The sequence below is a fragment of the Pseudomonas sp. NFIX10 genome (genome assembly GCF_900111955.1).
Lineage (GTDB): Bacteria > Pseudomonadota > Gammaproteobacteria > Pseudomonadales > Pseudomonadaceae > Aquipseudomonas > Aquipseudomonas fluorescens_AA.
In genome coordinates, this window is record NZ_FOKH01000047.1 from 1 (window position 1) to 44,612 (window position 44,612).

At 60.1% G+C, this 44,612-nt stretch carries 32 protein-coding genes; 18 read left to right on the top strand and 14 right to left on the bottom strand.

Translation table 11 applies throughout. The features are described from left to right. Positions 1–265 (bottom strand): transposase (locus BM321_RS28305; RefSeq protein WP_139236220.1); only part of this gene is annotated, 265 nt, incomplete at its 3' end. A gap of 22 nt (positions 266–287) precedes the next feature. On the opposite strand from BM321_RS28305, the gene BM321_RS28310 reads away from it, so the two are divergent. From BM321_RS28310 to BM321_RS28360, 10 genes are all read left to right on the top strand, one after another. Beyond that, positions 288–2,066, top strand: a complete 1,779-nt coding sequence (locus BM321_RS28310) for an exo-alpha-sialidase (protein WP_256573440.1) — start codon at positions 288–290, stop codon at positions 2,064–2,066. A gap of 324 nt (positions 2,067–2,390) precedes the next feature. Beyond that, on the top strand, positions 2,391–4,097 hold the full coding sequence (locus BM321_RS28315) for a ShlB/FhaC/HecB family hemolysin secretion/activation protein (RefSeq protein ID WP_092446280.1): 1,707 nt from the start codon (positions 2,391–2,393) through the stop codon (positions 4,095–4,097). Positions 4,098–4,121: 24 nt separating this feature from the next. After that, a complete protein-coding gene (locus BM321_RS28320) occupies positions 4,122–17,003 on the top strand; it encodes a two-partner secretion domain-containing protein (RefSeq protein ID WP_092446282.1) in 12,882 nt (4,293 codons plus the stop codon). Further along, positions 17,004–17,351: a DUF3969 family protein gene (locus BM321_RS28325; protein ID WP_092446284.1), complete on the top strand. Its 348-nt coding sequence runs from the start codon at positions 17,004–17,006 to the stop codon at positions 17,349–17,351. Between the two features lie 413 nt (positions 17,352–17,764). Further along, positions 17,765–18,148 (top strand): hypothetical protein, encoded by a 384-nt coding sequence (locus BM321_RS28335; RefSeq protein WP_092446285.1) that lies wholly within the window; start codon positions 17,765–17,767, stop codon positions 18,146–18,148. A 288-nt stretch (positions 18,149–18,436) separates the two neighbouring features. Next, on the top strand, positions 18,437–18,865 hold the full coding sequence (locus BM321_RS28340; protein WP_092446287.1) for an Sbal_3080 family lipoprotein: 429 nt from the start codon (positions 18,437–18,439) through the stop codon (positions 18,863–18,865). Then, positions 18,862–19,293 carry a DUF2846 domain-containing protein gene (locus BM321_RS28345; protein ID WP_092446288.1) on the top strand — a complete coding sequence of 144 codons (432 nt, stop codon included), beginning with the start codon at positions 18,862–18,864 and terminating at the stop codon, positions 19,291–19,293. Before BM321_RS28340 ends, BM321_RS28345 begins: the two co-directional genes overlap by 4 nt. A gap of 166 nt (positions 19,294–19,459) precedes the next feature. After that, complete coding sequence (locus BM321_RS28350) at positions 19,460–19,852, top strand: hypothetical protein (protein WP_092446290.1); 393 nt, start codon at positions 19,460–19,462, stop codon at positions 19,850–19,852. A gap of 188 nt (positions 19,853–20,040) precedes the next feature. Further along, positions 20,041–20,742, top strand: coding sequence for a transposase (locus BM321_RS28355; RefSeq protein WP_092446292.1), 702 nt, complete (start codon positions 20,041–20,043; stop codon positions 20,740–20,742). Positions 20,743–20,802: 60 nt separating this feature from the next. After that, positions 20,803–21,075, top strand: a complete 273-nt coding sequence (locus tag BM321_RS28360; protein ID WP_092446294.1) for a colicin immunity domain-containing protein — start codon at positions 20,803–20,805, stop codon at positions 21,073–21,075. A gap of 286 nt (positions 21,076–21,361) precedes the next feature. Here the strand turns inward: BM321_RS28360 and BM321_RS28365 are convergent, their stop codons facing one another. Together BM321_RS28365 and BM321_RS28370 are read right to left on the bottom strand one after the other, a co-directional pair. Further along, complete coding sequence (locus tag BM321_RS28365; protein WP_003184161.1) at positions 21,362–21,634, bottom strand: hypothetical protein; 273 nt, start codon at positions 21,632–21,634, stop codon at positions 21,362–21,364. A gap of 257 nt (positions 21,635–21,891) precedes the next feature. Beyond that, on the bottom strand, positions 21,892–22,623 hold the full coding sequence (locus BM321_RS28370) for a DUF899 domain-containing protein (protein WP_092446296.1): 732 nt from the start codon (positions 22,621–22,623) through the stop codon (positions 21,892–21,894). A gap of 187 nt (positions 22,624–22,810) precedes the next feature. Here BM321_RS28370 and BM321_RS28375 point away from each other — a divergent pair, with 187 nt between their 5' ends. After that, positions 22,811–23,203 (top strand): transcriptional regulator, encoded by a 393-nt coding sequence (locus BM321_RS28375; protein ID WP_092446298.1) that lies wholly within the window; start codon positions 22,811–22,813, stop codon positions 23,201–23,203. A 173-nt stretch (positions 23,204–23,376) separates the two neighbouring features. Here BM321_RS28375 and BM321_RS28380 read toward each other — a convergent pair whose 3' ends face one another. From BM321_RS28380 to BM321_RS28390, 3 genes are all read right to left on the bottom strand, one after another. Next, a complete protein-coding gene (locus BM321_RS28380; protein WP_092446300.1) occupies positions 23,377–24,243 on the bottom strand; it encodes a DUF6279 family lipoprotein in 867 nt (288 codons plus the stop codon). A gap of 81 nt (positions 24,244–24,324) precedes the next feature. Then, positions 24,325–25,041, bottom strand: coding sequence for a TorF family putative porin (locus tag BM321_RS28385; protein WP_092446302.1), 717 nt, complete (start codon positions 25,039–25,041; stop codon positions 24,325–24,327). 190 nt (positions 25,042–25,231) lie between these two features. Further along, positions 25,232–25,420 carry a hypothetical protein gene (locus BM321_RS28390; RefSeq protein WP_025212437.1) on the bottom strand — a complete coding sequence of 63 codons (189 nt, stop codon included), beginning with the start codon at positions 25,418–25,420 and terminating at the stop codon, positions 25,232–25,234. 339 nt (positions 25,421–25,759) lie between these two features. On the opposite strand from BM321_RS28390, the gene BM321_RS28395 reads away from it, so the two are divergent. Both BM321_RS28395 and BM321_RS28400 read left to right on the top strand, forming a co-directional pair. Then, complete coding sequence (locus BM321_RS28395; RefSeq protein ID WP_060738695.1) at positions 25,760–26,596, top strand: CvfB family protein; 837 nt, start codon at positions 25,760–25,762, stop codon at positions 26,594–26,596. Between the two features lie 390 nt (positions 26,597–26,986). Then, positions 26,987–28,441: an NCS1 family nucleobase:cation symporter-1 gene (locus BM321_RS28400; RefSeq protein ID WP_060738694.1), complete on the top strand. Its 1,455-nt coding sequence runs from the start codon at positions 26,987–26,989 to the stop codon at positions 28,439–28,441. Here the strand turns inward: BM321_RS28400 and BM321_RS28405 are convergent, their stop codons facing one another. Next, positions 28,442–29,614: an MFS transporter gene (locus BM321_RS28405; protein ID WP_092334057.1), complete on the bottom strand. Its 1,173-nt coding sequence runs from the start codon at positions 29,612–29,614 to the stop codon at positions 28,442–28,444. Between the two features lie 103 nt (positions 29,615–29,717). Between BM321_RS28405 and BM321_RS28410 the strand changes: the two genes are divergently transcribed. Further along, positions 29,718–30,611: a putrescine utilization regulator PtrR gene (locus BM321_RS28410; RefSeq protein WP_092254892.1), complete on the top strand. Its 894-nt coding sequence runs from the start codon at positions 29,718–29,720 to the stop codon at positions 30,609–30,611. Positions 30,612–30,750: 139 nt separating this feature from the next. Continuing rightward, positions 30,751–30,879: a PA1414 family protein gene (locus tag BM321_RS31125; protein WP_003198971.1), complete on the top strand. Its 129-nt coding sequence runs from the start codon at positions 30,751–30,753 to the stop codon at positions 30,877–30,879. 208 nt (positions 30,880–31,087) lie between these two features. Here BM321_RS31125 and BM321_RS28420 read toward each other — a convergent pair whose 3' ends face one another. The 4 genes from BM321_RS28420 to speB form a co-directional block, all read right to left on the bottom strand. Beyond that, positions 31,088–32,476 (bottom strand): sodium:solute symporter family protein, encoded by a 1,389-nt coding sequence (locus BM321_RS28420; protein WP_092334053.1) that lies wholly within the window; start codon positions 32,474–32,476, stop codon positions 31,088–31,090. A 208-nt stretch (positions 32,477–32,684) separates the two neighbouring features. Beyond that, entirely contained in the window at positions 32,685–34,196 is a 1,512-nt protein-coding gene (locus BM321_RS28425; protein ID WP_175534935.1) for a purine-cytosine permease family protein, read from the bottom strand. Between the two features lie 49 nt (positions 34,197–34,245). Then, positions 34,246–34,653 (bottom strand): YybH family protein, encoded by a 408-nt coding sequence (locus BM321_RS28430; RefSeq protein WP_092334049.1) that lies wholly within the window; start codon positions 34,651–34,653, stop codon positions 34,246–34,248. Between the two features lie 10 nt (positions 34,654–34,663). Beyond that, the gene (gene speB / locus BM321_RS28435) at positions 34,664–35,614 is read right to left on the bottom strand and encodes an agmatinase (protein ID WP_072412353.1); all 951 of its coding nucleotides are present in this window, start codon (positions 35,612–35,614) and stop codon (positions 34,664–34,666) included. 327 nt (positions 35,615–35,941) lie between these two features. Here speB and BM321_RS28440 point away from each other — a divergent pair, with 327 nt between their 5' ends. After that, positions 35,942–36,835 (top strand): LysR family transcriptional regulator, encoded by an 894-nt coding sequence (locus tag BM321_RS28440; protein WP_003184133.1) that lies wholly within the window; start codon positions 35,942–35,944, stop codon positions 36,833–36,835. A 2-nt stretch (positions 36,836–36,837) separates the two neighbouring features. After that, positions 36,838–37,434, top strand: a complete 597-nt coding sequence (locus tag BM321_RS28445) for a tRNA-uridine aminocarboxypropyltransferase (protein WP_092446308.1) — start codon at positions 36,838–36,840, stop codon at positions 37,432–37,434. A gap of 131 nt (positions 37,435–37,565) precedes the next feature. Here BM321_RS28445 and BM321_RS28450 read toward each other — a convergent pair whose 3' ends face one another. The 3 genes from BM321_RS28450 to BM321_RS28460 all read right to left on the bottom strand — a co-directional run bounded on the left by BM321_RS28450 (position 37,566) and on the right by BM321_RS28460 (position 42,698). Next, positions 37,566–38,930, bottom strand: coding sequence for an HlyD family type I secretion periplasmic adaptor subunit (locus tag BM321_RS28450; RefSeq protein WP_092446310.1), 1,365 nt, complete (start codon positions 38,928–38,930; stop codon positions 37,566–37,568). 219 nt (positions 38,931–39,149) lie between these two features. Continuing rightward, positions 39,150–41,309: a type I secretion system permease/ATPase gene (locus BM321_RS28455; RefSeq protein WP_092446312.1), complete on the bottom strand. Its 2,160-nt coding sequence runs from the start codon at positions 41,307–41,309 to the stop codon at positions 39,150–39,152. Between the two features lie 30 nt (positions 41,310–41,339). Continuing rightward, entirely contained in the window at positions 41,340–42,698 is a 1,359-nt protein-coding gene (locus BM321_RS28460) for a TolC family outer membrane protein (protein ID WP_092446314.1), read from the bottom strand. Between the two features lie 454 nt (positions 42,699–43,152). On the opposite strand from BM321_RS28460, the gene BM321_RS28465 reads away from it, so the two are divergent. Then, the coding region (locus BM321_RS28465) for a retention module-containing protein (RefSeq protein WP_139230505.1) at positions 43,153–44,612 on the top strand (1,460 nt) is incomplete at its 3' end.

A 44,612-nucleotide genomic window follows, 5' to 3' on the forward strand; every position in this document is an offset into this window, starting at 1 on the left:
GCCGCAGCGGACCATCTCCGGTCAAAACGGTTTTTCCACTCTTGCCATTGCGCTGATTAGTTTCATCCTCCGGGCGCTGCGCGCCCGGGGGATAGCCCAAGTGGTGGCCGAGTTCAGCGGTCAAGGCTCGTTCAATCAGGGCCTTCTTGAACGCTGCCGAGGCGTCCTCGATGGCTTCCGCTGTCATCAGCCCCTCACCAAACTGCTCAAGCAGCTCTTTGGGGATTTTGGGCAGGTCACGCAGGGGTTTCTTTTTGGTTGGCATACATGCACCTCTTACTCATGTTATGCCCGAACACAAAATTTCTGACACTCCCACGCTGTCGGGCATCGCCAATGAGCTTCTCCTGAGTCGTGCAACAATGATCGGCAACCGCATTTTCATCAGCAGTGGCACGAATACGTTTGCTTCAACCGACGGAGTCAACTGGAGCCCCTATTTTTCCAAGACGTTCCCCGGGGATTTGACGGGCGCGCCGGGGCTGGGCGTTTCCTATGCCGTTACCACGAGCGATCTGACAGCAGACAACCCACAACTGCCTGCGGACCTGGCAACGGGTCTTAGCCATACCGACTATGCGACGTTCGCCTGGCGGAGTTTTTTCGCACTGAACAATACGGCCAAGACCCCGTTGCCGGCTAACCGTGGCGTCGGCAATCCCACCGGCAGCTTTGCCGATTCGGGCAAGGCCTCACAATCTCCCAATCCCTTGTTGTGGCAAACCTTCGCTCACCGTACCGAGCTGTTTCCGGCGGGAAAACAAAAAAACTCCGCTGGCGGTCCTATACGTCCGTTTGGTTCCGACCCGCAATACAGCTACATCAATTTCCCCACTGGGGCACCCTTGGCGGCTGGCGCCACCTATGCTCATTACAACAATCTGGACGAGGCGACCCAGATAGGTCAGAACGCGATATTTTTCCCGGTCAACCCGCCGAATGCGGCGAAGACAGGAAACGACTATGCACCTTCAAACGACAGCCAGATCCTGTTCGAGGCCAAGGCGAACCCCGTCGTTTACGAATATGCGAAAGGCCTGACCAGTTTCCCGGATACTAATGTAGTGCTGCCCGACGGCGCGGTGGAGGTCAAGGCGGCATGGCGCAAGCTGGCAGACATTCCGGTACAGAATCGCGGGCGCTACCATACAGCGACGGTGGTGACCTACCAGGGCAAAGACGATGCGCCGGTGGCGCACAATGAAGACTACGCGCTGGTTGCCCTGCATATCATCCACAAGACGCCCAACTACCCGACCTTCATATTCGCCACGTTCGAGCATGAGGATGCCCTGACGTTGTCCGATGGCAAGTCGCCGAGCGGACTCTACTACATCGCCAATTACAACGAGATTGCCTACCCCGGTTCCGATACAAATCCCCCAACGGCCACTTTCTCTGACGGCAGCAAAACCCATACGGTTTTTTTACCGAAGGCGGGGCCAGTCGCCAATTCGAACCTCAATCCTCCCGTCTACTCCAACAGTAATGGAATCCCCGAGGGGCAGGCAGGCCCGATTCGTGTCGTTCAACCGCTGACCATTTATTCCGAAGTTGCGGCGGTGAACAACCAGGTCAAGCAACTCATGGATAGCAGCAGTGAGTTCGATAATTCGGTCTGGAAGCACTATCGGCTCAAAGGCGTGCAGGCCATCCCGTCGAGTACTCAAACCGATCCGGATTACTACCTGGCCAATATCATGGTCGAAAGCAGCCAGCCGGGGATTCAGCTGTTTCGTGGGAGCAACGTATTCCCGATTCCGAATAACAACACCCTGACCAATGCGCGCAACCAGCCGAACATCAAGGTGCCGGTTTATGACCACAGCACCCAAAGCCTGACCATGGGCGGTTGCATGGGGTGTCACGGCATCGCCCAGAGCTCGCTGAAACAAGGTTTCAGCTTCCTGTTCGACGCGATCAATCCCACGTTCAACAACGGTGTCACCGGCTTTGCGGGCCCAGAGACCGTAGGCTTACCTGATCCGCGCACCATGAAGGCAAGGGCGCTGAAATATTCTTTCGGTCCTCGGAACACGGCAGCCGTTGAGGACGCAAGCAAGTAGTCGTCAACCCTCTGCCCTGCAGGGTATCCGTGCTTTCCGAGGCGAATGCCTAGCTCTTTCATAAAAGAACCGGACCTTGAGTCCGGTTTTTTATGAAGCCCCGTCGATACAAAAATCACCCCCGGCGAACGCTGCTTGTCCGTTTTGTAGGAGGTTTCCAGGTCTGCCTCGGGACCTTTCGTACCTCCGTACCGGAGCCATCCGATTTCAGATGAATGGTTCCAGCAATAGCCTTAAAGCCCAATTCATTTAGTTGACGTCAAAATGGTGGCTCATTAATATCGCGCCACTATTTTGATGTCATTTTCATTCGAGGGATCGAACATGTCCTCACCCGCCTTTTGGGCGAGGTTGTGCGTGGCTTTGCTGTGCCTTTCTCCGCTGACCCTGGCTCACGCCGCCCCCACTCCAGGCGAGACGGACCTGATCCGCGAGCGCCAGAACCGTTTGCTCGAAGAGCAGCGTCGTCGCCTGGAGGAACTCAAGGACCTGCCCGGCCAGGAGGCGAAGCCGGCCCAGCCGAGCGCACCTGTCGATACCCGTTGCTTCCCCATCAAGACCATCGAGCTCAAAGGCGCCAACAGTCTTTCCGCCAGCGAGCGCGAGCATCTGCTCAAGCCCTACATTGGCCAATGCCTGGGTGTGCCGCAGCTTAACGAACTGCTCAAAGTCATCACCGACCACTACATCGAAAAGGGGCTGGTCACCAGCCGTGCCTATCTGCCGCAGCAAGACCTGTCCGGTGGGCATCTGAGCGTGCTGGTGGTGGAAGGGCGACTCGAAGGCCTGAAGGGGGCCGAGAACAGCAAGCTGTCGGACCGTGAATTGGCGATGGCTTTTCCCGGCAAGACCGGTGACCTGGTCAACCTGCGGGAGATCGAGCAGATGGTGGATCAGCTCAATCGCCTGCCGTCGAACCAGGCCAAAATGGAGCTGACCCCCGGCCAGGAAGTCGGTGGCAGTGAAGTGCGGGTCACCAATGAACCGAAAAAGCCTTGGCGCGCCGGCCTGTCGCGCAGCAACGACGGCCAGCGCAGCACCGGTGAGCAGCAGTGGGGCAGCAGCTTCGAGTGGGACAGCCCGCTGGGCCTGGCCGACCAGTTGATGTTGCGTGGCGGTCACGATGGGATGACCGATCACCAGCACACCTCCAACAACGCCATGCTTTATTACAACCTGCCTTGGGGCTGGTGGAACGTCAGCTACACCTACAGCCAGAGCGAATACCGCTCGCAAATCCCGGCCAACGGTTTCAACTTCAAGCAGACGGGCGACAGCCAGAACCATCAGGTGCGGGTCGAGCGGGTGATCCACCGCGATGCGCTGAGCAAGACTTCCCTCAACACCGGTCTTTCGTACCTGCGCACCAATAACTTCATCGAAGACAGCAAGCTTCGCGAGAGCAGCAATCGCATCAGCGAGGCGCAGTTCGGGATCAACCACGGACGGCGAGTCGGCAGTGCTTTCGTCAACCTCGACCTGGGCATGCAGGAGGGCATCGGTGCCCTGGACGCCCAGGGCGATCACGACCCGGGCCCTGGTGTGCCGGATGCGCGCTATCGCAAATACACCGCCACCGCCAGCTACCTGCAGCCTTTCAAGCTGTGGGACGAGTCCTTCAGCTTCAGCAGCCTGATGACCGGCCAGCGCAGCGAAGACGTGCTGTTCAGCCCGCAGCGCATGAGCCTGGGCGGTCAATCGTCGATTCGTGGCTACAAGGACCAATCACTGTCCGGCGACAGCGGCGGCTACTGGCGCAACGACCTGCGCTGGAGCCGCCCGGTGGCGGTGGAGTGGCTGCGCCCGGTGTTCGCCGAATACGGCACCAGCCTCGGCTATGACCAGGGCGTGATTCGCGGCGACCGCTACAACGGCGGCCAGCACGGGCGCATGTCGAGCAACTCGGTGGAGTTGTTCGCCCGCGGCGAGCACTTGAGCGCCAGTGTCACCTTCGCCCATTCCCTGGAACGCCCGGATGCCCTGACCGAGCGCGAAGCGCCGATCTACTTCCGCATTGATGCATTTCTCTAAATTTTGCTGCAACGAGACCTGAACATGGACGACCGCCAATACGCCTTCCTGGCCCGCCAACCTTCCGCAGCCCTGCACGCCCGTGACCGCTTCTGGGGCATGCCCAAGCGTGGCCTGGCGTTCCTGCTGGCCAACGTCATGTTCTGGCAACCGATGTGGGCCCAGGCCGACGGCATTGTGGTCAGCGCCCCGGGTACCGGCCTCAGTCAGGCAGGCAACGGCGTACCCATCGTCAACATCGCCAAACCCAACGGCAGTGGGCTGTCTCACAACCAGTTCAGCGACTACAACGTCGGCAGCAACGGCGTGATCCTCAACAACGCCACCGCCCGCACCCAGTCCACGCAACTGGGCGGGATCATTATCGGCAACCCGAACCTCAACGGCACGGCCGCCACCACCATCCTCAACGAAGTCAACGGCGGCAACCCCAGCCAGTTGCGCGGCTACACCGAAGTGGCCGGGCAATCGGCCCGCGTGATCGTGGCCAACCCCTACGGCATTACCTGCAACGGCTGCGGCTTCATCAATACCCCGAAGGCCACCCTGACCACCGGCAAGCCAATCATCGAGAACGGCCAGGTGAGCCGCTATCAGGTCGACCAGGGCAGCGTCGCCATCGAAGGCGCGGGCCTGAACGCCAACAACGTCGACAGTTTCGAAATCATCACTCGCAGCGCCAAGATCAACGCTGAGATTCAGGCGAAGAACCTGACCATCGTCACCGGGCGTAACGACGTCAACGCCGACACCTTGAGCGCCACGGCCCGCGCCGACGACGGCAGCGCCAAGCCGCAACTGGCTATCGACTCTTCGGCCCTGGGCGGTATGTACGCCGGCGCGATCAAACTGGTGGGCACCGAGGCCGGGGTTGGGGTGAAGCTGGATGGCAAGTTGATTGCCAGTGGCGGGGATATTCAGCTCGATGCCAGTGGGCATTTGAGCATGGTCGATACCTCGGCCGGTGGCGCTGTGAACGTCAAGGCGGCCAGCCTCGACGCCCGTGGACCGGTCTACGCCGGCACGACGTTGAACGCCCAAACCCAGGGCAATCTGACTAACCAACAAACCCTCGCGGCGCGGGACGGCATCGTCCTGAACGCGGGTGGGCAGTTGAGCAACAACGGCATTATCGAGGCCGGGGTCAACGCGGATAACACCCGTAACGCGGCGGGGGATGTGAGCCTGACGGCGCAGAGCCTGAATAACAATGGTCAGAGCGTTGTTGCCAGTCGTAACCTCACAGCCAACGTGACGCAGACGTTGAGTAACCAGGGCGGAACCCTGAGCGGCGGGCAGACCACCACGGTCAACGCCGCGACCCTGGACAATCAAAGTAAAGGACGGGTACTCAGCAGCAATACACTGAACATCACCGCCAACACACTGCTCAATACCCAGGGCACAGTCAGCAGCAACGGCAACCTGACGGCCAATGTCGGGCAGTTGAATAACACCAGTGGCGAATTCACCGGCTTGAACGGCGTTACGTTGCGCGTTGCTTCGCTGGACAACGTAGCGGGTCTGGTCGCGGCGGGGCAGGGGTTGGATATCAACGCCAGCAGCCAGGTGAACAACCGCAGCGGCCGGATCACTTCAAGCAAGAGCGTGCAGCTCAGCGCTGCGTCGATGGATAACACCGCAGGCCGCTTGCTCAGTGACGGTGCGCTCACCGCCAGCATTTCGGCGCAGTTGCTGAATCAGGCGGGATTGCTGTCTTCGGCCGGACTGCTGACCCTCAACGCGGCGAGCCTGGACAACCGTCAGAGCGGCGTCGTCACCACAAGCCAGGCTGCCAGCCTCACCGTAGGCACGTTGGATAACCGCGGTGGTGAGCTGTCGAGCCAGGGTGCCCTGGCGCTGACCGGCACCGAGCTGAGCAACGGCAACAGCGGCAAACTGATCGCCTACGACGACCTGCGCCTGACCCTGGAACGCCTGACCAACCAGAGCCAAGGGTTGATCTCCACCCGAGGCGCCCTGGCCGTCAATGCCGGGCAACTGGACAACCGCCAGGGCTCGCTTTACGCCCGGCAAGGGATGAACCTGGACCTGCGCGGGCAACTGCTCAATGCCCAAGGCAGCCTCAAAAGCGACACCAGCGCCAGCGTCAAAGCCGCCGGTATCAATAACGATGCGGGCCAGTTGACCAGCGTCGGTGCGTTGAACATCGACAGCGCCGCGACCCTGAGCAACCTCGGCGGTAGCGTGATCAGCGGTGACACGCTGGCACTGAAGGCCGGTCAGCTGAACAACACCTCCGGCCGCATCGCCAGTGGCAAAGCCCTGAATGCCAGCGTCACCGGGCTGGAGCAACAGAACGGCCAATTGGTCAGCAACACCAGCCTTTCCCTCGACCTCAACCATGGGCAATTGAACAACCAGGGCGGGCTGATCAGCACTCCCGGCGCGCTGCTGTTGAACAACCTCGCCGCCGTGAACAACCGTGACGGCGAGATCTCCAGCGACAAGGCCTTCAGCCTGATTGCAAACAGCCTGGACAACAGTGCCGGCAAGGTCGTCAGCAAGCAGGGCCTCAACCTGACCATTGCCCAGGCATTGAACAACGCCCAAGGATTGGTCTCGGCCAATGGCCTCGCCGTGCGCGCCGCCAGTCTGGACAACAGCGGCGGCACCTTGAGCAGCGACGCCGACCTGAGCGTGAACGTCGACGCAACGCTGACCAACCTGGAGGGCGAAGTGTCCAGTGCCGGTCTGACCCGGCTCAACGCGATGACCCTGAATAACCGCAACGGTCAGGTGCTGGGCGATAACGCCTTGAACATCAGCCTGGGCGGTGCGCTGGACAACCGCGAGGGTGTGCTCGGTTCGGGCAAGGTCGTGGACATCCAAGCCGCGAGCCTGAACAACGGCAACGCCGGCCAGGTGATCAGCGACGGCAGCCTGAGCGCACGCATCAGCGGCCTGCTGGACAACCAGAACCAGGGCGAAGTGATCGCCAAGGGCGCACTCAGCCTGCAAACCGGTAGCCTCGACAACCGCGGCGGTCGCCTCACCGGGGTCGACCTGCTGACCGTGCGCAGCGATTCGCTCGACAACCGTGGCGGCAACATCCGCGCCGACAAAGCGCTGCAACTGACGGTCGCGCAACTGGACAACCGCAGCAACGGGATCATCACCGGCAAGGCCGGCGTCGGTGTCGAAGTCACGCGGCTGGACAACAGCGGTGGCCTGCTGAGCAGCGTCGGCCCGCTGAACTTGAAGGCCAATGAGGTGCAAAACGCCCTTGGCCGCATCTCCAGCCAAACCGACCTCACCGCGCGGATCGATACCCTGCAACAGCAGGGCGGCGCGCTGGTCTCGCAAGGCAATCTGAGCCTGACCGGCAGTGTTCTGGATAACCGCAACGGGGGCTTGGTCGGCACCACAAAAGCGCTGGATTTGCAGGTTGGGCAGGTCGATAACCGGGCGGGCGAACTGTCCGCAGGGCTGGACGTCAAGGTCGGCGGTCAACGGCTGCAGAACAGCGACGGCGGCAAACTGATTGCCGGCAGCGCGCTTGAATTGAAAGTCGCGCAACTGATCAACCAGACCAAGGGCCTGATCCACGCCCAAGGCCGCCTCACGCTCACAGGCAGTACGCTGGACAACAGCGGTGGCGCACTCAGCAGCCTGAATGCTTTGGTGATCACACTCGACAACGCATTGTTGAACAACAAAGGCCTGATCAGCAGTGAAGGTGAACTGACCGTCAACGCCGGCAGCCTCGATAACGCCGCTGGCAGTCTGGGCAGCGCCGGTGCGTTGTCCATCGTCAGCCAGGGCGGGCTGATCAACCAGGGCGGCTCCATCAGCACCGACGCCGGGCTGAGCCTCAAAAGCGCCAGCCTGGACAATAGCCAGAAAGGCCTGATCTCGAGCAGCGCCGCCACTGAGGTCCGCACTGGTGCTTTCAACAACAGTCAAGGTGGCCGCCTGACCTCGGGCAACACCCTCAAGCTTACCGCCGCTCAGGTGAACAACGCCGCCGGCCGTATCGCCAGCAGCCAGGCCTTGAGCGCATCGGTCACCGGGCTGGATCAACAGCAAGGGGAGTTGTTCAGCAACACCAGCGTCAGCCTGGACATGAACCAGGGCCAGTTGAACAACCAGGGCGGCCTGATCAACGCCCCGGGCCTGTTGCTGCTGAGCAACCTCAAGGACGTCAACAATCAGGGCGGTGAAATTTCCAGCCGGCTAGCGTTCACCCTGGCGGCGCGGAACCTCGATAACAGCGGCGGCAAGCTGCTCAGCAATCAAGGCCTGGTCCTGAGGACAGCCCAGGCCCTGAACAACGCCAAAGGGATCATCTCGGCCGCGTCCGTGGACAGCCACAGCGCCAGCCTGGATAACAGCGATGGCCTGGTCAGCAGTCTCGATCAGCTCGATTTGAACGTAGATGCACTGCTCGACAACCAGCGCGGTTCGCTGATCGCCGACGGCGCGCTGACGTTGAACGCTGATCGCCTGGACAACCGTGCCGCCAGCATCGCCGGCAAAGCCGGGCTCAACGCTACCGTCACCGCGCTGGATAACCGTCAAGGCACGCTGGTCAGCACCACGGACCTGACAGTGAAGGCCTCCCGCCTCGACAACCGCCAGGCCGGTTTGATCGGCGCGACAAAAGTGCTGGATCTCAACGTCGACGACCTCGACAACCGTGGCGGCGAGCTGAGCGGTAACGCCGGCGTCACACTGGTGAGCAAAAACCTCGACAACAGCGACAGCGGCCAAATATTCGCCGGGCAAAGCCTGAAGCTCACCGTGGACAAGCTGCTCAACCGGACCAAAGGCCTGCTCAGTGCCAAGACCCAATTGAGCCTCGACGGCAGTTCCCTGGACAACAGCGGCGGCTATCTGGTCAGCCAGCAGAACCAGCGCATCGACCTCAGTGGCGACCTGATCAACACCCAGGGCCAACTCAGCAGCGAAGGTACCCTCGACGTCAGCGCCGCCAACCTGAGCAACAGCGGCGGCAGCTTGTCCAGCGCGGCGAACCTCACCGTTAAAAGCCTGGGCCGCCTCGACAACCAGGGCGGCGAACTGGTGACCGACGGCGCGTTATCGCTCAGCGGCACGGCCCTGGACAACCGTCAGCAAGGCAACATCAGCGGCAAGGGCGCGGTCAACGTCACCACCGGCGCGTTCGACAACAGCCAGAATGGACGCCTCAACAGTGGCAGCACGCTGAACCTCAAGGCGACCCAGGTCACCAACCAGGATGGCGGCCGTATCGGCAGCCAGGGCGCGTTGACTGCCTCGGTTTCCGGCCTGGATCAACAGGGCGGGCAGTTATTCAGCAACACCTCGCTGAGCCTGGACTTGAACAACGGCCAGCTCAACAACCAGAACGGCCTGATCAACGCACCCGGTACGTTGCTGCTGAAAAACCTCCTCGGTGTGAACAACCAGGGCGGCGAAATCTCCAGCGCCCAAGCCTTCACCCTGGCGGCGCAAAACCTCACCAACGATGGCGGCCGGCTGCTCAGCAACCAGGGTCTGACCCTGCGCATCGCCCAGGCGCTGAACAACGTCAAAGGCATGATCGGCGCGGCAACCGTCGATGCCCACGCCCAGAGCCTGAACAACAACGGGGGTGTCCTCACCAGCCGCGGCAACCTCGTCCTGGCGATCGATCGACAACTGGATAACCAGGCCCAAGGTCTCATCAGCGCCGCGCAATTGCTCACGCTCAACAGCGGCGATTTGAACAACCAGGGCGGCAGCGTGTTGGCCAGTGGTGCCTTGCTGCTCAACGCCATCGCGCTCAACAACAGCGCCAACGGCCTGATCAATGCCCAGGGTGACCTCACGCTGACTGCCAACGCGCTGGACTCCAGCGACGGCGGCGAAGTGTCGGCCAAGGGCGATATGAACCTGACCCTCGCGGCGCTCACCCAAAACGGCGGACGTCTGTTGGGCGAACAAGCCATGGCGCTGAACCTGGGCGGCCATGACCTGAACAACCGCAATGGCCTGATCACCGCTAAAGGTCCGCTGACCTTCAACGGCTTGCGCAACCTGAACAACCAGGGCGGCGAAATTTCCAGTAGCCAGAGCTTCACGCTCAGCGGTCAGACACTCGATAACAGCGGCGGCAAACTGATCAGCAGCCAGAGCCTGAGCCTAAAGGGCGATAGCTTGGTCAACCAGAACGGCTTGATCTCTGGATGGCAAGACTTGCAGGTCAGTGGCAGCAGCCTGGACAACCGCAACAACGGCACGCTCTCCAGCCGCAATGGAGACGTCGGCGTCACCCTCAGCGGAGCTCTGCTCAACAGCGCTGCCGGTGCCCTGGTCGGCCAGAAAAAACTCACTGTCAGCGCCGCCAGCCTGGATAACCGGGGCGGGATTCTGTCCAGCGGTGGCGACCAGACCCTGACCGTCACTGGCGGTTTGCTGAACAACGCCCAAGGCGGCTTGATCGACAGCGGCGCCATTCTGGTCATGAAGGCCATGACCCTGGGCAACGTCGGCGGTACTGTCAACGCACAAAAAGCCTTGAGCTTCACCGGCACCAGCCTGGACAACAGCGGCGGCAACCTGATCGGTAACGCCGCCGTGACCCTGGACTTGCTCGGCGCCCTGACCAACACCAACGGCAAGCTCGCCAGCGCCGGCCCGCTGCGGGTCGAACGCGCCACGCAGATCAACAACCAGGGCGGCCAGGTCGCCAGCCAGGGCCTGCTGACCCTGCTCACGGGCGGCCTGGACAACCGCAATCGCGGTACCGTCGCGGCCAATGATCAGCTCATCATGAACACCGCTGGTGCGGTGCAGAACGACGCCGATGGCTTGATCTACAGCCAGAACGGCGGCGTGGAAATCGACGCGGCCAGCCTTACCAACGGCAAAGGTGTGGTGCAAAGCCAAGGAGGGTTGAACCTCACGGTCGATGCGGACATCGATAACCAGAGCGGTCGAATCCAAGCGAAGGCCGGGGACGTGACCATTATCGGGCGCCATGTCGACAACCGTGGCGGCGTCCTCGCCAGCCTGCAAGGCCTGCTCACCACCCAACTGACCGGCGTGCTGAAAAACGGCTACGACCTGAACAACAACCGTCAGGGCGGCATCACCCAGGCCCAGCGCCTGAACCTGATCGCCCTCGGCGGCCTCGACAACTACGGCGGGCGCATCTCCGCGCAGACCGGCGACGCCACCGTCACCACCCGCAACTTCGACAACCGCAACGGCGGCCTCTATGCCAAAGGCAAGGTCAACGTCAGCGCCAACGATTTTGACAACAGTGGCGACAACGACGGCCAGATCGCTGGCAGCCAGATCGACTTGGACCTCACCGGCGCGTTGAACAACCGCCTGGGGATTATCGAGAGTGACAGCACCCTGGCGATCAAGGCGGCGAGCCTGGATAACCAGACCGGACAGTTGCGTGCCTTGGGCAGCAGCGGTACGACCAACTTCCAGATCGGCGGCCTGTTCGATAACCGCAATGGCACGCTGGAAACCGCCAACAATGGCCTGATCCTCAACGCCGCCAACTTCCAGAACCAGGGCGGCAGCCTGTTACACGTGGGCAGCGGCAACTTTGATATCTCCACCGCCAACCTCACCAACGCCGGCGGCAGCCTCGTCACCCGCGGCGGCTTGACGCTGACCGCCGACAGCTGGACCAACAGCAGCGTGATCCAGGCCGGACGCCTGACCGTCAACGTGAACAACCTGACTCAGACCGGGACCGGGCAGTTGCTGGCTTCTACCAGCCTGGTGGGGAACGGGGGGAATTGGAGTAACGATGGGCTGATTGCCAGTGATGGTTCGATCAGTCTGGCGTTGGGGGGGAGCTACGGAGGCAGCGGGCGGATGTCGAGCCTCGGTGGCATCGACCTGACCGCAGCGCAACTGAACTTGGGCGCGGCTTCCAGCATCGCTGGTGGTGGCGACACCACGGTAAACATCGGTGGACAACTGACCAATGCCGGGCGTCTGACCTCCAGCGCAAACCTGACCGTCCAGGCCGGGAACCTCATCAATTCCGGAACCCTGGGTTCGGCCCGGAACCTCGTATTGAAAACCCCTTCGCTGCTCAATGACCGCGGGTTGGTATTCAGCGGTGCGGACATGACGCTGGGCGTGAGCAACTTCACCAACCAGAGCGGTGATCTTTACGGGTTGGGGAATGTTTTGATGGGTGGCTATGGCGGCGCCGCACGAGCCGCCAGCGTGAACAACGTCTCCGGCTCGATGGAGAGCGGCGGCACATTCACGATCAACGCCGATGGGTTCCAGAACCGTACCGAGGGCGCGGTGGCGTCTGGTGGGCGCAAGCTGATTTCGGGGTTTATCGCCAATATATGTAATGACTGCAAAGGGGACTATTACACCTTCACGCTGGCGGCCCGTGAGGTCTTTGAAAGTGTTGACAACGACACCAGTGCCTCGGCGCTGCTGACGGCCGGCAAGGATTTCGTGTTCCAAGGCAGCAGCTTTCTCAACAGTAAAAGTACGGTGAGCGCTGGCGGCAATATCAACATCGTGGCCGACAACGTACAGAACATCGGTGCGCAGAACGGAACCATCGAGCGCACGCGCATGTACCAAGTCGCAGGTATGAGTGACGGCGGTACCGGGCGGTTCTTCGCCAACGTCCTGACGCCTTACAACCAGCGCAATAACCCTGATTTCCCATATGTCTATTACCTTGATCTGGACGGGAATATTCACAAGGCCATCCCCAAATCGACTCGCTACAGGGAAGGGGGGCGAGACGGTGAATCGTTTTCCGTGGTGGCTCTTACAGATGTCGATACAGGGGCCACTGTCAAAACACGTGGAGACTACAACCTCGTACTGCCCGGGCTGAGCTACGGCTTCGAAAACACCACGCAATCCCAGTACGACCCGAACAACCTGCTTCAGATGCCAAACCTGGATCAGTACAACCTTCTAAGTGACATCGAAATCGTCAAAGACAGTTCCGGCGCCGCCAGTACAGTCGGCAGCCGTAACGCCGTTATCCAGGCCGGCGGTAACGTCTCGATCACCGCAACCAAAGACCTGCAGAACAGTGTCATCCATGAGGACTACGCCGCCAGTGGCGGTACCAACAAGGTTGCAGACACCAAGGCCAGCGGCACCGGCACCACGGTTGTAAGGATCAACAATCAGCTGCCACCTGATCGCGCCCAGCAGCAGGTGAACCCGCTAAGCCTTCCTGGCTTCGCCTTGCCCTCCGGGCAAAACGGTCTGTTCCGCTTGAGCGGCCAAGGTGGTTCGGCTCAACAGGCCACCCAGGCCAGCACCGGCTCGCAAAACTGGAGCATGGGCAGCGCCTCGATCAGCACCCGCCAGCGTCAACAAGATCTGCCCGATGCTCAAGCTCGTGATGTCCAGGTAGGTGCTATCGCGGCGGTGGGCACCAGTGATCGGCAACTGGCCCTGATCGCTCGTCAAGCCAACGACAGCAACGTGAGCGCCAGTACGCTCAACGTCAGCGCGCCCGTTGAAGGCAGCCACTCGCTGCCAATGCCAAGTCGCAACGGCGGCGTCGGCGCCGGGACTCAAGTGGCCGCCGTGAATGTCACGGGTACCAACCTGCTCCCAACGGCACAGGTCGTTCCACAGGTGGGCAATGCGGTGGATACCCCAGCCGCCAGCCAGGCGGTCGTGCGCGTTCAAGGTGTACCGGAGACCTCCTTCAAGACCAATCCGCAGAAATACCTGATCGAGACCAACCCCGTACTCACCGACCTCAAGTCGTTCATGAGCTCGGACTACCTCCTGCAAAACCTCGGCTACGACCCGGACCAAAGCGCCAAACGTCTGGGCGATGGCCTCTACGAACAGCGCTTGATCCAACAAGCGGTCGTTGCCCGCACCGGCCAGCGTTTCATCGACGGTCAGACTAGCGACGAAGGTTTGTTCAAGTACCTGATGAACAACGCCATCGCCAGCAAGCAGGAGCTCGGCCTGTCGGTGGGCGTGACGCTGACTTCGGAGCAAGTCGCGGCGCTGACCCACGACATCGTCTGGCTCGAAGAGCACGAGGTAAACGGCGAAAAAGTCCTGGTGCCGGTGTTGTACCTGGCCCAGGCCGAAGGCCGCCTCGGGCCTACCGGTGCGCTGATCGCCGGTAATGACGTGACGCTGATCGCCGGCCAAAACCTCGATAACGTCGGCACCCTGCGCGCCGCCAACAACCTGTCGGCGACCGCAGGCAACGACCTGGTCAACAGTGGCTTGATCCAGGCCGGTAATCGTCTGGACCTGTTGGCGGTCAACAGCATCGCCAACCAGGCTGGCGGGATCCTCGCCGGGCGTGACGTCAACATCAAGGCGGTGATGGGGGACGTCGTCAACGAGCGTACCGTGACCACCGCGAACGGCAATCGGCGACAGGACTTCATGGACAGCGCCGCCCGTATCGAGGCTGCCAATGATCTGGACATGGGCGCCGGACGCGATATCAAGAGTGTCGGCAGCGTCATGGTCAGTGGGCGTGACACCACGATCGATGCCGGCCGGGACGCGATCATCGTCTCAGCCCAACAGGAAAGTGCCAGCAACAATGGTGTCCGCAAAAGCGCGGTGACGCAGTTCGGTTCCAGCGCCCAAGCAGGTCGTGACCTGGTCGTGAATGCTGGCCGGGATCTCAACGCCATCGCCAGCCAACTCGGGGCCGAGCGCAACGTCGCACTCACCGCCGGGGAGAATATGACCATCTCCTCCGCGGCTGACGAAACCCACTCTTATTCCAAAACGAAAAAAGTCACCATCCAGGAAGATCACGTCAAACAGATCGGCAGCGCCATCACCGCCGGCGGTGACGTGACGATGGGGGCCGGAAAAGACATGGCCATCATCTCCAGCCGCATCAGCGCCGGGGACGAGGCTTATCTGGTGGCGGGCGAAAACCTCGATGTGCTGGCGGCGCAGGACAGTGACTATTCGCTGTATGACAAGAAGAAAAAGGGTAGCTGGGGGAAAAAGAAGACCAAGCATGACGAGGTGACCAAGGTCACGAACGTGGGGAGTGAAATCACTGCGGGCGGTGATCTGACGTTGGTCAGTGGGGATGACCAGCGGTATCAGGCTGCGAAGCTGAACAGTGGGGGTGACCTGACTGTGCAGAGTGGAGGGGCGATTACCTTTGAGGGTGTGAAGGATCTGGTCCAGGAGACGCATACCAAGAGCAATGGCGATGCGTTCTGGACTTCATCGAAAGGAAAGGGCAACACCGACGAAACCCTGCGCCAGACCCAGATGGTGGCCGCCGGCAGCATCATGATCAAGGCGGTCGATGGGCTTCATATCGATGTTACGCAGGTCAATAAGGAAACGGTCAGCCAATCCATCGATGCGATGGTCAAGGCCGATCCGAAACTGGCCTGGCTGAAAGAAGCCGAAGCACGGGGTGACGTGGATTGGCGGCAAGTGAAGGAGATTCACGAGTCGTTCAAGTACAGCAACTCTGGGTTGGGGCCTGCTTCGCAGTTGATCATCGCGATCATGATGTCCGTGGTTATGGGCCCGGCAGGTCTGGGCGTGGTGAGCGCAGGCGCTGGTGGGGCTTTCGCCACCAGTCTGGCAACTACGGCGGTGACCAGCACCATTAACAACAAGGGCAATCTTGGGGCTGCATTTAAGGAAACGTTTAGTGCGGATAGCCTGAAAGGGGCCGCCATTGCGGGGGTTACCGCGGGCGTACTCAATTACGCGGACGAAAATTGGTTCGCGGCCGCCTCGCAAGGTTCGAAGTCGGCGAACCTGCTGACCAGCAATAACTTCACTGACGTTGCAATACGGACTGGGGGCCGAGCTGTGCTTTCCAGCGGCATCTCAACTGCCATTGGGGGAGGCAGTTTTGGTGACAACCTGAGTGCCGCGCTGATGGGCGAGGCGGGCAGTGTGGCGATGGCCACGGGGTTTAACTGGGTTGGCGATAACATCAAGTTCCCAGATGGCGGATTTCAGAAAATCGTTGCACACGCGATCATGGGTGGCCTGCTGGCTGAAGCCATGGGGAGTGACTTCAAAACGGGGGCGGTCGCCGCTGGTTTGAATGAAGCGCTGATTCCCGGCATGACCAAAATTGCGAATGGAAACCAAGAGCTGCAGGTGATGCTGTCGCAGCTAACAGGGTTGTTGGCGGCCGCCGCGGTTGGAGGCGATCTGGATACCGCCTCTAAGATCACTCAGAATGCAACCACCTTCAACTATCTGTTTCACGCGGAACTGGTTGAAAAGGAACAAAGGCTCAATGCTTGCACGTCGCCGAGCGAGTGCCAGTCCATCAGGGACTACTACAACAATCTTGACGCTGCTCGGAACAAGGAGTTTGGGCAGTTCTGTCGACAGAACCCAACGGACTGCGGGAAGATCACGCAGCAGTTGGTGGCTGAAATTCCTGAAAATGAGAAACTGCTTGAGGCGGTCAGGGTTTCCGGCAGCAAAACCAGTTTTGCAGATTCAATACAACTTTGGTTGTCTACACAAAATAACCAGCAGGCCATCAATACCAGCATTGTAGAGAAGTCCCGGTCTGAAAATGGGCAGGTAGTAGGGCTGTTGACGGACGTTGCTTTGGGTGCGCTGTATCCGGATTTGTTCGCATCGACTGCTGGGGGGAAGGGTGGTACAACTGGAATTAAGAATGGGGTTGTAGAGGACGGTGCAAATTCAGGGATAAAAAATATATATGAATCAATAAGAAAGGCCCCCCAGTACCCGGAAGGGTTTAAGGAACGAATTGGTGGGACAACAAGAAATGTAGTAAATAATATGGAAGTGCTAGATGACTTGCGAAAAGTTGAGCCTGGGAAGTGGGCGAAGGTCTACAAGGACGGCTTTGCTTCAGACGGGTCTAAAGTCTCAGTTCATTATTTTCAGAGCGAAAGTGGGAAGGTTTTCAATGTGAAAACTAAGCCCGGATGGAGTAATAACTAAATGAAAGAAATGTCTTTAGTATTGGAGGTTTTTGAGGCTGAGGAGTCTGCTAGGTTTCTGTCCGCACTATCAATAGGTCTGTTGACTTCTGTGCAAAATGGTGTGATGTCGCTGGATGAAGCTGAACGACTGCTTTTCTCGCCAAGAAGTTCGAGGGTTTTGAGGGAAAAAGGAATTTCTCCAAAAGTCACTGAGTTGCTTATGGATTGTTGTGAGTTGGAGGACGTTCTCAGTTTAATACCATCAAAATTTAACAATAATTTGCAGATGATGTTGGATAAGTTTGCGGATTTTTTGAAGGAGTCGAAAGTTAGAGAAACCGATTCCAATTTTTTAGAAATCAAATGATTAAAGTGGCGGGTTGGGGTAACAGTAGTGATGGAAAAGGGGACAGATTTATTTAGGTCAGGAAAATAAATCTGTCCCCTTTTTCCCAAGAAGTTTATCCTGGATCTGTAATTCCAAAGTCTTTTGAAATGAAGCTGCCTAATGGCCAAACAGTATGGGTGCACGGGAACGCAACGGAACATATGGCAGAGTATGCCGCCTCAAAAGCTGTCACTCACACTCCAGAAGCAGTACGGTTAACAAGTCAGGTTCAGCTGGAGAGCTTTCAGGCAGCGGTTAACAGTGCTACTAAAACCAAAATGCCCTATGGTGAGAGGATTAGCGTGGACGGTTGGCAGCTAGAGTTCAAACCGCCTAGGGCAGAAGGCGAACTCCCGGCCATAATACACGCCAGATATACAGGAGCTTACTAGGTGGATATTTATATAGAAGGGCCGATTCGGGTGTCTATAATTGTGTCTGAGTTTGATGAGCGAGTTCCGTCCATGAGGTTTTCTGTGGAGGTGTTTGTTGAGAAGTTTGACTGCTCGGTTTTGATAAAAAAAACTTGCTGGGTGGAGTGCGCAATATTTGACTCATTCATTGAGTCGCTTAGACGGGGATGTGGGGCGCGTATTGAAGATATGGATAAAGAATTTTCTCTAGTTGTTGATGCTGGAAATGGTAAGTTGAGCTGGTCTTGCATTAAGAAGGATATTGCCGGTAATACAATAGCCGCTAATGGGGAAGAGGGTTTGTTGGAGGGTGCTAAGGAGCGGATTTTACAGGCGTTTGAAGGGTATCCGAGGTGGTGGTGATGGGGACTTTATAGGTGCAGAGAAAAGGTGACTGGAAAAGGGGACAGATTTATTTGATTTTTTTGTCCCGTCCTGAATAAGGTTTACACCTTCTGATCCGTTTTCAGGAGGGCGTAATGAAATCCGCGGGAAAAGGGGACAGATTTATTTTTCAACTCTCTGCTACGCTGAAAACTTCCACGGATGGAGGATCCTTATATGCCCGGAATGTTTTACCGGGGGGCGGCCGAGAGTTGAGTCGGGAAAATAAATCTGTCCCCTTTTTGCTTCGTATTCCAAGGACCAAACATGCTACCCAGAGCTATCACAACAGGACTTCTATTGGCATTGGCCGGTTGTACCAATATCACAGTCGAGCCAGTTGCCTCTCAATATAAAATCTCGCATCTCTGCATCGAAGAAAATCCGAAAGTGGTGACGGGTGATTTCGTGGATGGCCTGCAAACACTGCTGCGTCAGCACGGCATCGAAAGTCGGTTTTACGCCGCGCCTGTTCCAAGTAGTTGTGAGTATCGTCTTGCTTATACCGCCACTTATTCCTGGGATATTGCCCGGTACTTGTCCGATGCTAGCGTCCGGCTCTTCAAGGGCGATCAGCAGATAGGTTTTGGGCAATACCATTTGGCGGGCGAGGGTGGTTTAGATCCTTCCAAGATAGCCTCAGTCGAGCAGAAAATGACACCTGTTATTAATCAGTTATTAGAGAATAATAAATGAGTTCAACATTAAAAAGTATGCCGGTCCTATTGCTCATACTGATGTTGGTTGGCTGCGCTCACACCAGCTCCAGTCAACCATATTTTGAGCCGCCGCCATTACCACAGGGCAAGGCGCTGATTTACATGATGCGGACCCAGGTCCTTCTAGGCAGCTTTTATGACAGCGTGTTCAGTATCAACGACAGTGCGGTTGTAGGACTCAACAACAAAACCTATTCCTGGGTGCAGGTAAGCCCGGGCTTATATAAGATATCGGCCGGGCAGCATCCGCATCCCAACAACGTATTTCTGAACTTGCCGGTCGAACCGGGCAAAGAGTACTTCGTTGAATATACACAGGAGCATGCGGTCGAAATGGTCCGGGTACGGAACGCCGAGGAAGGGAAAGCTATGGTGAAGGGATACTCGTATATACCGGTCAAGTAGTCGCCCTCCCCAAGCTAAACGGGCGACCTTAAAACTCCGGCAAACAACCAATGAACCCCGCGACAGGAAAACCTGGGAAGGGTCAGGGCGACACACATGTTCCTCTTCCCCCCCGACACTTTACCGCCGGTTCGGCGTTGAACTTGAGGTTTGACATAGGTGACGTATGTACGCATTGCCCGATGATTTTGATTTTTTGCTATTGTCCGAGTGTTACTTGGAAATGGTTGGTTTTGGGGTGGCAATCACCAAATTGGAATTTGCACGTCCGCAAGTGGCCCCAGGTGTGCCTCCATATAAAGTCTCTTTCTGTATAGAAGGAGGGTTGACGTATGAGGTCGGGGGCACTTTAGGGCGGCGAGAGTTTTCTGATTCGTATACGAGTGCGCCTTTACTGGACTTTTTATTACAAGATGTCGCGTCGGTTAAAGAGTTTGAAGGCGCAGGGTTGAAGATAACATTCCATTCTGGCGACACGATCGTCGTTGAGGCTGATAGTGGTAGTGGGTATGAGGCCTATTCAATTTATTTGGATTCCGGTGATGTTGTAGTGGTTTAGTTTGCAAATAGATCTCCATTCTCCTGTTTTCATCGAGGTAGGATGAAGCGAAAAGGGGACAGATTTGAATGGCACTTACTTAACAGCTAACTAGCTGATACGACTGCGAAAAAATGGATTGTGGAAAAGGGGACAGATTTATTTGATTTTTTGCTACGCTGAAAGCTTCCATGGAGGAGGAATCAAATATGCCCAGGATGGGACGTATTGTTTTACCAAATTACCCGCATCACGTAGTGCAGCGAGGCCATAACCGGCAGGTGGTGTTTGCGGCGGCAGAGGATTATCAGCGCTATCTCTCTGATCTGCGCGAGCTAAAAGATGCGTTCGGGGTGAAGGTCTACGCCTATTGCTTGATGACGAATCATGTCCATTTGTTGCTAGCTCCTGGGGAGTCAGCCGCTGGATTGGGGCAATTAATGAAAGCACTGGCTGCCCGTGCGACGCGCTATCGCAATCGATTGGAAGGGCGCTCAGGCACCTTGTGGGAAAGTCGTTACAAATCCAGTGTGGTGCAGTCGGATTCATATTTGCTCGCTTGTAGTCGTTACATTGAATTGAATCCTGTGCGCGCTCGCATGGTCGCCAACGTCGCAGACTATGCATGGTCGAGCTATCGAAGCCGGGTAGATGATGAGTCTGGTGGGGGCTGGTTAGATGCTGATCCATGCTTCATGGCCTTGGGTGATACCTCGATGGAGCGGCGGCTTCGGTATGAAGAGTTTGTGCGCCAAGCTATTCCGACTGATCAGCTTCGATTAATCCGCGATGCTTTGCAGCGAGGTCAACTGACGGGTACAAGCCGTTTCGTAGACGAGGTCGAGCGGATTGTGGGTGTGCGGGTAGAGCAGCGAGGGCAGGGGCGGCCGAGGGCTGAGCCGCGAAAATAAATCTGTCCCCTTTTTTGCGTGTCCCCTTTTTTGTGGTCCCCTTTTTTGTGGAGTGCTGCGATGAGTCTTACTATTTTAGAGTTTGCACGATCGTTTGTAGCGGGAAGACTGACAGCCGAAATTTTCTCTGAAGCTTATATTGAACTTTGGAAAATTGAGCGAGACAGGAAAATTCTTCAACTCGATGAGCCCTCGTTAAGTGAGTGCCTATCAAGTATTTTTTGTGCTGCGGATATGTACGAATCAAACGAGTCAAGGGAAGAGTATGAACTTGACGACGAAATGCTTAGAGCTGAGGTTGCGAGTTTGGTGCAAAAAATAGTGTCTGATTAGCTGGTTCAATAGGCGCAGGGAATAAAGAAAGGAAATAAATTTTAATGGCACTTATTTAACCTTCTTAGGAGTAACGGGGGTAGACCACGTTATCTGGGGAATATGGAAAAAAAGGAGGCAGATTTATTTAGGTCTGGAAAATAAATCTGTCCCCTTTTCTCTTATAAACTCCGCAATGGCCTCGGAAGTACTGAGGTATTCTGCGGGGTCAAATTCTGTAAAAATCTCAGTCATTTTGTACTCTCCACACGTTTGAAACGGGCGACCCTAAGGTCGCCCGTTTTCATTACTCAGCAGCCTGCGCCCGCAACCGCCTCCCAATCACATCCATCACATCACACCCATCGCGCAACGCTATCGTCAGCATTTTGCAAAAGTCAGAAAGCACCACCGTATCGGAGCTGATATCCGAACGAAACGCGATGTTTTCCAGCAGTTGGGTCACGGTGCGAATGCGATAGTCGGCAGTTTCGAAGAGAACGTCGAGCGGGGCCTCAGTGTCGATGAGCAGGGTAGCGGGGGTACAATCAATGCCGGTGATGGGCATGTATCTGGTCATATTCAGAGCCTCGAAAATTAATGAGTCTCTCTGTGGATCGGGTCGCCAAACCCGGTCGCTTCTTGGGCGACAACGGACTATAGACCGCCCCGTTCCAGAGCCACAAGACGCCACTTTCCGAGCTTTGTGTAGGACCTTTGGCCCTGCATCAGTCGGCTTTTTGGACTGCCGCGGGTCAGGCAATGCAGGCGACTGCTACGCAGTCGAGCGGGAGCAAGCTCCCTCGCCACAGGGGCTGTGCTCGACTTGGGGTGGGGTCAGCCATGGCAGCAGCTGTGTGGCTTGGCCTCGTCGTATTTATCGTGGTGGCGCACCCAGTCCATGATTTCGTCTTCGTTGCGGCCCTTGGGCGTCAGGTCGAGGTAGTTGTAGGTGCCGACCAGGATGTCCAGGCCGCGGGCGTAGGTGGAGTAGGTGTGGAAGATGTCGCCGGCTTCGTTGCGATAAAAGACGCTCAGGCCGGGGAGTTCGCCTTCGGTGGTGTCGGTTTTTTCGTAGTTGTAGGTGGCTTTTCCACCGGCGGTGTCTTCGGCTTTGAAGCTGACGCCGAAGTCGTAGTTGAAGTCGCAGCCGTTGGACGAGACCCAGTCGAACGCCCAGCCCATGCGCCGTTTGAACGCCTGGAACTCGGCGAACGGGGCGCGGGAGATGGCGACCACGGCCACGTCATGGTGGGCCAGGTGTTGGTTGGCGCCGTCGATGTGGTCGGAGAGGAAGGAGCAGCCCTGGCAGCCTTCTGTCCAGCCGGGGCCGAACATGAAGTGGTAGACGATCAGTTGGCTGCGCCCGCCGAACAGGTCGCCCAGGCTCAGTTCGCCGTGGGGGCCTTGGAAGCGGTAGGGTTTGTCGATTCTGACCCAGGGCAGGGCGCGGCGTTCGGCGCTCAGTTTGTCCCGTTCGCGGGTGAAGGCTTTTTCGTGGGCCAGATGTTGGCGGCGGGCGGCGAGCCATTCTTCCCGCGAGACGACCGGATGATTTTCTACGTTCATGGTGATTTCTCCTGCATGGCAGAGCTGCTGAGTGGGCGCTTCAGCAACTGGTCGTTTGGCCTTCGATGTATTCGACAGGCCGTTGGTCGGCTCAAGGCAGAGACCACCCGGAAACCCGGCTGAACGGCAGCGCAGCACCTCGGTCACAACCTAGGTAGGCATCTCACTCTTCAGAGGATGGATCAGGATGACGACTTATAACTGGGACTTGATCGAAAAGTTGTTGCACGAAGTGCAGAACGGCGCCGGCCACAGCTTTACACCTCGGCCTTATGCGGAGCAGTACGCGGCAGAGAAAGCAGCTGCAGGCGAGGAGATCGAGAACCTCGATCATCTGAAAGCAGTCGCCGGTGAGTATGAAAAATTACTGCTGGAGCGTGGCTATATCGAGCCGCGGCCGGAGGACGAGGGCGGTAATGGCGAGAATTTCGTGCTGACGCCCCGTGGCTCGCGGTTGCTGAGCCTGATCGACAGCAGCATTCCGGGCAATGATCATCCGCGCCAGGTGTTGGATGAGCAGGAAGATGCGCTGGATGAGTTTACCTTTGATGATTTGGCGTCCAAGGCGCAGATTGCCTAGGAACCAGGCACAAACCTTGTGGGAGCGAGCTTGCTCGCGATAGCGATTGAACAGGCAACACATCTGTTGAATGTCAGACCGCTATCGCGAGCAAGCTCGCTCCCACATTTCCCACATTTCCCACATTTCCCACATTTCCACATTGGAGCTCCAACATTGGATCTTCAGTGGTTTTAAGATCGTGCTGCTTTCAGGCACTTCAAATCAGTGAAATCCTTCTTCACCCCGTCGATTTTCTTCAGCAGCCGTTCGCGCTGGGGCGGGGTGCTTTCGGCCATCAGGTCCACCAGCAGGCTGCGAGCCTGGGCTTCGGTTTTGCTGAAGGCCTCGCGGTAGGCGGGGGTCCAGAGGCTTTCGCGGTTGACCAGCAACTGCTCGATGCGTTTCGGGAAATCGGGACTGTGGCGTTGGGCCACGGCTTCGCTGAACTGGTTCTGCCAGTGGGCGCGGTTGGCGATCCATTGCTGGTTCTGATCGCCCAGGGCGGTGGACCAGGCCGTTACCCGCTGGCGCTGGGCGTCGTTGAGCGGGCCGAGCCAGTCGTCAAGGCGTTTGACCATGCGTTCGCTGCGTTCCTGGATCTGCTCCTGCAATGTCGGCTTGAGGTATTGCTGCTGGCGCTTGCGCTGGTCCTTGACGAAGGCGGCGTCCATGTCGGCGACTTGGTCGTCGCTCAGGCCTTGCAGCAATTCGATGGCCGAGGGGGTGATTGCACGGGCGGTTTCGGCGATAGCGGCCTTGGCTTCCCGGGTGCGCTGTTGCAGGGCTTGGTCGGTCACCTGATTGGTCTGCACCATGGTTTCCAAACGGTCTAGCCAATCGAGGTAGCCGGGCAACTGGGTGGTGCAGTGCCAGGTTAGGTGTTCCTTGAGGCGTTCGTTGAACCAGTCTTTCTGTTCGCCGTTGATCTCCAGGTAGTCGTTGAGGGTCCAGGGGATGATCAGGTCGAGGTTGCGGTAGGCCAGGCCTACGCGGCTGCAGGCGGTGAGCGTCAGCAGCAGGGCGATGAACAGGGCAGTGCGGGTCAACCAGCGCGACATGAGCGAGTCCTTGCAAAAGCGTAGTTGCTTTGTTGGAGCATGGCAGACACGCAGCAGTTCAGCCGATCGAATACGTAACGCTTAGTAAAAAGGATGGGCCATCTTGAGGGTCAGCAGGCTGTCGCATTCGCTGTTGTGGCCGGAATACGCCGAGCAACTGCTACCGCTGAGGCTTGAGTCGCTGTAGATCAGGTCCAGGTCGATGCCTTTCCAGGGCCGGGAAATTTTCAACGACCAGTCGCTGAAGCTGCCTACGTAACCGTTCTCGACCGAGACTGGTGTATTGAGCTGGTGGGTGGTGTATTTGGCGCTGATGCCAATGCCGAACGGCACGTTGCCGCCGAGGTCGGCGAACAGCGTGCTGTTCTGTTTGTCCGGATCGTTGCTCAGGGCAGCGCCGAAACGGCTGCCGAGCACGGTCAGGCCACCGTAGAACTCCTGGCTGTCGAGGGTATCGGCGGTGGGGTAGCTGTAGTGGATCAGGCCGACTTCGTAGCCCAGGGTCTGGTCGAAGGGGTGTTTAAAGCCCATGTAGGAATCGATTTCAAGGTCGGCCGAGGAGGTCAGGCCGGCGCTGGGTGACCACTGGCCGATGTACCAGCCGCTGTCGTGGCTCAGGTCCAACCCACCATGAAACGAACCGGTGCTCGATGGCGTGACGAGACCCTCGGCCATGCTGCGGCTGGGGGTGGTGCCCAGTTTGAGGTCGAAGTCGCCGAGTTCGCGTTGGAACACCTGCCCCTGGGCGAGGGAGCACGTCAACAGGCTGATCGCCAGCGCAACAATAGGAATACGCATGCTTCACTCCATGAAATAGCGAGGAGCAGGAACTAAGCTGAAACGCTTGAGCTAGAGAGGTGCAAGGATACCGGCGAATGATCGGCAGCGAAGGCCGTTCGTCGGTTCATGGGCGATGAATAGAGCGGGGGAGGGGTCCAGTCCAAGCGCTTCGAAGCTCAAAGCGCTTTGGGACCAGGTGACGCGTAGGTTACTTCTTGCCCAGGCTGATCTGCTTGGATGGGCCGAATGTCTGGCCGCTGACGCCTTTGGCAATTTGCTGGATCTCGCCGCCGGACTTGAGGAACGCCGCGATCTGGTCGTTGATCGACTCGCTGGTTTCAACGGCTGGAGCTGGCTTCGATTTGCTGTTGGATGCTTTTACGCGCATGACGGCCATTAACCTGTAGATAATTAATTGGGCCAGGCATCGTACAGGAAATACTTGACAATTGCTTGGCAAATATTCTTCTGAATTATCGCTGGCATGACGGAAATAATTGGCCGTTATCCGGCAATAATTGCCCTAAGCCTCTGTTTTAAATAACAACCGTGTGAAGAATATTGCGCCGAGAACGGATGACACGCACCGTCACCGGCCTGACGAATGGCTGTGCCTCGGACGAAAACCCAGGAAAATCAACGCTTGTGCCGGGCCTTCCAGGCAAACCTTGCTGGCGGCCACGAATCGCGCCGCAAAACCGGGTAGAATGCCGCCCACGCAATGAGGGTATTGGAAATGGCTTTAGTCGGGCGCTACAACAGTTTGCAAGTGGTTAAACACACTAACTTCGGTTTATATCTGGACGGCGGTGCGGACGGCGAAATCCTGCTGCCCAATCGATATATTCCCAAGGATATTCCCAGTGAAGATGAAGACTGGCTCAATGTTTTCATTTATCTGGACAGCGACGATAAATTGATCGCCACCACCGAAAAACCCAAGGTTCAGGTCGGTGAGTTCGCCAGCCTGAAAGTGGTTGAGGTCAACAGCATCGGCGTGTTCCTGGACTGGGGCCTGCCCAAGGACCTGTTGCTGCCGTATTCCGAAGAAAAGCGCCAGATGACCGCTGGCGAATACTGCGTGGTGCACGTCTACCTCGACAAGCACACCCGCCGCATCACCGCCACGGCACGCCTGGATCGTTATCTGGACAAGACCCCGGCCAACTACACGCCGGGCCAGGAAGTGGATTTGCTGGTCGCCGAAGCCACCGACATGGGGTTCAAGGCGATCATCAATAACAAGCACTGGGGCCTGATCCACAAGAATGAAATCTTCAAGTTCATGCGCGCCGGCATGCAGGAAAAAGGCTTCATCAAGGAGATTCGCCCGGACGGCAAGATCAGCCTGAGCCTGCAGCCGGTGGGCCAGGAAGCCGCCACCAGCCTGAACGCCAAGATCCTCGCCAAGTTGCGAGAGAACAACGGCACCCTGGCGGTCAGCGACAAGAGCGACCCGGCGCTGATCAGCAGCCTGTTTGGCGTGAGCAAGGGCAATTTCAAGAAGGCCATTGGGGCGCTGTACAAGAATGGGCAGATTGTCATTCATGCCGATCGTATTGAATTGAGCTAACTGCGCACAATCCCCTGTGGCGAGGGAGCTTGCTCCCGCTGGGCTGCGAAGCAGCCCCAAACCAGGTGCACTCAATCCAAGCTGACACACCGAGGTGGCATGTTCGAAGGGGCCGCTTCGCGCCCCAGCGGGAGCAAGCTCCCTCGCCACAGATTGATCTTCGCTGTATACAAATTCCTGCACCTTTAGCATGCACCCGCGCCCTGTTCGTGGGCGTATGCCTGTTCCTGCGCGGCCTTCCTCTGCGCCACACACCCCGGTTTGTCTCACATCCTGCGCGTATGGCACGCATTCTGCGTGGCAACGCGTATACAAACCATGCCGGCTCCCGTGCGCAGTATGGTGAGCAGGTCGATACGGGGGCACGGCGGTACTCAAAGGAGCCCCGCAATGTCCGAGCAATTGCCCAACGGCTACAGCCCCCGCCTCTATAACGAGGACCTGGGCCCGCTGCCGCAGAAATGGAATTGGTACAACATCTTCGCGTTCTGGATGAGTGACGTGCACAGCGTGGGCGGTTATGTCTTCGCCGCCAGTCTGTTCGCCTTGGGCCTGGCGAGTTGGCAAGTGCTTATCGCCTTGCTCGGCGGGATCTGCATCGTGCAGCTGATCGCCAACCTGGTCGCCAAGCCGAGCCAACAGGCGGCGGTGCCGTACCCGGTGATCTGTCGGCTGGCGTTCGGGGTATTCGGGGCGAATATTCCTGCGGTCATTCGCGGTTTGATCGCCGTGGCCTGGTACGGCATTCAGACGTACCTGGCCTCCAGCGCGCTGATCATCGTGGTGCTGCGGTTTTTTCCTTCGATGGAAGTTTACGCGACGCCGCATTTTGCCGGTTTGTCCTACCTCGGTTGGTTCGGCTTCCTCAGCCTGTGGTTCGTCCAGGCGCTGGTGTTCTGGACCGGCATGGAATCGATCCGTCGGTTCATCGACTGGGCCGGGCCGGTGGTGTATGCCGTGATGTTCCTGTTGGCCGGCTGGATCGTGTGGAAGGCCGGTTGGAGCAACATCAGCTTCACCCTGGCGGAAAAGTCCCTGTCCGGCTGGCAGGCGTTCGGCCAAGTGATCGTGGCGACGGCCCTGGTGGTGTCGTACTTTTCCGGCCCGACCCTGAATTTCGGCGATTTCAGCCGTTACTGCCGGAGCATGTCTGACGTGCGCCGGGGTAATTTCTGGGGGCTGCCGGTGAATTTCCTGGCGTTTTCCCTGGTCACCGTGGTGATTGTTTCCGGGACCTTGCCGGTGTTCGGTGAAATGCTCCACGATCCGATTGCCACCGTGGCGCGCATCGACAACGACGTGGCGGTCTTGCTGGGGGCCTTTGCCTTCGTGACCGCCACCATCGGCATCAACATTGTCGCCAACTTCGTCTCGCCGGCCTTCGACTTCGCCAACGTCGCCCCCAGCAAGATCAGTTGGCGCGCTGGCGGCATGATCGCGGCGGTGGCCTCGATTTTCATCACGCCGTGGAACCTGTTCAACAACCCCGAAGTGATCCACTACACCCTGGATGTGCTGGCGGCGTTCATCGGCCCGCTGTTCGGGATCCTGCTGGTGGATTACTACCTGATCAAGAAGCAGCAGATCGACGTCGATGCGTTGTTCAATGACGGGCCGAGCGGGCGCTACTACTACAGCGGCGGCATCAACTGGACGGCGGTCAAGGCGTTGATTCCGGCGACGCTGATGGGGGTGGCGATCACCTTCACCCCCGTGCTGCAACCGATGGCCAACTTTGCCTGGTTTACCGGTTGCTTCCTGGGCGGGGTGTTGTATTTCGCCTTGGCGCGACGCGAGCCGGCCACGCAGTCGAGCAAGGCGTTCAGCCCGGCCGGCCAGGCCTGATCAACGCAGGGCGGTCTGGGCGCAAGGGCTCGCCGCGCCTCGGCTGGCGGGCCGCAGCAACAGGCCACCGGCCAGCACCAGGCCGCTGCCGGCAATGATCAGCGCCGGTTGCAGACCGCCGCTGAAATGGCTGCTCAGCGCCGCCAGCAGGGGGCCGCTGAGTTGGCCCACGGCAAAGCAGGCGGTCAACAGGCCAGCGTTGCGCTGGGTGGCGTGGGGCGCCAGTTCCCGGGAGCGCAGCATCACCAACTGCATGCAGGCCAGGAACGGTGTGCCACACAGGATCACCCCCAGCGCCAGCCCCGGCCCGCTGCCCAGCAGGCAGGCAAATACCCCGGCGGCTTGCAGCCAGAGCGTACCGATCAGCCAGCGGCCGGTGGTGTTCGGGTTCGGCCGTCGCCGGCTGACCAGCAACACGCCGCTGGCGGCGGCCAGGCCGAAGCAGGGCCAGAACAGATCGGCCAGCCATTGGCCGTGGAACTGCGCCGAGGCCATTTGCGACAGGAACGTGGCCGGAATGATGTAGCCCACGCCGTACAGGGCGTACACCACGCCCAGTCGAGCGATGCCCGCGTTCGGCGAAGGGGCGGTCGGCCCAGGGACAGGTGTTGCGGCTGCCGGCTGCGGCAGGATCGGCAAGATCACCAGCAACATCGCCAAAGCCACGCCGGCATACACCAGCCACAGGGTGGCGGAGGTCTGGCCCAGCAGGTTCGAGCCGAGGGCGAGCAGGCCGGTCAGGAAAATCCCCAGGCCCGGCCCGGCAAACACCAGGGCACCGAGCCGTGGCCGTCCCACCGCCGCGGCCAAGGGTTGGCTCAGGGCGGTGATCATCACCATCACCCAGGCGCTCGCCACGCCGGTGCCGAAGCGCAACGCCAGGTGCGGCCAGAAGCCCCAGGCCCAGAACGACGCCAGGGTCAACAGCACGCACAGCCACAGGCCGCCGAGCAACCGCCGCCGCACCTGTTCCGGACGGCGGGCGAACATCGCATCGAGCGCACCGATGAAGTACCCCAGGTAGTTGGCGGCGGCAATCAGACCGGCGGCGGTCAAGTCGACCTGACCTTCGCCGATCAAGTGAGGTAACTGGGGCGTCAAGGCGAAGCGGCCAATGCCCATGGCCATCATCAGCGCGATGAAGCTGCCGAGCAGGCGAATAAGAGGTGACATGGTCGTTCTCCGGTGTCGGGGCGAATGACCGTCAGGCTAGGACTGATTGACTTTCATTAAAAATGAATAATAGTGAGTAACTTGTTCTTTTTTGGAGAAGGTCATGGAGTTCAGCCAACTGCGGATTTTCCAGGCCGTGGCCGAGGAAGGTTCCATCACCCGGGCCGCCGAGCGCCTGCACCGGGTGCCGTCGAACCTGTCGACCCGGCTCAAGCAGCTTGAAGAGCAACTGGGTGTGGACCTTTTCCTGCGGGAGCGTCAGCGTTTGCAGTTGTCGCCCGCAGGTAAAGTGTTGCTGGACTATGCGGCCAAGCTGTTCGCCTTGCACGACGAGGCTCATGCCGCCGTGCAGGGCGGCCAGCCGGCCGGGGATTTCCTGCTGGGCACGATGTACAGCACGGCGGCGACGCATTTGCCGGACCTGCTGGCGGCTTATCACCGGGCGTACCCGGCGGTAAACCTGCAAGTGCAGTCGGGGCCCAGTGGCGAGCTGCTTGAAGGCCTGCTCACCAACCGGCTCGACGCGGCACTGGTGGACGGCCCGCTGGAGCTGGCGGGGCTGGATGGCGTGCCGTTGTGCGACGAGCGGTTGGTGCTGATTACCGAGGCCGATCACCCGCCGGTACGCAGTGCCCTGGATGTGCAGGGCCGTGCGGTGTTCACGTTCCGGCGTGGTTGCTCGTACCGGATGCGATTAGAGGCCTGGTTTGCCCATGATCACGCGACCATGGGCCGGGCGATGGAAATCGAGTCTTACCAGGGGATGCTGGCGTGTGTGATCGCCGGGTCCGGGGTGGCGTTGATGTCCGAGTCGATGCTGGCCAGCCTGCCGGGCCGCGAGCGGGTCACGGTGCATTCGCTGGCCGAGCCGTTCGCCAGCGCCACCACCTGGCTGATGTGGCGCAAAGGCATGGTCGGAGCCAACCTGAACGCCTGGATCGAGTTGCAACAACAGGCCTGGCCGCGGGGGCCAATGCTCACGGCGCAATCGGCTTGAACTCCGGGAGGTGGATTTGGATCAATTCAGTAACAGATCATTGCAAACTGAGACGAGCATTGCGTAGAACATCGGACTATTATCAGTGCGAAGGGGCCACAGAAATCTGCCGCTCGCACCACCCTGAGGGGGCACCACGATGAAAGAGAAAATCCAGAACTGGCTTCACGACTTGGGTGTCGCGCTTGGCCTGATCGAACCGCCGATGCAACCGGTACCGATCCGCACCGATGACGAGCAACGCCGCCGCCAACCGCGTCGCCGGTAAATACATCGCCGAATTTGGAGAGATCGCAGTTCCGGACCATTTCAATTGAGATGGCCCGGAACTGCGATCTTTTTATTTCTGAAGACAGAACCTGTGGGAGCGAGCTTGCTCGCGATAGCGGTGGACCGGCATGCATTCCTGTTGAATGTACTGCCGTCATCGCGAGCAAGCTCGCTCCCACAGGGATCTCGTTGTCAGGCGTTGGCGGTCAAACCGCCTCGGCCACCACCTTCGGCCGTGGCGACAGCACGCTCACCAGCACAAAACTCACCAGCGCCACGCTCAGGCTGTAGTAGATCGGCGTGTTGGCGTCCAGGCCGTCCTTGAGCATGAAGAACAGCGCGGTCAAGAAGCCCAGCGACATGCTGGTGATGGCGCCGGCGGTGGTGGCGCGTTTCCAGTAGATGGCGCCGATCAACGGGATCAGCATGCCACCCACCAGCAGGTTGTAGGCCAGGGTCAGGGCGCTGATCACATCGCTGACCACCAGGGCGATCACCAGGACCACCGCGCCCATCAGCAGGGTCGCGATGCGGTTCTCGTGGACGTCGCCACTGCCGCTCTCACGGCCCTGGCGCAGACGGGGCAGCAAGTCCTGGACCACCGTGGTGGACGCGGCGAGCAGGCCCGCCGCGGCGGTGGACATCAAGGCCGCCAGGGCCGCGGCGATCACCAGGCCGCGAATGCCGTTGGGGAGGCTGGTCTGTACCACGCTGGCGAAGGCGTTGTTGACGTTCTCCAGGTCCGGCAGCAACACCTTGGCCGCCATGCCGATCAACGCCCCGGCCAGGCCATACAGCACGCAGTACAGGCCGGCGGCGGTGCCGGCCACTTTGGCCACGCCTTCGCTGCGGGCGGTGAACACGCGCTGCCAGATGTCCTGGCCGATGAAGATGCCGAAGAAGTAGATCAGGAAGTAGGTGAGGATGGTGTCCCAGCCAATCGCGGTGAAGTCGAAGTAGCTGGCCGGCAGTTTAGCCACCATGGCATCCCAGCCGCCCGCGTCACTGATGGACATCGGCATCAGCAGGAACACCAGGCCGACGGTCATGATCAAGAATTGCACGATGTCGGTGAGGGTCAGCGACCACATGCCGCCGATGGTGGAATACAGCACCACCACGCCGCCGCCCACCAGGATCGACACCCAGAACGGCAGGCCGAACAACACCTGCATCACGGTGCCGATGGCGATGGTCGAGGTGGCACCGATCATCAGTGCGTAAACCAGCATGATCAGCGCACTGGCCTGGCGCGCCGCCGGGTTGTAGCGGCGTTCCAGCACTTGGGTCACGGTGTAGATCTTGAGCTTGAGCAACGGCTTGGCGAGGAACAGGCTCAGGCCGACGATGCCCAGGCCGATGGCGCCGCACAGCCAGAACCCGGAAATGCCGTAGACGTAGCCCAGGCGCACGGTGCCGATGGTGGACGCACCGCCCAGGACGGTGGCGGCCATGGTGCCCAGGTAGAAGCCCGGGCCGAGGTTGCGCCCGGCCACCAGGTAGTCGTCACGGGTTTTGGCGCGGCGCATGCCGTACCAGCCGAGGGCGATCATGCCGGCGGCGTAGATGAGAACGACGATTAAGTCCAAAGCCATGGTGGCGTGTCTCCGATTGTCTTTTTTATAAGAAGGTCGGGATGATGTCGGGTGACGCTTTTGTGGCGAGGGAGCTTGCTCCCGCTGGAGTGCGGAGCACTCCCAAAATAGCGATTGCTTCGCAACCGAGCGGGAGCAAGCTCCCTCGCCACAAAAGCTCCCAGCCTCAGGTGTTGCATTTAAAGCCAGGTGAGGCATTCACCTTGGGTCAGGCGGTCTGCCCGAGCTGCGGTTTATCGATGGACGCCGAATCGTTCCTACGCGGATCATCCGGCCCATACACCGCCGCCGGCTCAGGGAACACCCCAAGCAGCACCAGGTACACCACCGAGGCCAGGCCCAGGGTTACCGGCAGGCTGATGTCGATCCCGCCGGCCAATTCCCCCAGCGGCCCGACGAACTGCCCCGGCAGGTTGACGAAGCACAACCCCACCAGCGCACTGGGGATCCACGCCCCCAGGCCACGCCAGTTCCAGCCGTGGCTGAACCAGTAGCGCCCGCCGGTTTCACCGCGGGTGAACACTTGCAGGTCATCCGGGCAGTAGAAGCCGCGGCGCACCAGCAGGCCGATGATCATGATCACCATCCACGGTGTGGTGCAGGTGATGATCAGTACGGCGAATGTGGATACGCTCTGCACCAGGTTCGCCGCGAAGCGCCCGATGAAGATGAAGGCAATCGACAGCACGCCGATCAGCAGCGTGGCCTTGACCCGCGACAGCACCCGCGGGAACACGCTGGACATGTCCAGCCCGGTGCCATACAGCGAGGTGGTGCCGGTGGACATGCCGCCGATCACCGCGATCAGGCACACCGGTAGGAAGAACCACCCCGGCGAAACCGCCAGCAACCCGCCTACGTAGTTGTTGGCCGCGATGTAGTCCGGCGCCTTGATCGCCACGATGGTGGCGGTGGCGAGGCCGAACAGGAATGGGATCAATGTCGCCAGTTGTGCCGCGATCACGGCCAGCATGATGCGGCGCTTGGGCGTGTTGCGGGGGATGTAGCGCGACCAGTCGCCCAGGAACGCTCCGAAGGAGATCGGGTTGCTCATGGCTACCAGCGCCGCGCCGATGAAGGCAGCATAGAAGCCCGGCTGGCCGAGGCTGACCGTGCCGGCGAACTGGCTGTCGAAGGTCGGTGCGAAGGCGAAAATGCCCAGCAGGAACAGCAGGCTGGCGGCCCACACGGCAATGCGGTTGACCCACAGCATGAAGCGGAAGCCGTAGATGCACACCGTCAACACCAACAGGGCGAACAGGCCGTAGGCCAGGCCCAGGCTCAGGTCGGTTTCCGGCACGCCGACCAGCCGCTTGGCGCCGCCGATCAACGCATCGCCCGAGCTCCACACCGACAGCGAGAAAAACGCGATGGCGGTCAGCAACGAGAGGAACGAGCCGACGATGCGCCCGTGCACGCCGAAGTGCGCACCGGAAGACACCGCGTTGTTGGTGCCGTTGAGCGGGCCGAACAGGCCCATCGGCGCGAGAATGATCGAACCCACCAACACGCCCAGCACAATCGCCCAGACCCCGGCCTGGAACGACAAGCCGAACAGCACCGGGAAACTGCCGAGCACGGCGGTGGCGAAGGTATTGGCGCCGCCGAAAATCAGGCGAAACAGGTCGCCCGGGCCAGCAGTGCGTTCGTGGTCCGGGATCTGTTCGACCCCGTTGGTTTCAATGTGCGTAAGGCTTTTATCGTTATTGTTATGCATGATCTGCTCCGATCATCGAGGCGCGTTCATCGAATGTGAATGTCGCCTGTTGCTAAGGGGATGGCAGCCCTTCCGGTATTGCGGACAAATGTTCGTGACAGGCCAGCCACAGGCCTTGTTGTTCTTGGCGAAACACAATGGTTTCGCGCTCCTGGCTACGGTGAAGCTCCCCTTGCATGCGCAGCTCGGTGGCCACGTCATGGATGAAGATCGCCACGTCCCCTTGCCGGCTGACGAAGGCGTTGCTCGAGGTGCAGTTCAGCACCTCGAAGCCATCCTCGGACCGCCAGCGATCCCACAATGCCTGGTAGGCATTGCGTGACAGCAGGGGCTGTTCAAGGGTGTGGAACACGAAACTCGCATCGGCCGTGAACGCACCGAAGTAGGCGTCGCGGTCATTGCGGGCGAAGGCCGACACCAGCTCGGCGGCGGCCTTGAGGATTTGATCTCGATCGTTCATGGCCGCACCTTCAGCGGTGCACCACGCCGGGCAGTACGCAGAGCATCTCGTACAGCAGGTTGGCGCCCAGCAGCGAGGTGTTGCCGGTGGTGTCGTATGGCGGTGAGACTTCTACCAGATCGCAACCGACCAGGTCGAGGCCCTGGCAGCCCCGGACGATTTCGATCGCCTGGATGGTGGTCAGGCCGCCAATTTCCGGGGTGCCGGTGCCGGGCGCCCAGGCCGGGTCGATGCCGTCGATGTCGAAGCTCAGGTACACCGGGCCGCCGCCGACTTTCTCGCGCACTTCGGCCATCAACGGCGCCAAAGATTTGTGCCAGCACTCTTCGGCCTGGACCACGCGAAAGCCCTGGTTGCGGCTCCAGTTGAAATCATCGGCGGTGTAGCCCTGGGCTCGCAGGCCGATCTGCACCACGCGGTCGCAATCGAGCAGGCCTTCCTCCACGGCGCGGCGGAAGGTGGTGCCATGGGCGATTTTCTCGCCGAACATGTGGTCGTTCACATCGGCGTGGGCGTCGATGTGCACCAGGCCGACCTTGCCGTGTTTCTTGTGGATCGCCCGCAGGATCGGCAGGGTGATGGTGTGATCGCCCCCCAGGGTCAGGGGGATGACGTTGTGTTCGAGGATCTTGTGGTACGACTCTTCGATGATCCGCACCGCGTCCAGCAGGTTGAAGGTGTTGATCGCCACGTCGCCGATGTCCGCCACCGACAGTGAGTCGAACGGTGCGGCGCCGGTGGCCATGTTGTAGGGGCGGATCATGACGGATTCGGCGCGGATCTCGCGAGGGCCGAAACGGGTGCCGGCGCGCAGGGAGGTGCCGATGTCCAGCGGCACGCCGACGAAGGCCGCGTCCAGGCCGGCAGCGGTTTGCAAATGGGGGAGTCGCATCATGGTGGCGATGCCGCCGAAGCGCGGCATTTCGTTGCCGCCCAGTGGTTGGTGAAGAGTCTTGTCCACGGGTAGGGCCTCATCGCGGTTTTATTTATCAGGGGCCGATTCTGCGAAAAGCCGTTGCCGTGAAGAATCGCTGGGGGCAAATACTTAGTTCAGATTTTTCTAAACTAATGGCGAGCGGGGGCGATAGACTTCGCGGCAACACGGTCCCCCTGTTTGGATGGGTGTGGTTCTGTGGCGAGGGGATTTATCCCCGCTGGGGCGCGAAGCGGCCCTAAAACCTGAAAGCTCGGTGTGTCAGGAAAATGGTATTGGGGCTGCTTCGCAGCCCAGCGGGGATAAATCCCCTCGCCACAAATGTGCATTGACTCGATTGTATGGAGACCCCCAATGGCCAACGCTCTACCCGACCTGAAACTGCTGCGTATTTTCGTCAGCGTGGTCCGGCACCAGGGGTTCGCCAATGCCCAGCACGAGCTCAACCTGTCCACGTCGGCCATCAGCACCTACATGAGCCAGCTGGAATCCGCCTTGGGCCTGGTGCTGTGTCATCGCGGCCGGGGCGGGTTCAGCCTGACCAGCAAGGGCGAGCTGTTCCATCAGGAAACCCTGCGCCTGTTGGGCGAGCTCGAAGGGTTCGAGCAGTACGCCGCCGCACTCAAGGGGGAGCTGCGCGGTACGTTGAACCTGGGGGTGATCGACTCCACCGTCAGCGACAAGGCCTTGCCGTTCGCCGAAGCCATCGGCGCCTACAGCCAGGAACATCCAGCGGTGCATTTGCATCTGTCGGTCATGAGCCCTTACGAGCTGCAACTCGGCGTGCAGGACAACCGCCTGGACCTGGCCATCGGTGCGTTTTCCACGCGCATGAGCGGGCTGGTCTACATGCCGCTGTACCGTGAGCAGCACTGGTTGTATTGCAGCAACCGTCACCCGTTGTTCAACGAGCGGCGCATTCCCGAGCAGGTCATCACCCAGCAACGCATGGTCGGGCGCGGTTACTGGAGCCAGGCCGAACTGGCCCGCCACGGCTTCAAGCACAGCGCGGCGACGGTGGAGAGCATGGAGGCGCAGTTGATCCTGGTGCTGTCCGGTGCCTACGTCGGCTACCTGCCCGAGCACTACGCCCAGGCCTGGGTCGACAAGGGCGACTTGCGCGTGCTGCTGCCAGCGACCTTCGGCTATCAGGCGCCGTTTTCGATGATCGTGCGCCGCGGTCGCAGCCGCGAGCCGCTGATCCAGACGTTTCGTGATTTGCTCAAAGCTCAACTGAATCAGGCCTGACCATGTCCAGAATCCAGTGCCCGCGTTGCCACAGGCCACAAAGCCATTGCCTGTGCCCGCTGATCCCCAGCCTCGACAGCCGCACCCGCATCTTGCTGTTGCAGCATCCCAGCGAAGTGAACCATGCCTTGAACACCGCCCGCCTGGCGGCGTTGGGGCTCAATAATGCCGAGTTGATCGTGGGTGAGGTGTTCGAGGATCTGCCCCGGTTGCTCGATCAACCGGGTTATCAGGCGCGGTTGTTGTTTCCCGGCGACGAGGCGCTACCGTTGCAGGCCCGCGCACCGTCCGATGAGCCGATCTTGCTGGTCGTCCCGGATGGCACCTGGCGCAAGGCACGCAAGCTGTTGCACCTCAACCCGCTGCTGGCGGCGCTGCCGAGGGTGACCCTGGCCGAAGGCGCTGTGTCCCGTTACCGCTTGCGCAAGGCGCCCGGGCCGGGGGCGTTGTCGACGGTGGAGGCGATTGTCCAGGCGTTGCAGGTGCTGGAAGCGCCGGTGAGTTTCGAGGCGTTGTTGAGGCCGTTCGAGGCCTTGATCGAGGGGCAGATTGTGGCGATGGGGGAGGAGACGTTTCGTCGTAATCATGCTGAAAAATAGGTGGTGTGGCTGCCGGCCTCATCGCGAGCAAGCTCGTTCCCACAGTGGATTTTTGTGCGTCGGAGACCCCCTGTGGGAGCGAGCTTGCTCGCGATGGCGGCCTATTGATCAGAGAAGACTCCAGTCAGGAACTACCGCTCGCGCATCGCCTCGGTCCGTGCCTTCAATACCGGCTTGAGCAAGTAATCCAGGACACTTTTCTCCCCGGTGATGATGTCCACCGTCGCCACCATTCCCGGAATGATCAGCAACGGCTTGGCATCCCCGCCCAAGTGGTTTTTGTCGGTGCGCACCTGGATCAGGTAGAAGCTGTTGCCCTTGTCATCGGTGATGGTGTCGGCGCCGATCAGTTCGAGCCTGGCGCTCAGCCCGCCATAGATCGTGTAGTCATAGGCGCTGAACTTGACCATGGCTTTCTGGCCCGGGTGCAGGAACGCCACGTCCTGGGGGCGGACCTTGGCTTCGATCAGCAGGTTGTCTTCCAGGGGCACGATTTCCACCATGTCGTTACCCGGCTGCACCACGCCGCCGATGGTGTTGACCTTCAGTTGCTTGATCACCCCATGTACCGGCGAGACCACCGTCGTGCGGGTCACGCGGTCGTCGATGGCGATGCTCGAGGCGGTGATTTTCGACAGTTCGGTGCGTTTCTCGTTGAGGTCCTTGGCTGCCTCGGAGCGGAAGGTCTGTTCCGATTCGTCGATCTTGCTCTTGATCTCGTTGATCGCCGATTCGGCTCGGGGAATCGCCAGGGTGGTGGCGTTGAGCGAACCGCGGATTTCCACCGCGCTGCGCTTGAGTCGCAGGATCTCCACCGGCGACACCGCCCCGGTGCGCACCAGCGGCGCGGACATGTTCATTTCTTCCTGCAACAAGGCCAGGGCGGAGCTGAACTGGCCTTGCTTGGAGCGAAACTCCGCCAGCTCCTGGGTCTTCTGCCGCAGCTGTTCGGTCAGGGTCCGTTGTTCGCTGGCCAGGCGCCGCTGGCGTTGTTCGTACAGCGAGCGCTCGTCCTCGGCCACTTGCGGGGCCTTGGCGATCACCTCCGCAGAAAGCTTGAAGGGCCGGCCCTCGGCCTCGGCCGACAAGCGTTCGACCTGGGCGGTCAAGGCATAGCGGTCGGCTTCGCTCTCGCCCTTGTTCGATTGATATCGCGTGTCGTCCAGGCGCAGCAGGGTGTCGCCCTTGTTCACCATCTGCCCTTCGCGCACGAATATCTCGGTGACGATGCCGCCCTCCAGGTTCTGGATCACCTGGATCTTGCTCGACGGAATCGCCTTGCCTTCGCCGGTGGTGACTTCCTGCAAGACCGCCAACTTCGCCCAGACCAGCCCGGTGACGATCAACCCGGCGGCCAGCCACACGGTCACCCGCGAGCGCCGCGGCGAATCCTGCAGCGTGGCGCCGGCGGTTTCCGGCATGAACTCGCTTTCGGCGCTTTTGCTGAAACTGCCGAAGTAGCTTCGGGCGGCTGAATCCGGTGTTTGAGCAGACATGGGCGGTACCCGTCAGTTGAGTGAAATGGAGCCGGTCGCTGCTTTTTAGAAAAGAGCGGGGTGCTGCTTTTGTGGCGAGGGAGCTTGCTCCCGCTCGGCGGCGAAGCCGTCGTAAAGCCTGTCGATGCGGTCCGTCTGACACAATCGAGTGAATGGCTTTGGGGCTGCTTCGCAGCCCAGCGGGAGCAAGCTCCCTCGCCACAGGTGTGGTGTCGGTTGTTAAACCGCCGCAGAGCCTACCCGTCCCTTGCGCAAGGCATCGATGACCGCCTCCTTCGGCCCGTCCGCCACGATCCGGCCGTTATCCAGCACCACCAACCGGTCCACCAGGCTCAGCATCGAGGTGCGGTGAGTGACCAGCAGCACCGTCTTGCCCTGTACATGGGGGTGAAGCTTCTGCCGCAGGACGTCTTCGCTGCTGTTGTCCATGGCGCTGGTGGGTTCGTCCAGCAGCAGGATCGGCGGGTCGAGCAACAAGGCCCGGGCCAGCAGCACGGCTTGGCGTTGGCCGCCGGACAGCAATTGCCCGCGCTCGCCCACGGGGCGGTCGAAACCTTGGGGATGCTGGCGCGCCAGTTCGGTGACTCCGGTCAGTTCCGCCACTTCCAGCATGCGCGCATCACTGATGTAGCGGGCGCCCAGGGTGAGATTGTCCCGCAGGCTTCCGGCCAGCAGCGGAAGGTCATGGGCGACGTAGCCGATCTGTTGGCGCAGGTCGGCGACGTCCAGTTGCCGCAGATCCAGGCCGTCCAGCAGCAACTGGCCTTCCTCCGGGGCATAGAAACCCATCACCAGGCGCGCCAGAGTGCTCTTGCCCGAGCCACTACGGCCGATGATCCCGACCCGTTCGCCGGGCTTGAGGCTGAAACTGACATTGGTCAGCGCCGGGGCGCTCTGGCCGTTGTAGTGGAACGTGACGCCGCTGACGTCCAGAGCACCCTGCAATTGGGTACGGTCCAGGGGCCGCTGCTTGGCGTCTCGCTCCTGGGGCAACGCCATCAGGGCATCGGTGCTGCGCATGGTGAGCTGGGCTTGCTGGTAGCGGGTGATCAGCCCGGCGATCTGCCCGAGCGGGGCGAGCACCCGGCTGCCGAGCATGTAGGTCGCCACCAGCGCGCCGACGCTGAGGTTGCCGGCAATGATGCTGTAGACCCCGGCGACGATGGTCGCCATGCCCGCCAGTTGTTGCAGGAACAAGGTGCCATTGGTCGCCAGTGCCGAGAGGTTGCGCGCATGGCTGTCCAGGCGGGTGAGGGCGCCGTGGGTGCTTTCCCATTGATGCTGGCGCTCGCTTTCGGCGCTGCAGGCCTTGAGGGTTTCCAGGCCGCCGAGGGTTTCGATCAGCAGGGCCTGGCGCTGGGCGCCGAGGGCCAGGCTTTTTTGCACGGTGTCGCGCAGGCGCACCTGGATGATCATGGCGAAGACGATGGTGATCGGAAACGCGATCACGGGAATCACCACCAGCCAGCCGCCCAGCAGGCCGATCACGACGAGCATCAGCAGGGCGAAGGGCAGGTCGATCAGGCTGGTGAGCGTCACAGCCGTGAGGAATTCGCGCAGGCCCTGGAAGTCGTGGATGCTCTGGGCGAAGCCGCCGATGGTCACCGGCTTGGCCTTCATCGCCATGCCGGTGATGCGTTCGAACAGGGTGGCGGACAGAATCACGTCGGTTTTCTTGCCGGCGGTGTCCAGCAGATGGGCGCGCACCACCCGCAGCACCAGTTCGAAGCCGGTGCCGATCAACAGCCCCACGGCCAGCACCCACAAGGTGGACGTGGCCTGGTTCGGCACCACGCGGTCGTAGGTCTGCATGACGAACAGCGGCACCATCAGCCCCAGCAGGTTGATCAGGAAGCTCGCCAGGATCGCGTCGCTGTACAGCCAGCGCGACAGTTTCAAGGTGTCGCGAAACCACGCCTCGACCCGCGGCACCAGGGGGGCGCGCAGGTCTTCGAGTTCATGGCGCGGCCGGGCGAATAGCGCCTGGCCGCTGTAATCGGTGGTCAGTTCCTCGCGGCTGACCCACTGCTCGCCACCATCGGCTTCGCTGGGCAGGATCAGCGCCTTGCCATCCTCGCCCCAGCGCCGCAATACCGCGCAACGGCCCCCCGCCAGGATCAGCATCACCGGCAGGTTCAGGGGGGAGATGTCCGTCAGCTCACGACGCAACAACCGCGCCTGCAAGCTCGCCCGGGCCGCTGCGCGGGGCAGCAGGTCCAGGCTCAAGCGTTGGTGCGCCATAGGGAGCCCGGCGCTGAGGCTGGCGCGGCTGACCGTCGCGCCATGGAGTTTGCAGAGGATCAACAGGCCGTCCAGCAAGGGATCATCGAAGTTCAGGCGCGGATCGGCGCCGAGGGTTGTGGGTTCCATGCTGGTCACAGTGTTCGCTCCCGTTTTTTTTGGAGGGGGCTACTTCAGTTCCGGCAGCCGTGCCTGATTCTTGACTTCGGTCTGCGCGACCGCATCGGCCGGCAGCACGATCCGTTGTTTGTGCAACAGCAGGCCCATGTTCGCCAGTACCCGGTACATCGAGTACTCCTCGGTGTAACGCACTTCGGTGTAGCGACGGTTGGCGTTGTACAGCTCGTTTTCGCTGTCGAGCAGGTCAAGCAGGGTGCGCTGGCCGAGACCGAACTGGTCCTGGTACGCGGCGCGCACACGGGCGGTGGTGTCGGCGTATTCGCGGGCGGTGGGGGTCTGTTTGCGGGCGTTGAGCATCGCGTTCCAGGCCAGGCGCGTGTCTTCGTTGAGCTGGCGCAGGGCGTTGTTGCGGATGTCCATGGCTTGGTTGATCTGGTGGGCGTTGGACGCCAGCCGCGCCTTGTCGCTGCCACCGCGGAACAGGTTGTAGTTCATCACCACACCCACACGCCAGTTGTTGTCGTGGCCTTCTTCGCCGCCAAGGTTGTTGTTGGCGCCCACCGCTGCCTCGGCATCGAAGCGCGGGTAGAACGGCGACTTCGCCACTTCATATTGGCTCTCGGCCGACTGTATGTCGGCCTGGGCCGATTTCAGGTACGGGTTGTTGTCCACCATGCTTTGCTGGGCTTCGCGCAGGTCGGCGGGGATTTCGCCTTTGGTCGAGGGCGGCGCCTCCAGCTCATCGGGCATGCGCCCGACCACGCTGTAGAAGTTCGCCTCGGCGTCCGCCAGGTCCACCTGGGCGGTGTCGTAGTTGTTTTCCGCCAGGGCCCGACGGGCATTGGACTGGTCGGAGTCGGCCGTACTGCCCACCCCACGCTGGGTGCGCAGGCCGATCTGGTCGTTGACCCGCAGGTGCGCCTGCAGGTTGTTCTTGGCCAGGGTCACCAGCTCGCGACGCTTGAGCACTTCCAGGTAGACCTCGATGGTACGCAGCGCCAGATCCTGGGCGGTGCCCTGGGCGTAATAGGCCCGGGAATTGACCACGCCCTGGGTGCGTTGCACTTCATTGGCGGTGTTGAACCCGTCGAAGATCATCTGCCGCAGGCGCAGTTCCGATTGGGTGTAGGTCAGGATATTGGTGTGGTGGTTGCCCAAGGCGCGGGTGTTGGTGTTGTCGCTGTAGCCACGGCCGTAACCGGCATTCAGATCCACCGATGGGAAAAAGCCCCCTCTGGCGACCTTGACGTCTTCATTGGCCGACAGACGGCTGTCCACCCGTTGTGCCAGTTCCGGGTGAGTCGCGATGGTGCTCTGGATCGCCTCGGTCAATGACATGGCCTGCGCCTGAGAAGAGCAGGCCATGGCCAGCAAAACCGCGCTGCAGAGGGGGGTTAGAACGCGCATGGGGTGCATCTCCTGAGGTCCGTAGTGCTTCGCTTGTCGCCAAAATATTGACGTGTTTAAGATCAAAACCGTTTCAACCTTGTAACAACACAGCTAAGAACATCCTGAGCAAAACCTAAGAAGAATTTCTCATAAGTCTTATTCCGAAAAAAACTTATGAACTTGAAAAAAACCAGCACATTGTTCAGAGCGAAAGCCTTTTAATCTGCGGGCTCTGACGGCTTTTAGGCGTCAATAAAAGTTCCAGGCAGATTTTTACGCAATGTGAAGAAGTACCGAAAGGGCGATGTGAGAAGCGGTTTTTTGTGACGGTTTTTTGTCGTTTAGGCGAATTGCCAGCACTTCTGCTTCCGCGAAAGCTGGCAGATTTTCCAGCTTTTTGGGTCGCCAAACCTGAGGACGAATTCTTCACCCAGACAGGTGCCGATTGCGGTCGGCAACGGAGGAAATGCACATGGCAGCGCTCATCGGTATCGTCAGCAAAGTGGTCGGGCAAGTGTTCGCAGAAGCGGCTGGTGGCCTGCGGCGGCCTTTGGTCGAAGGCGATCGGCTCTATGCCGGCGAACACCTGGTCACCGGTGCCGAAGGGGCCGTGGCTGTGCATCTGCAGAACGGCCAGTCGTTGACCCTGGGCCGCGAAAGCAACCTGACCCTGACCCCGCAGCTGCTGGCCAACCATGCGCCTCATGTCGACACGCCCGACACGACGACGCCGAGCGACGCGCAACTGACCGATGTGCAAAAGCTGCAGCAAGCCATCGCCGCCGGCGCCGACCCGACCCAGACCGGCGAAGCCACGGCCGCCGGGCCTGAAGGTGGCAACCCGGGCGGTGTAGGCGGTGGGCACAGTTTTGTGCTGTTGGAAGAAGTGGGCGGGGAGGTCGATCCGTTGATCGGTTTCCCGACGGCCGGGTTCAACGGGATTCCCGAATTTCCCCAGCTACGCTTGGCCGGTGACCCGGATAACACCGGCGACAATGCCGCCGTGCCGCCGGTAACCCCTGAGACGCCGGACAACCCCGTGACCCTCGACGGGGTCAATGTCCAGGGCGGCGAACTGACCACCAACGAGGCCAATCTGGCCGATGGTTCGGCCAGCAATCCGGGGGCGCTGGTGCAAAATGGCACCTTCACGGTTTCCGCGCCTGACGGGCTGAGCAGCCTGAGCATCGGCGGTATCAACGTGATCAGCGGCGGCGTGCCCGCAGGCTTTCCTCAGACCATCACGTCGGCGCTGGGCAACACGTTGACCATCACGGGCTATGACCCGACCACGGGGGTGGTCAGTTACACCTACACCCTGACGGACAATGAAACCCATCCTGCCGGCGGCGGTGCCAACACCATTACCGAGCAGTTCCCCGTGGTGGCCATCGACACCGACGGCGACACGGCCACCGGCACCCTGGACGTCAACATCACCGATGACGTGCCGCAGGCGATCGACGACAGCCACGCGAACACGGCGTCGGAAACCCTGGTCACCCTTACTGGCAACGTATTGCCCAACGACCACCAGGGCGCCGACCGGATCCCCACCGGCCCCGACAGCGGGCCGATCATTGGCGGGACGTTCACCGGTACCTACGGCACCCTGGTGCTCAACCCCAACGGCACGTACACCTACACCCTGAACACCAGCGACCCGCAATTCATCGCGTTGCATGGCGGGGGCAGCGGTACCGAGACGTTCACCTACACACTGACCGACGCCGATGGCGACACCAGCACCGCAAACCTGGTGCTGCAAGTGCACAACAACGACGACCCGGTGATCATCACCGGCCTCGACACCGAAGGTGGTGAGCTGACGGTCCAGGAAAAAAACCTCAGCGACGGCAGCAGCCCGGACGCACCGGCCCTGACTCAAAACGGCACATTCACCGTGACCGCGCTGGACGGTGTGCAGACCCT

Bases quoted from the DNA above. Each gene is read 5' to 3' on its own strand.
- BM321_RS28310 (WP_256573440.1), top strand. From the start codon at position 288: ATGCCCGAACACAAAATTTCTGACACTCCCACGCTGTCGGGCATCGCC.
- BM321_RS28315 (WP_092446280.1), top strand. From the start codon at position 2,391: ATGTCCTCACCCGCCTTTTGGGCGAGGTTGTGCGTGGCTTTGCTGTGC.
- BM321_RS28320 (WP_092446282.1), top strand. From the start codon at position 4,122: ATGGACGACCGCCAATACGCCTTCCTGGCCCGCCAACCTTCCGCAGCC.
- BM321_RS28325 (WP_092446284.1), top strand. From the start codon at position 17,004: ATGAAAGAAATGTCTTTAGTATTGGAGGTTTTTGAGGCTGAGGAGTCT.
- BM321_RS28340 (WP_092446287.1), top strand. From the start codon at position 18,437: ATGCTACCCAGAGCTATCACAACAGGACTTCTATTGGCATTGGCCGGT.
- BM321_RS28345 (WP_092446288.1), top strand. From the start codon at position 18,862: ATGAGTTCAACATTAAAAAGTATGCCGGTCCTATTGCTCATACTGATG.
- BM321_RS28350 (WP_092446290.1), top strand. From the start codon at position 19,460: ATGTACGCATTGCCCGATGATTTTGATTTTTTGCTATTGTCCGAGTGT.
- BM321_RS28355 (WP_092446292.1), top strand. From the start codon at position 20,041: ATGCCCAGGATGGGACGTATTGTTTTACCAAATTACCCGCATCACGTA.
- BM321_RS28360 (WP_092446294.1), top strand. From the start codon at position 20,803: ATGAGTCTTACTATTTTAGAGTTTGCACGATCGTTTGTAGCGGGAAGA.
- BM321_RS28365 (WP_003184161.1), bottom strand. From the start codon at position 21,634: ATGACCAGATACATGCCCATCACCGGCATTGATTGTACCCCCGCTACC.
- BM321_RS28370 (WP_092446296.1), bottom strand. From the start codon at position 22,623: ATGAACGTAGAAAATCATCCGGTCGTCTCGCGGGAAGAATGGCTCGCC.
- BM321_RS28375 (WP_092446298.1), top strand. From the start codon at position 22,811: ATGACGACTTATAACTGGGACTTGATCGAAAAGTTGTTGCACGAAGTG.
- BM321_RS28380 (WP_092446300.1), bottom strand. From the start codon at position 24,243: ATGTCGCGCTGGTTGACCCGCACTGCCCTGTTCATCGCCCTGCTGCTG.
- BM321_RS28385 (WP_092446302.1), bottom strand. From the start codon at position 25,041: ATGCGTATTCCTATTGTTGCGCTGGCGATCAGCCTGTTGACGTGCTCC.
- BM321_RS28390 (WP_025212437.1), bottom strand. From the start codon at position 25,420: ATGGCCGTCATGCGCGTAAAAGCATCCAACAGCAAATCGAAGCCAGCT.
- BM321_RS28395 (WP_060738695.1), top strand. From the start codon at position 25,760: ATGGCTTTAGTCGGGCGCTACAACAGTTTGCAAGTGGTTAAACACACT.
- BM321_RS28400 (WP_060738694.1), top strand. From the start codon at position 26,987: ATGTCCGAGCAATTGCCCAACGGCTACAGCCCCCGCCTCTATAACGAG.
- BM321_RS28405 (WP_092334057.1), bottom strand. From the start codon at position 29,614: ATGTCACCTCTTATTCGCCTGCTCGGCAGCTTCATCGCGCTGATGATG.
- BM321_RS28410 (WP_092254892.1), top strand. From the start codon at position 29,718: ATGGAGTTCAGCCAACTGCGGATTTTCCAGGCCGTGGCCGAGGAAGGT.
- BM321_RS31125 (WP_003198971.1), top strand. From the start codon at position 30,751: ATGAAAGAGAAAATCCAGAACTGGCTTCACGACTTGGGTGTCGCGCTT.
- BM321_RS28420 (WP_092334053.1), bottom strand. From the start codon at position 32,476: ATGGCTTTGGACTTAATCGTCGTTCTCATCTACGCCGCCGGCATGATC.
- BM321_RS28430 (WP_092334049.1), bottom strand. From the start codon at position 34,653: ATGAACGATCGAGATCAAATCCTCAAGGCCGCCGCCGAGCTGGTGTCG.
- BM321_RS28440 (WP_003184133.1), top strand. From the start codon at position 35,942: ATGGCCAACGCTCTACCCGACCTGAAACTGCTGCGTATTTTCGTCAGC.
- BM321_RS28445 (WP_092446308.1), top strand. From the start codon at position 36,838: ATGTCCAGAATCCAGTGCCCGCGTTGCCACAGGCCACAAAGCCATTGC.
- BM321_RS28450 (WP_092446310.1), bottom strand. From the start codon at position 38,930: ATGTCTGCTCAAACACCGGATTCAGCCGCCCGAAGCTACTTCGGCAGT.
- BM321_RS28460 (WP_092446314.1), bottom strand. From the start codon at position 42,698: ATGCGCGTTCTAACCCCCCTCTGCAGCGCGGTTTTGCTGGCCATGGCC.